Here is a 54,879-nt window from a genome sequence, read left to right on the forward strand (position 1 = left end):
GGGCGGCGTCCGCCCGGACACGCGCGCGCTCCAGGTCGGCGTCGGCCGTCTCAGCGTCCTCGCGTGCCCGGTCGAGCGCGGCGCGGGCCGTCTCGTGGTCGCGCTCCAGCCCCGCGGCCGTGGCCGCCAGTTCGAGCGCCTCGCCGTAGCGCCGTTCCTCGGCTGCGAACGCGTCGCGGTCACCGGCCGCCCGCAGGGCGCTCCGGGCCAGCTCGTCGGCCGCCTCGGCCTCGGCGTGCGCCCGCGTGGCGCCCTCGACCTCCGCGGCGGCGGCGTCCAGGCGCGCGGCCAGGTCGTCGAGCCCGTCGGGCGGGGTCAGCGCGGCGACGGTGGTGCGGCGGCCGAGCAGGCCCGTCAGGGCCGCCTCGGCGTCGGCGTCGGTGCGCTCCGCGGTGAACCGGGCCGCGACGGCCTCGGTGTGGGCGATCTCTGCGGAGGCCAGCGACTCCCGGGCCGACGCCTCCTCGTCGCGGACCCGGACGGTTGCCTCGGCCAGGGCGGGCAGCGCCGCGTCCAGTTCGGCGTGCTCGGTCCATTGCTCCCGGCGGCGCTCCAGCACCGACCGGGTGCCGGCGGCCTCGAGGGCCTCACGGGCAGCGGTGAAGGCGTCCTCGGCGTCGGCCGCGGCGGCGGCGAGCCGCTCGGCCTCCGCCCGTGCGGCGGCGGAGCGCTCCGCCAGGTCGGCCACGCCGTCGGGGATCGTGACGGCATCGAGCCGGGCGACGGTGTGCTGGGCGGCGGTCAGGGCGTCGGCGGCAGTCCGGGAGCGGTCGCGCGCCGCGTCCAGGTCGCGCCGCAGCCCCTCGGTGAGCGTGCCGAGCGCCTGCAGGTCGGCCAGGCGTGCGGCCGCCCGCTCGGCAGCCTCGGGGGTGGCGTCGGAGAGATCGTCGATCCGGGCGTCGGCGGTGGCCAGCTCGGCGTCGGCCTGGCTGCGGCGCGCGCCGGCGGCGCGCCCGATGGCGTCGTACTGGAAGGCGCCCAGCAGCTTGAGCAGGATGTCCTGCCGCTCGCGGCTGGTGGCGTTCAGGAACTCGGCGAACCGGCCCTGCGGCAGGACGACGGCCTTGGTGAAGTCCTCGAAGCTCAGCCCCAGCAGCTCCTGCACGGCAGGGGTCACCTCGCGCACCTCGGTGGCCAGCGGCTGCACGTGGTCGCTGTCGGCCGTGGCGCTCGTGGGGTCGTCGAACCGCTCCAGGGTGGCCGACTTCTGCAGCGGCTTCCCCCCGACGCGCCGCACCTCGCGGGCGACCTGATAGCGCTCGCCGCCGACGTCGAACACGAAGCGGACGGTGCCGCTGTTGACGGTGGGCGCAAGGGCGTACTGGACCGACGCGGCCCGATCCCAGCGAGGTGCCGTGCCGTACAGCGCGAACACCATGGCGTCGATCACGGTCGACTTGCCGGCGCCGGTGGGGCCGACGAGCGCGAAGTAGTCCGCACCCTCGAAGTCGACGGTGGTGGCGGTGCGGAACGACGCGAAGCCGTTCATCTCCAGGCGGACCGGGCGCATCAGTGGACCTCCGTCGTCTCGTCGAGCAGGTCGGAGAACAGGGCGTCCAGACGGGGATCGTCGATGCCCACCTCCTGGCAGTAGGCGGCGAACAGCTCCCGCGGGGAGCGGCTGGTGTTCTGGGCGGAGTGGCGGGGGCGCTCCTGGGTGAAGTCGGGGTGGATGCGGACCTCGAGCGCGTTGGGCAGCAGGTCGAGGACCTCGTCGCGCAGCCCGGCGCGGGTGGGCTCCTCGACGACGACGCGCAGGTAGTCGTCGCCGTACTCGGCGGCCGTGGCGCGCAGGTGCGCGACCGTGCCCGAGACGGTGCGCAGCCGCTTGCCCGCCGTGATGGGGACGTCGGTGACCCGGGCGGGGGCGTGCGGGCTCGCCTCGACGAGGCAGACCACCGGGGTGTTCTCCTGCTCGCCGAAGTCGACGGCCAGGGGAGCGCCGGAGTAGTGCACGGGCGCGGGCGCGGGGATCTGCTGGCGCCGGTGCAGGTGCCCGAGCGCGACGTAGTGCGCGGTGTGCGGGAAGGACTGCGCCGACACGTGGTACTCGAAGATCGACTGGGCCTCGCGCTCGCCGCCACCCATCACGCCGCCGGTGCAGGTGAGGTGCGCCATGACGATGTTGACGGTGTCGGTGCCGAACGACCCGGCCAGCGTCGCGATGATGTCGCGGACCGACTGCTCGTAGCGTCCGGCGTTCTCCGACGGGGTGCCGGTGACGATCTCCTCGGTGCCCACGATGTGCCGGCGGGAGACGAACGGCACGAGCGCCACGACGGCCTCCTCGCCGGTGGAGCGGGCCGTGAAGCGGTGCACGCCGCCGTCGACCGCGGCCCGGATCTGGCCGGTGTAGCTGATCCCGGCGGCGGCCATGAGCTGCCGCAGCGCCTCGAAGGTGCGCGCGTGGTCGTGGTTGCCCGCGATGACGACGACCTCGATGCCGGACGTGGCGAGCTTGAGCAGCGCCCCGTTCACCAGGCGCTGCGCCTCGGCGCTCGGTGCCGCGGTGTCGTACAGGTCCCCGGCGAGGAGGACGGCGTCCACCTGCTCGCGCAGGGCGACGTCGATGATCTCGGCCAGGACGGCGCGCTGCTCGTCGAGGCGGCTGCGGCCCTTCAGGGTCTTGCCGACGTGCCAGTCGGCGGTGTGCAGGAGCTTCACTGCTCTCCTTGTCGAACGATGGGACTTACTCAGTAGGGGGCGGGTCGGCTCAGAAGGGGGCGGGGTCGGCGTCGCGCGCCATGCGCGACATGATGTTCGAGGCCCCGGACGCCTCGGGCGCGGTTTCGGACTGTCGGGTCGCCCACGCCGGGAACGGGAACTCCACGGCCAGCGGTACGGGGAGTTCGGGCTGCGACACGAACATGGCGCCGGGCTTGGCCAGGGTGGCGCGCTGGCGCTGCGAGGTCGGCAGGAAGCCGTACTCGGGGCGTCCCGCCTCGGCCGGGTCGAGGCGTCCGACGATCCGGATCGAGGAGTTGGACACGATCCGCCGCTCCACCTCGGACGCCGTCTGCTGCGCGCCGATGAGGATGATCCCCAGGGACCGGCCGCGCTCGGCGATGTCGAGCAGCACCTCCTTGATGGGGGAGTTGCCCTCGCGGGGGCGTGCTTGTTGAGCTCGTCCAGCATGGTGAACAGCAGCCCGCCCGCGCCGGCGCGCTCCTTGGCCTCGGTCTCGGCGCGCAGGACGACGCCCACGACGAACCGCTGGGCGCGCTCGGGGAGGTTGTGCAGGTCGACGACGGTGACGCGGCTGTTGCCGGTGGAGACGCGGCGCTTCGCCTCGTGGCCGGCCAGGTCGCCGCGGAGGAGGCGTCCGAGGGGCTTGAGCGAGGAGCGCAGCCGGCGGATGAACGCGTTGACCGACCCCATCGTCGTGGCCGCCCCCGCCCAGTCGGGGCGGGTGGCGTCGTCGGAGAGCCGGTCGACGATGAAGTCGACGAGCTGGTCGTAGGTGCGGAGCTGCCGGCCCTCGATGGTCACCGCGCCGTCGGTCCCCGCGGGCTGGGCCTCGCGGCGCAGCCGGGCGGCGACCTGGTGGATGACGAGGGTGTACTGGTTGCGGTCGTCCTCGGCGTCGGCGAACACGTAGGGGAGCAGTTCCTGTTGGCAGAACTCCGCCAGCGTCCACCAGAAGGCGTCCACGCCGCTGGTGCGCCCGGCGACGTGCGGGCGCCCCGTCAGGTCGCCCGGGGTCGGGGGAGCGAAGAAGCGCACCGAGTCGAATGGGGCGGCCGGCAGCCCCAGTCGCGCGTAGGCGGCCCGCAACGGGTCGTCGAGTCGCGCGTTGGCCTTGTCGAGGAACATCAGGTCCTCGCCCTTGACCGCGAAGATCAGCGCCTTGGCGACCAGCGCCCGGTCGCCGAGCACGCCCGAGGAGAACAGTGAGTGGAGCAGGAACAGCGCGAAGCTGGTCTTGGTCGCGACACCCGAGATGCCGGAGATGGACACGTGCGCGCCCCGGGTGCCGTCGAGGAAGTCCAGGTTGATGTAGACGGGCTCCCCGTCGCGTCCGAGCCCGACGACGACCTTCTTGTCCATCGTGTCGAAGTAGAGTGCGCGGTCCCGGACGGCCCCGGTCGCCCGGCGCGCGATCGTGCTGGGCAGCGGCGGCACGTACACCTCGGGGTCGACCCGCGTCGTGGTGACCTCGGCGACCTCCTGGGTGTGGGCGGGCAGGACCCCGTCGGCGATCAGGAAGGCGTCGGACCCGTAGCTGGCCCCCTCGTGGCGGGCGACCACCTGCGTGACCACACCGGACGTGCGCACCGGCCCGACACCGGGGACGTCGCGCTCGGTGGTGACCACGTCGTCGAGTTGCAGGTAGGCGTCCGGGCCGACGGCCACGCTGAACTTCAGGGGCGTCGAGTCGCTGGTGCCGGCGACGAGGCCGACGGGATCGTCGAGGGTCATGGAGCCTTCCACGCGAGGGATCAGGGTTCGTCGTCACGATAGCGCCGCCCACCGACAGAATCCGGCGAATCCCGGCGGGGTCGCCCGGGCGCGGGGCGGCATGCGACCGGGGCGCTGCAGCAGGGGCCGCTCGGAGGGGGTTCCGGCGGGCCAGGAGCGCGCCGGTTGGAGGGACGCGCCGGGGCGGGCGCCGCACCGGTGGGAGGGGGCGCCAGGGTCGGACGCCGCCCGATGGGAAGGGCGCGCCCGAGGGAGGACGCCGCACGGCGTCCACGGCTGACGGCCGTAGTCGCAGCCTTGACGGCCCGCACAACGGCGTCCACGATGCTGAGATGCAGACTCAGGGAGCGCCCCCGCCCGAGCCGACCGACTCCGCCGCGCGCCGCGCCACCGCGTTGGCCGCCAGCGCGTTCCTGCTCCCAGTGGCGCTCGGCTACGTGTTCACCGCGATCATCAAGCTCATCAACCCGGCCGACGTCGACGTGACCCAGGGGCTCGCGTACCTCACCGAGATCCTGACCGTCACCTGGGGGGCCGCCCTGATCTGGGTCGTGCTCGTGGTCGTGCTGCTCTGGCGCGTGGGCTCGCGGCTCGGACGCCCGGCGGTGCGCAGCGCCTGGACGGTCCTCGCGGTCCAGGGCGTCCTGATCGTGGTGATCATCATCGCGTCCCTCGTCGCGCCCGGGTGACCGTGGGGGCGAGTCTCGGGCGTGCAGGGATGATCGGCATCGTGCGTCGGCGCGGTCGCGTCAGCGGGGGAGCGCGCCCCCGATGAGCCCACCGGCCTCGTCCCTAGGTGGGCAACTGCACTGAACGGGGGCAACTGCACGTGGTCCAGGCTCGCGGGAAGGCGTTCACGACCAACCGGGCTACCTGGATGGAAACTGGCAGGACTGGCGCCGGCGTCGTGCGCACGGAGTTTGGTCAGGGGCGATCACTCGACGACGTCGATGCGGAGTTGGCCGCAACGCCGAAGGCCAGCCAGGGCGACCGAGGCCTCCGGCAGCACCATCGCGGTCCTCGTCGCCAGGGATCGTTCGCAGAGTCGGGGAGTGATGCTCGTCGCTTCAGTGGCCGACGTCTGCCAGGGGGAGACTCTTTGGCGTGCGTAATGTCATAATGCATATTATCGGACAAGGATGTGCGGTGGACGGAGGCGCGCTCGAAGCCACTTCTCAGCCCTCCACTCCGCTTCGGGTGCAGCGTCGTCAGCCCTCTGTTGGCGCGTTCCTTCAAGTCGTTCCACATCCGGCGGTGCCAGCATGGTGTCATGACCACCACTCACGCCCAGGGCACCTTCGACATCGACATGCGACCCACCGAGCCGGTGGCCGACGGCCGCATCGGCCGGTTCGACCTCTCCAAGAACTTCCACGGCGATCTCAGCGGCACGGCGGAAGGCGTCATGCTGGCCGTCGGCGATCCGACCAGCGGGAACGCGGGCTACGTGGCGCTCGAAGTCCTGCAGGTCGAGCACGACGGCCGCTCCGGGACTTTCGCCCTCCAACAGTTCGGCAAGATGCGTGGCGGCGAGTCGACCCTCGACTACATCGTCGCGCCGGGGTCCGGCACCGGCGACTTCGCGGGTATCGGCGGCGTCTTCACCCTGACCGTCGACGCGGACGGCGTCCACCACTACGACCTCGCCTACGAACTCCCTGAGTGATCCACGCCGAGGCTTGGAAACAATGTTTTATTGTTTCGACAACCACTGAAGAAGGAATGTCGCCCTTTCGACGAAATAGCCATGTCCGAGGCGCAATAGGCTTTCTGGCAAGGCCTGTCCCCCGCGCCGGCGACCGGGAAAGTGAGCGTCCGGGACGCGGTGCGCTCAGGCGCCGTTCGCCAGCACCAGTTCATTGCCCTCCGGATCGGCCAGGTGGGCACTCCCCTCCCCCTCCGACAGGAGCGATCCCCCGGCCGCCAGCGCTGCGGCGACGCGGTCGGCCAGCGTGTCGGCGGGGACCGTCAGCACCACATGGACGCGGTTGCGCTGGCCGCGCCGCTCGGTGTCGTCGGTGTCGAGTCGCTGGAACGCGAACACGGGGTTGAGCCGCCGCGGGTCGACGATGTCGGTGAGACCCTCCCGGCGATCGTGCTCGTACCCGAGCGCCGCGACCCAGAACGCCCGCACCGCCGCCACGTCCGCGGCGTCGAGGAACACCTGGACGAAGCGGGCAGCCTCCGGATCGGCCACGGCTCCCCCGGCCCGCGCCGCGGACTGCAGGCGCCCGGCCAGTTCGCCGAACTCCAGGTCGAGGCCGTGCGCGTCGGCGTCCCAGCGGTCCTTGCCGCTGTCGAGGATCACCCAGCCCGGACGCAGGTCGATCAGCAACGGGAAGCCGACCTCCTGCGCCAACGCGGCGGACGCGGCAGCGACCTCGGTCTGCCGCGCCACGGTCTCGACGCGGTAGCACGCGACGGCGCTGAAGACCGCCTGCCAGTCCTCGGTGCCCGGCGCGTCCAGCGGATCCCCCGGCACCAGGTCGACCTCGTTGCCGTCGGGGTCGGCGTGCCGGACGCCGTAGGGCCCGGAGCCCTCGCCGAGGCCCGCCCGGGCGACGACCTCCGCCGGACGCACGACGTCGAGATGGATCCGGGAGCGGAGCGGGCGCGCCTCCTCAGCGGCCGCCACCAGCAGCGCGGGGTCACGGCGCCACGGATCCCGCAGTTCGTCCTCGCCGGCAGGCCGGCCGAGGGCGGCGGCCCAGAAGCCGGCCACGCCGGGGCGGTCGGTGGCCTCGATCACGACGTCGAGTTCCTGGAGCGCTGCGGGATCGGCTGTCAGGCCGAGATCCCGTGCCGCGCCGGAGACGGCGTCGACAAGGCTCGGGTCGGCCACCCGTACCCGCACCCCGGTGGGGCGGACGTCGATCAGGCTGTCGGGCGCCAGGGCGAGGATCCGCTCGGCCAGGAGCGCGCTCTGCGTGAGTGAGCCGGTGTCGAACCACGCCGTCGCGAGCCGGTTCAGGGTGCGCCAATCCGAGGGTGTCGTCATCTGGGCACTCTAGGCCCGCCCTCCGACACTTCGCACTCGCGCACGCGGCGCCAGGGTTCACCCCTTCCGGACGCGTGACAGACTGCGTCCGTCGTCCGCACCCCGGTCGACGCCCCTGAGACCCCTCCCCCAAGGAGTTGTGACCATGGCCCGCCGCATCGATCTGGGAGCCCGCCGATTCTGGTGGGGACTGCTCGCCGGGGCCGCCATCGGCACCACGACTTAGCTGTTCACCGCCCGTTGGGAACTGGGGCTGCTCGTGCTGGTGCTGGCCACCGCGCTGGTGCAGGTCGTCTGGACGCTCGCACTGCTGTGGCCGATGGACGCCGCCCAGACCAAGGAACGCGCCGAGGTCGAGGACCTGCGCGGTGAACTCGGCGACTTCGCGCTCCTGCTCATCATGGTGGGCAGCCTGACGGTGATCGGGATCCTGCTGTTCAACGGCGGGCCGAGCAAGGTGCTCAACGCGGGGCTCGCGCTGGCCGCGATCGCCTCGGTCTGGATGATGCTGCACTCGATCTACACGGCGCGCTACGCCCGCGCCTACTACCGAGGCACCGACGGCGGCATCGACTTCAACACCAGCGAACCTCCGTGCTACAAGGACTTCTACTACTTCTCCTTCAACCTCGGCATGACGTACCAGGTCTCCGACACCAACGTCACCTCGACGGCCCTGCGCACGGAGATCCTCCGGCACTGCCTCTACAGCTACGTGTACGGCACCGGCATCATCGCCGTGACGATCAACCTCGTGATGAACGTGGTCAGCTGAGCGTCCGCGACGATCATCCGAACACGCGCTTGACGTAGGGAAGGACGTAGCTGGAGCCGTACTGGGGCGTGTAGCGCCGCACGCCGGCGGTCGGCCCGTAAGCCTCCATCATCGTGCCGTCGCCCAGGTCGATCGCGACGTGATGGACGACGCCCGCCTTGCTCCCGAAGAAGATCAGGTCGCCGCGCCGCCGCTGCTCGAGCGGGATGCTCGCGAAGTTCCTGTGCGCGTACAGCTGCTGGGAGGTGCGATAGGTCGGCTCGGCGTGCTTCACCACCGAGATGGGCTGAGGGTCGTAGCCCGCCGCGTAAATCGCCTGCAGGACCAGGCCCGAGCAGTCGAACCCGAGTTCGTAGGGACCTGCGCCGCCCCACGTGTAGCGAGACCCCTTCTGGGAGAGGGCGTACTCGATCATGGTCGCGGTGCGCTGGGCCGGCGTCGCTGAGAGCGGAAGCCGCGGCGCGACCTGGTACGCGTCGGCCGTCCACGGGTGCCCGGTGTCGAGCGCGTTCCACGTCGTCTTGTCGACGATGCCCGTCGCCGGCAGGCCGTGCTGCTGCTGGAATGCGAGCACCTTCGCGCGGGTCGCGGCGTCGTAGGTTCCGCCCTTGGACGTGGGCGCATCGATGCCGAACTCCTTGCGGATCAGGTAGACGCGGGTGCCGTTCCACCCGTCCCTGATGGTGACGCCGCCGGTGACCGGCGTGATCGAGGTCACGAACCGCGGCGCCCGTGCAGACGTGCGCGCCGGGGCGGCCGGGGACGGTCGCGCGCTGGTCGTCCGGGCCGCCGTCGCGCGCGGCGTGCGCGAGGCCGTGGTCGCCCGCGGCGAAGCCGGCCGCGTCGAAGGGGCTGCCGTGGCGTCTGCGGTGGTCGGCGAGTTCTTCGGGGTCGGCGTCGGCGTCCCCGTGGCGGAGGCGGTCGTAACCGGTGCGGGAGTGGGCGCGGCGGTGGGCGGCGGGGTCGTCGAGACCGACGGGGCGGGCACGGCGAGCGACGGCCGGGCCGCCTCGATGACGGACGGCAGCCCCGCCAGCACGACGAGTCCGAGGGCGACCGAAAGCGTCAATCCGACAATGCCGACCTTGGTCGTCACGAGACCTCCCTGTCACTCGCCCGGGCTCATCATGGACGTAATTCCCACACGACTCAACAATCGGGTCCCCCGGATCGATGAATGGGTCGTCGCGGCGACCGGAATAACCCGAAAAGGGGGATATCGTGGGATGTTTTCCCGCCGAGATTCCCCGGGGGGCCCGGAGAACGGCCCTCCCTTCCAGCGGTAGACGCTTCGCAGCGGGCCGTTCGACCTCGGCCCTGGACGCAGGCGCCGCCCGCGGGGCCGCTCCCCTGTGGTTGGAACTCGCGCCATGAGGCTCACCGCCGGGACTCCTGCGAGTCTCCGGCTGGAGTACCCGCCCGATCCGCCGACGCTCGATCGGGGCCGCCGAAGGCCCCTGGTCGGCCTGGGTAGGCTTCGGCCCAGACGCCACCCCGAGGAGGACTCCCCATGCCCACCGCGCCAGCCCTCGGCGTCCTCGTCGGGATCGTCGCCGGCGCCGTCCTGACGGCGTGCACCCCTGGCCCGGCGGCCGAGGACGGGTCGCACCGCACCGACGCAGCCGGCCCCGAGTCGCCCCGCCCCGAGTCGACCGACGCCGAGGCGGATGGACGCCTGCGGGACGCCGCGTGGGCCGGCGACGTCGACGCGGCGACGCGCCTGATCGCGGCCGGCGCGGACGTCGACGCGAAGGACGCGACCGAGCAGTCCGCCTACCTGATCGCGACGAGCGAGGGACACCTGGACCTGCTCGAGCTCACCCTCTCCCACGGCGCCGACGTGGCGGCCCTCGACTCCTGGAACGGCACCGGCCTGATCCGCGCGGCCGAACGCGGGCACTGGCTGGTGACCGGGCGGCTGCTGCGGGCGGGGATCGCGCGCGACCACGTCAACCGGATCGGCTACCAGGCGATCCACGAGGCGATCTGGTTGGGCCGCGACGACGACGCCTACGTGGCCACGGTGCGGATCCTCGCGGCGGGCGGGGCCGACCTGACGCGCGCCTCGGGCAGGAGGGCCTCACCCCCGCCGCGATGGCCGCGCAGCGCGGACACGACCGCCAGGCCGCCGCGCTGGCGGCGATCCTCGCGGCGCCGACGCCCACCGATCCCGACGCCGCCCTGCTCGATGCCGCCGGTCGCGGTGACGCCGATGCCGTGACGGTCGCGCTGCGCGCCGGCGCCCACCTCGATACCCGGGACGCTGCCGGCCGCACTCCCCTGCTGCTCGCCTCGGCCGGCGACCACGTCGCGGCCGCACGCGTCCTGGTGGCGCTCGGCGCCGACCCCGACGTCTACGACGGCCGGCGCGACACGCCCTGGCTGGTGACCGGAGTGACCGGCAGCGTCGCCATGGCCGACGTACTGCTGCCGGTCCACCCCGACCTGAGCCTGACCAACCGCTTCGGTGGCGTCTCGATCATCCCGGCGTCCGAGCGGGGGCACGCCGCCTACGTCCGGCGCGTGGCCGCGGCAGGGATCGACGTGAACCACGTCAACGACCTGGGGTGGACGGCGCTGCTGGAGGCCGTGATCCTGGGCGACGGCGGGCCCGCGCACCAGGACGTGGTCGCCGCGCTGCTCGGCGCCGGCGCCGACCCCCGCATCGCGGACCGGGACGGCGTCACCGCGCTGGAGCACGCACGTCGTCGGGGCCAGGCGGCCGTCGTGGCCCAGTTGGGCGGCTGACGTGGCGCGACTCGTCGATCCCGACACGCCGCTCGGCGACCTCACCGGCTCGTCCCTGCTCGCGGAGGGCACCACCTGGAAGGGCGTCCCCGTCCGGTTCGCGATCTTCGTCGAGCCGGCGCCGGGCGGCCGCTGCCGGCTGCGGGCCGACCTGCTCGACGTGCTCGCCCGGCGTGCCGAGGCCAGCGGGCAGGGAGCCCTGTTCGATCCGGACGGGGCCGACGGCGTCCTGCCTGCCGCGACGCCGCTGCGCTACGCGGTGCAGGGGTGGCCGAGGTCGACCTGATCCGGGCCACACCCGCCGAGGTCACTCGACCGCTGCCTCGCGGCGTCAAGGCGGCCGGCTTCGCGCTGCTGATGGCGGCGGGACTGTTCGCGGTCGTGGTGGCCTTCCCCCTGGAGCGCACGATCGGGCAGTTCCTGCTGATGGCCGGCGGCCTGCTCACCGCCGCCACGGGCGCCATCCTCGGCGCCCGGCAACTCGGCGAGGGCGATCCGCGGCCCCGCGTCCTCACCGACGGCGAGCCCGTGAGCCGGGTCGACGAGGGTGCGCTGCTGGCCCGGGCCGGCGCCGGTCCCACCCCCGCAGAACGGGTCGACGTCGTGCAGGCCGCCTACGGCGAGTTGCTCAGCGACATCGTGTACCGGATCGAGAACTCGGCGCTCTTCGACGCTGCGGTGCCTCAGACGCAGCGATTCCAGATCGCTCTCGTCACCTGGGACGCCGACGCTCCCGACGCGCCCGCGTTGGCGACCGAGGTGGAGGAATCCTTCGCCGCAGCCCGCGCCCACGCCGAAGAACGCGGCCTGGATCACCTGCCGCAGACCGCCCGCGAGCCTGCCCGGCGCGCGGTGAAGGCGGCCATCACCGCCCTGGCCAGCGCCGACGCCGAGCGGGAGGCGGCGGCACAAGCGGCCGCCGGCCTCGTCGCCGGCCTGAGCCTGTACTACCTGCCGGTGATCGACCCCCGCACGCCGTCGCTGGTCGCCGCCCGCCGCGAACTCGACCGCTGACTCGGGGTGCGCGAGGAGGCCCTCCGGTGTGATTGTCTGGTGGTCATGAGCCATCGATCCTGGGACACCCTGCCGCTCGACACGTCGATCGGCGCCCTGGAGGGCACGTCGTTCCTGGCCGCGGCGGACCGCGACAACCACGTCGTCGGCTCGGTGCTGCGGCCCCGGACCGCGACCTCGTCCGCCCGCTTCGTCGAGACGCTCACCACCCGGGGCGGCTCGAGTGGACGCCGCAGCCGCGAGGTCAATCCCGGGCTCTCCCTGGCGGCGCTGTGCGCGCTGCTCGGCGTCGCACCCATGTCGGCGATCGCGCTGCCGGCCGTCGACTGGCTGAACGTCAGCACCGACAGTGTCCGGGCCGGGGAGAAGTTCTGGCGGTTGCCCACGCTCCTGGACCGGGTGCCCACGCCGCAGAACCGGCTCGAGCAGTGTCGCGCCCGTGTCGAGGCGGTCAAGCAGTCCTACGGCCGGCTGCGCGGCGACCTGGTCTACCGGATCGAGAACGCCGCGCTGTTCGACCCCGACGCGCCGCTGACCCGGCAGTTCGAGACCGCGCTGGTGCTGTGGGAGGACGTGGACGCCACCACCCCGGACTCCGAGATGCTCCGACGCGCGGGCATGGTCGAGGTGACGTTCGACACCGCCCGGGCGGCGGCCGAGACGGTCGGCCTGGCGCACCTGCCCGAGACGACGCGCGGCGACGCGGACCGCGCCGCCAAGGCCGCGCGGCTCGCCCGCGCCACGGACGTGGACGCCGAGCGCGCCATCGCCACCGACCGGGTGGCCGGCATCCTCCGCCGGCTCGACCTGCCGTACCTCCCCGATCCGACCGTGCTGGACCGCGCGCTGACCCGGGGCTGAACCGCGGCCGTCGCGCCGCCGGACGCCGTCAGTAGAGTGCGCGACATGGCACGCCCCCTCCGAGCCGCCGCCGCGCTGGCCGCCCTCGCGCTCACCCCGGCGCTGACAGCCTGCCTGGGCCCGCGGCCCTCCGGCGCGTGGGACGCGCCGGCCGTGACGGCGCGGGCCGCCATGACCGACCACACCGACGCGCTGATGCAGCGGCTCCAGGCGGGGCCGTCGCTCACCCGGGGCGTGTACGACGCGTGCCGGCAGGGCCAGCACAACTGGAAGATCGACGATCCGTTCGACTGGCTGTGCCGCCGCCAGATCACGGACGTGACCCGCGCGGACGGCGCCGACACCGCCGCGGTGATCGCCGCCACGGTGGAACGGGTGCGCGCCGCGGGCTGTGCCCCCGAGGCCCGCGAGGTCGACATGGTCACCCGGTACTGGGCGAACTACGGGCTGCGGGGCAGCACCGACTCGGGAAGGCCCTACGGCATCGACGACCTGCCGTCGTTCCGGGCGGCGTGCGCCGACGGGATCACGCTCGAGTCGTCCTTCAACTCCGCCGCCGGCGTGCCGCGCGCGCTGTTCCCCTACACCGCCGACGAGCAGATCGAGGCGGTGCCCGCTGAGGCGTCCGGGTTGCCGGAGGGGACCTACGTGATCTTCGAGGCGGCCGCGGTGTACCACCGGGTCCCGGCGCGCTGAGGCCTCACTCGAACAGCACGTACTCCGGCGTGGGCGTGAGCGCCATCACCTCGGCCGGCGACATTAACCGTCGGCCGTTGCGGGTGTCCTCCTCGAAGAACAGCTTGAAGCCGAGGTGGACCCCCGGCGGCGTCCTGGCCACGATCCGGCGCCACGTGTCCGTCTTGGCCTCGGGCGACCCGATCCCGTCGATCGACTTGACCAGGACCACGCCCGGACGAGCGGCGATGCCCGCCTCGTCGGTGATGATGTTCTCGTGCAGCTGGTGGTACAGCAGCACCTTCTCGGGCAGGTCGTGCTCGGCCACCAGGCCGCCGACGTAGGCGGAGATCGCGTCCAGTTCGGCGCCCGAGGTGCGCCCGAACACCTTGCCCGGCACCTGGTCGGGGCCGACCGCCCACTCGGGGTCGAGCGCGAGCCCGACGTCGGGGTGGACCAGCCACTTCTCCAGGTGCTTGACCTCGTCGAGGAAGGCTGCGCGGCCGGGCTGGATGTTCAGCAGCAGGATCGCCCGGTGCCGGCGGGCGGCGTCGAGCCAGCGCTGGATGATGTCGTCGGACGCGCGGGTCCGGTAGGTGCCGTCGGCGCCGGGGTCGCATGCACGGTGACGGCGATCAGCTCCATGACGGGCAGGAGCTCGCGGTCCCCCACGTAGTCGGCGCCGGCCCGCTCGATCTCCGCCATCCGTTCATCCAGGTCGCCGGTGCCGAGGCGCCCCAGCGCCGTCGACCCGGGTAGCCCGAGTACCCGAACAACCGGTACTCCGGGAAGATCGTCCGGCCGCCGCGCGGCAGTTCGGGCGGCTTGGGTCGGCTCAACTCGCCCACGAGCGCGGCCCCGCCCCAGATCACCGCGATCAGCCCCGCGAGCACGGCCAGCACGACGAAGAACCGGGGTTGGATCTTCCAGCGGTAGGAGGCCTCCACGTCTCGAGGCTAGCGCCCCATGACGGCGTTTTCCGGGACGACACACAAAGTGGCCGCGACGGATTCGAGAACGGGCACATGCGGTGCTACGGTTCGAATCATGACGCAAATACGGATCAGGGACGCCGCGGAGCTCCTCGGAGTCAGCGACGACACCGTTCGCCGCTGGATCGACGAGGGCCGCCTCGACGCGGCCAGCGATGCCGCGGGCCGCCGCGTGGTGGACGGGGTGTCGCTGGCGGCCCTGGCCCAGGAGCGGGCCACCGCTCCGGGGACACCGGACCGGCGGATGTCGGCACGCAATCGCCTCGCCGGGCTGGTGACGAAGGTGACCTCGGATCCCGTGATGTCGCAGGTCGAGCTGCAGTGCGGCCCGTTCCGCGTGGTGTCCCTGCTGTCCACCGAGGCGGTCCAGGAACTCGGACTCGCGCCCGGCGTCGTGGCCGCCGCGTCGGTCAAGGCCACGAACGTGGTCGTCGAACGGCTGGATCAGTGAGGCTCCGCATCCGCCGCGTCGGCGCCGTCCTCGCCTCGCTCGCCGTGCTGGGCGGCTGCGCCGCGTCCCCCGCCGTCCCCTCGGCCACGCCCACGGGAACGGGCCCCGCCGCGGTCTCCGGCGAGATCACCGTGTTCGCGGCCGCCTCCCTCAAGGGCGCCTTCAGCGACATCTCGGCCGAGTTCGTCAAGAAGCACCCCGAGGCGAAGGTGACGTTCTCGTTCGACGGCTCCAACTCGCTGGTCGACCAGTTGGACGGCGGCGCCCGCGCCGACGTGTTGGCCACGGCCGACCAGCCCAACATGGACCGGGCCGTCGCAGCTGAGCTGGTGGGTCCCCCGCAGCCCTTCGCCACCAACGTCCTCACCGTCGTCACTCCGCCGGACAACCCCGGCCGGATCACCGGCTTCGACGCCTCCCTGGACGGCAAGCGGCTCGTGATCTGCGCGCCGGCCGTGCCGTGCGGCAACGCCACCGCGAAGCTCGCGCAGGCGTCCGGGCTGACGCTCAAGCCCGTCTCGGAGGAGAGCAAGGTCACCGACGTGCTGGGCAAGGTCACCTCGGGCGAGGCCGACGCCGGACTGGTGTACACCACCGACGCCGCGGGTGCGGGCGCGAAGGTGAAGGCCTTCCCGATCGCCAACGCCGACGTGGCCAGGAACGACTACCCGATCGCCGTCGTCACCGGGGCCGGGAACGCGGCGGGCGGCGAGGCGTTCTCCGCCTACGTGCGCAGCGCCGACGGGCGGGCCGTCCTGGCCACGTACGGCTTCGGCGAGCCGTGATCCGTCCCCCGCTCCCCCGCTGGGTGCGGGCGGGGGCGCTGCTGGCCGTGATCTTCCTCGGCGTGCCGATCATAGGCGTCCTGGTACGCATCCCGTGGGCCGAGGTACCGCGGCTCCTCTCGGCCCCCGCCTCCCTGGACGCCCTCGGACTGAGCCTGGCCACCTGCCTGGCGGCCACGGTCGCCTCGGTGCTGCTGGGGCTGCCGCTGGCCCTGGTGCTGTCGCGCGGCACCGGCAGAGTGACGGTGGCGCTGCGGACGCTGACCGCCCTGCCCATGGTGCTGCCGCCGGTCGTCGCTGGCCTGGCGCTGCTCGTGACGCTCGGACGCCGCGGCGTCGTCGGCCAGCACCTCTCCGTGCTCGGCATCGAGATCGGCTTCACGACGCTGGCGGTCGTGATCGCGCAGACCTTCGTGTCGATGCCCTACTTCGTGGTGAGCGTCGAGGCGGCGCTGCGCGGCACCGACCCCGGCCTGGAGCGGGTCGCCTCCCAGCTCGGCGCCGGCCCCACGACGGTGCTGCGCCGCGTCACCCTGCCGCTGCTGGCCCCGGCGCTCATCGGCGGCGCGACCATGGCGTTCGCCCGGGCGTTGGGTGAGTTCGGCGCCACGCTGACGTTCGCGGGCTCGCTGCAAGGCCGGACGCGGACGCTTCCGCTGGAGATCTACCTGCTGCGCGAGTCCGACACCGACGCCGCGCTGGCGCTCGCGCTGGTCCTGATCGTCGTGGCCGCGACGCTGATGGCGCTCACCACGTGGCTCACCCGGACCAGCGCGGCGGCGCGAGCATGACCGGGGACCTGCGGGTCCGCGCCGTCATCGGGCAGCGCGGCTTCGACGTCGACGTGACGATGCCCGGCGGGCGCACCACGGCGGTGATCGGGGCCAACGGCGCCGGCAAGTCCACCCTGATCGACCTCGTCGCGGGCGGTCTGCGGCCGCCCGGCACCGTGGTGCGGCTCGGCGAGGTCGACCTCAGCGACGTGCCCGCCCACCGCCGCCGCGTCTCGATCCTGAGCCAGCAACCGCTGCTGTTCCCGCACCTCAGCGTCCTCGACAACGTCGCGTTCGGCCCGCGATCCTCCGGGACGCCGACCGCCGCTGCCGCCGTCCGGGCCCGCGCCGAGCTGGCCGACGTCGGCTGCGCCGACTTCGAGCCGCGCCGCCCCGCGCAGCTCTCGGGGGCCAGGCGCAGCGCGTGGCGCTGGCCCGCGCGCTCGCGATCGACCCGCGCGTCCTGCTGCTGGACGAGCCGCTGTCGGCGCTGGACGTCGCCGCCGCCGGCCAGGTACGGGCGGTGCTCGCCGAGCGGCTGGCCGGCCGGACGTGCCTACTGGTCACCCACCACCCCCTCGACGTGTGGACGCTGGCCCACCACGTGGTGGTGCTGGACGCCGGCCGCGTCGTGGATCAGGGCACGCCACAGGAGGTGCTGGCTCGCCCCGCCACCGGGTTCGTCGCGCAGTTGGCCGGCCTGTCGGTGCTGCGCGGCCGGGCGTCCACCGGCGGCCTCACGCTGCCCGACGGCACCGAGGTGGCCGGCATGCCGCAGGAGGGCTGGACCGGGAACGGAGCCGGACTGGCGACCATCCCCCCGGACGCCGTCGCGCTGTACGCCACCCCGCCCGAGGGCAGCCCCCGCAACCGATGGCCGGTCACCGTGGCGGCCGTCGAACCCCGGGGCGCGGTCGTCCGGGTCGGCGTCACGCTGCCCGGCGGCGACACGCTCGCCGTCGACGTCACGGCCGCGGCCAGCGCCGCCCTCGGCCTGGCGCCCGGCGTGACCTGCTGGGCCGTCGTCAAGGCCACCCAGGTGTCCCTGCACCCCGGCCACGACTGACCCGGACGCCACGCGGCCCCGCACCCGACGAAGGGTGCGGGGCCGCGGCCGCTGTGGCGTGCGATCAGAGGTTGATCATGTGGCCGGCGACGCCCTCGACAGCCTCCTTGATGGCCTCCGACAGCGTCGGGTGCGCGTGGACCGAGCGGCCGACCTCGTCGGCGGTCAGATCCCACATCTGCGCCAGCACCAGCTCGGGCAGGAGCTCGGTGACGTCGGGGCCGATCATGTGGGCGCCCAGGATCTCGTTGTGCTCGGCGTCGGCGACGACCTTGACGAAGCCCACGGCGTCCCCCAGGCCCCAGGCCTTGCCGTTCGCGGAGAACGGGAACTTGCCGACCTTGACGTCGAAGCCCTTGTCCTTGGCCTGCTGCTCGGTGTACCCGAACGAGGCGATCTGCGGCTGACAGTAGGTGGCCCGCGGGATCATGTCGTAGTTGATCGCCATGGTCTCGGCGCCCGCCAACGTCTCCGCGGCCACGACCCCCTGCGCCTCGGCGGTGTGGGCCAGCATCAGCTTGCCCGTGCAGTCGCCGATGGCGTAGATGCCGGGCACGTTGGTGCGCATGAAGTCGTCGATCTCGATGACGCCGCGGTCGGAGACGGCGACGCCGGTGTTCTCCAGGCCGTAGCCCTCCACGCGCGGGGCGAAGCCCATCGCCTGCAGGAACTTGTCGGCCTCCAGCACCTGCGGCTCGCCGCCCTTCGCCGGGGCGACGGTCACCTTGACGCCGGAGCCGGTGTCCTCGACGGTCTGCACGGCCGTCCCGGTGAGCACCTTGATGCCGAGCTTCTTGTACGCCTTGGCCAGCTCCGCCGACACCTCCGGGTCCTCGTTGGGAACCATCCGGTCGAGGAACTCCACGATCGTGACGTCGACGCCGTAGCTGTTCAGGACGTAGGCGAACTCGGTGCCGATGGCGCCCGACCCGCCGATCACGACCGAGCCCGGGAGGGCATCGGCCAGGATCTGCTCCTTGTAGGTGATGACGTTCGGGCTCAGCGACGTGCCGCGCAGCAGCTTGGTCGTGGCGCCCGCGGCGATGATGCAGTTGTCGAACGTGAGGGTCTCGGTGGAGCCGTCCTCCAGGGCGACCGAGATCGAGTGCGCGTCGACGAACGTGCCCCAGCCGTTGAACTCCTTGATCTTGTTCTTCTTCATCAGGTAGTGGATGCCGCCCACCATGCGCTCGGACACCTTGCGCGAGCGCGAGAACGCGACGCCGTAGTCCACGGTGATGTCGCCGGAGATGCCGAACTGCTTGGCCTCCTTGGTCACGATGTGCGCCAACTCGGCGTTCCGCAGGAGCGACTTGGTGGGGATGCAGCCCACGTTGAGGCAGACACCGCCCCAGTACTCCTTCTCGATGATGGCAACCTTCTTGCCCAGCTGCGCGGCACGGATGGCGGCCACATAGCCGCCCGGGCCGGCGCCGAGAACAACGACGTCGAAGTGAGAGCTCATGGCCTTCACTTTAGGGCCTGACCCCGGGGCCGGACGACCGGCGTTGGCCCGTGCACTAGAATCGCCCCTCGTGACATCGAAAACTTCCACCGGCATCGGCAGGCTCATCCGGGACGCCCGCATGCAGCGGGGTCTGACGCACGCCCAGGTCGCCGACGCGCTCGACCTCGAGCCGACCGACGTCCGCGAGATCGAGACCGGGGGCACGTCGCTCGACCTCGACCAGATCGCCCGCATCGCCTCGGTCCTGCAGGATCCCTCGCTCGCCCCGGTCGGCCGCACCATGCATCTGCGGATCAAGGGGCCGACGACGCTGCGCGGCAGCATCGACGTCCGGTCGTCCAAGAACGCCGCCGTCGCGCTGCTGTGCGCGTCCCTGCTCAACAAGGGACGCACCGTCCTGGAGGGCGTGGCGCGCATCGAGGAGGTCAACCGCATCCTGGAGGTGCTCTCCTCGATCGGCGTCAAGGTCACGTGGTCGCCGGACAAGTCCGAGCTGGAGCTCGTCCGCCCCGAGATGCTCGACCTGGCGGCCATGGACGTCGCCGCCGCGCGCCGCACCCGCAGCATCATCATGTTCCTGGGCCCGCTGCTGCACCTGCTCCCCGAGTTCCAGCTGCCCTACGCGGGCGGCTGCAATCTCGGCACCCGCACCGTCACCCCCCACCTGCAGGCCCTGCAGCTGTTCGGCCTGGACGTCAAGGCGACCGAGGGCTGGTACCAGGCGGCGGTCCGCGAGACCGACGACGGCGTGCGTCACATCACGCTCACCGAGCGCGGCGACACCGTCACCGAGAACGTGCTGATGGCCGCGGCGCTGTTCCCCGGCACCACCGTCATCCGCAACGCGTCGCCCAACTACATGGTGCAGGACCTGTGCTTCTTCCTGGAGGCCGTCGGCGTCACGGTGGAGGGCATCGGCTCCACCACCCTCACGGTGACCGGCGTCGAGGAGATCGCCACCGACGTCCGGTTCGCGCCCTCGGAGGACCCGATCGAGGCCATGAGCCTCATCACCGCGGCCGTCGTCACCAAGTCGGAGATGACCGTGCGCCGGGCGCCCATCGAGTTCCTCGAGATCGAGCTCGCGATCCTCGGCGACATGGGGCTGCGCTACGACCTCAGCGAGGAGTACCCGGCCCACAACGGCCGGACGCGCCTGGTGGACATCACCGTGCACCCCAGCGCCCTGCACGCGGCCCAGGACAAGATCCATCCGATGCCGTTCCCGGGCCTCAACATCGACAACCTCCCCTTCTTCGCGGTGATCGCGGCGGAGGCGGAGGGGCGCACCCTGATCCACGACTGGGTGTACGAGAACCGGGCCATCCACCTGCTCGAGCTGGGCAAGCTCGGCGCGACGACCCAGTTGCTCGACCCGCACCGCCTCGTCGTCGAGGGCCCGACCAGCTGGCGCAGCCAGGAGCTCGTGTGCCCGCCGGCCCTGCGCCCGGCGGTCTGCCTGCTGCTGGCCTCGATGGCGGCGCGGGGCGTGACCGTGCTCCGGGACGTCTACGTCATCAACCGCGGCTACGAGGATCTGGCCAACCGACTCAACAAGCTGGGCGCCGACATCCAGGTCTTCTACGACTGATCGCCCGCGTACGCAGCGATGCCCCGGCCTTCGCCGGGGCATCGTCGCGTTCGGGACCGCTCAGCGCACTCGTCGGGAACCCGACGCGGCCGCGATCGGATCGCTCAGCGCAGCCGTTCGACCTCGAAGCTGTGCGTCGGGGAGACCAGGTCGTCCTGCGCCGGTACGAGCGCGAGCTCGCGACGGTCGAGCCGGGTGGTCTTCTCCAGCACCGAGTAGACGACGTCGGCGGTGCGGCCCACGGCGTCGGCGAGCGAGGCGCCCCCCAGCAGCGATGCGAGGAAGATGCTCGCGGTGAGGTCGCCGGAACCGGTGAACGAGCGCTCGAGCATCGGGGTGGTGACGCCCCAGGCACCGTCCTGGTCCACGGCCACCATCATCACGGTGTCCGGTGCGGCGCCCTTGGCGACCACCGAGGTCACCAGCACGACCCGGGGCCCCTGGGCGCGCAGCGCGTCCGCCGCGGCGAGCACGTCCTCGACCGTCTCGGTCTCCCGCCCCGTGAGGAAGTCGAGTTCGTAGTGGTTCGGCGTGAGGATGTCGGCGGCCGGCACCACATGGTCGCGCATGAACTCGGGGATGCCCGGCAGCACGTACATGCCCCGCCCCACGTCGCCCATCACGGGATCGCAGCACCACACCGCGCGCGGGTTGCGCTCCTTGACCAGCCCGACGATCTTGAGGATCTCCGCCCCCATCGCCGGCGCGCCCTGGTACCCGGTCAGGACGGCGTCCACCTCGGGCAGCACCCCCAACTCGTCGATGCCCTGCACGACGTCGGCGACGTCGGAGGGCGCCAGCAGCGGGCCGCGCTTGCCCGGGTAGGACGTGTTGTTCGAGAAGTGCACCGTCAGCACCGGCCACACCTCGAAACCGAGCCGCATCAGCGGGAACGTCGCCGCGCTGTTTCCGACGTGGCCGTAGGCCACCGAGGACTGGATCGAAAGAATCGTCGTCACGGACGCCCATTGTGCTCCCTCTCGGCCGGGTCTTCATCACCCGTTCACGCCCGATCCCTAAGGTGAGCCCCATGCGCGCCGACGCCTACGAGTACTTCGCCCCGCCGTTCGCGGCCCTGGCGCACCGCGGCGGGTTCTCCCCCGACGCCCCACCCGAGGTCGAGAACAGCCTGCGCGGGTTCGCCGCTGCCGTCGCGCTGGGCTTCGGGTACCTCGAGACCGACGTGCACACCACCGCCGACGGCGTCCTGGTGGCCTTCCACGACGACCGCCTCGACCGGGTGACGGACGCCGCGGGCGCGATCGCCGACCTGCCCTGGTCGGAGGTCGCCCGCGCCCGGATCGGCGGCAGCGAGCCGATCCCCCGCTTCGTCGACCTGCTCGACGCCCTGCCCGGCGCCCGGTTCAACGTCGACCTCAAGCATCCGAGCGCCGTCGAACCCCTCGCCGACCTGCTGGGCCGCCGCGACGGCGAGCGCGTCTGCGTGTCGAGCTTCACCACCGCCAGCGTCCGCCGGTTCCGGGCGCTCACCGGCGGGCGGATCGCGACGGGCGCGTCCCCGAAGGAGGTGGCCGGCTTCGCCGTGCCGGGGCTGCGGCGGGTGTGGCCGCTGGCCGGGCAGGCGTTCCAGATGCCCACCCACGAGCCGCGCACCGGCGTCCCGCTGCTGACCCGCGGGTTCCTGGCGGCGGCGCACGCCCGCGGCGCCCGCGTCCACGTGTGGACCATCAACGACCGCCCCGAGATGGAGCGGCTGCTCGACCTCGGCGTGGACGGTATCGTCTCCGACGACCTCCTGACCCTGAAGGACGTCCTGATCGACCGTGGCCTGTGGGAAGGGGACCGATGAGCGAGCACGCGACGACGGCGCTGGAGGCGTCCCTGCCGGTCCCCCGGCGCAAGGTGTGGGCCTGGGCGATGTGGGACTGGGGCACCCAGCCGCTGAACACCGTCATCATCACCTTCGTCTTCTCGGTCTACATCACGAGCAAGGCGTTCGGCCCGGAGAACACGACCTCGATCGCGCTGTCGGTGTCCAACGCCGTGGGCGGCCTGATCGTCGCGCTGATCGCCCCGGTGCTGGGGCAGGCCTCGGACCGCTCGGGCAACACCGTGCGGAACCTGCGGTGGCAGACCTGGGCGATCGCCGCCCTGGCCGCCTGCCTGTTCTTCGTGGCGCCCGCCCCCGCGTACCTGTGGCTGGGACTCGGCATCCTGGCCGCCGCCTCGATCGTCGGTGAGATCGCCAACGTCAACTACTACTCGCTGCTCGACGACGTGGCCACCAAGCGCGACGTCGGCCGGGTTTCCGGCTTCGGCTGGGGCATGGGCTACCTCGGCGGCATCGTGGCGCTGATGGCGCTGTATTTCGGCTTCATCCAGCCCGAGGTGGGGCTGTTCGGGGTCACCGACGCCGGCGGGATGGACATCCGGGTCTCGATGCTTTTCTGCGCGGTGTGGATCGCGCTGTTCACCATCCCGACGTTCGTCGCGCTGCGCGACAAGCCCAAGCAGGCCGCGCCCCGCGTCGGCGTCGTGGCGTCCTACCGGCTGCTGTTCGCGTCGCTGCGTCGGCTCTGGGGCACCAGCCGCAACACCGTCCGGTTCCTGATCGCGTCGGCGCTGTTCCGCGACGGCCTCGCGGGGGTGTTCGCGTTCGGTGCGGTGCTCGCGGCCACCACCTTCGGGTTCTCGGCCGGCCAGGTGATCATCTTCGGCGCCGTCGCCAACGTCGTGGCGGGCGTCTCGACCATCGCCTTCGGCTATCTGGACGACCGGATCGGGCCCAAGCGCGTCATCATGATCTCGCTGGTCGCGCTGTGCGTGTTCGGCGTGGGCGTGTTCGCGCTCCACGACCGCGGCCAGATCGTGTTCTGGACGCTCGGACTGGCCATGTGCGCCTTCGTCGGTCCCGCCCAGTCGGCGTCCCGGTCCTTCCTGGCGCGCCTCATCCCCGAGGGCAGGTCGGGCGAGATCTTCGGGCTCTACGCCACGACCGGGCGCGCGATCTCGTTCCTGTCCCCGGCGCTGTTCGGGCTGGCGATCTTCCTGGGCTCGCTGGCGACCGGGAGCGACAACACCCAGTACTTCGGCATCCTCGGCATCGTCGTAGTGCTGATCGCCGGCCTGGTCATGATGCTGCGCGTCAGCGACCCGGCCGCCGACGAGACCCTCTGAGGGCCCCGGCGGGTACGACCGTGGTCCACAACCCCTCGCGGGCAGGGGCGGGAACAACGCGCCGACCGGTAGCGTTGAGGCCACGAAGGGAGGACACATGGCAGACAAGGCACTGAGGGGGCACGGTCTGGGCTCCAAGAGCCTCGCCGATCCGTCCGGAGTCGAGATGGCCGCCCGGCAGGAGATCGCGTTCGATTGTCCCAAGGAGCACCACTTCTCCATCACGTTCGCGGCGGAGGCCGAACTCCCCACCGAGTGGGAATGCCCGCGTTGTGGGCAGATGGCGCGCCGCTCCGACGGCGTCGAGCCCGAGCCCAAGGAGGTCAAGCCGGTGCGCACGCATTGGGACATGCTCCGCGAGCGCCGTTCCATCGAGGAACTCGAGGACATCCTCGCCGAGCGGCTGGGCGAGATCCGGCAGGAGCCCTGACCCGGCACCCGAACAGACGACGAGGGCCACGCACCGCAGGTGCGTGGCCCTTTTCCGTGTCCGGGGCTCGTCGGTCAGGGTTCGATCTCGCCCTTGATGACCGTCGGGTCGTCGGGCTTCGGCGTGTTCCGGTCGGGACGCTCGGGATCGCGCACCGTCTCCCCCTCCACGACCGAGCCGGGATCCATCTGGGCCAGCAGCAGGTCCATCTGGTCGCGGTAGGGCCGCGTGATCCCCGCGAACAGGGCCTTGACGCCGCGGCGCGCCAGCGGCCGGGTCGCCGGGATGATGAACATCAGCCCCACGACGTCGCTGAGGATGCCGGGCAGCAGGAACAGCAGGCCGCCGGTGAGGACCAGCGCGGCGTCGGACATCCGGGCCGAGGCCTCGTCCGGGTGCGCCTGCGCGTCCCGCAGCGACGCCCACGCCTTGCTGCCCTCGTGCCGCCAGATCAGGCCCCCGACGACCCCGCCGGCGAGCAGGAGCAGCAGGGTCCAGCCGACCCCGATGCCCTGGGCGATCCAGGCGAGCAGCGCGATCTCCGCGACCGCGAGGACCGCGAGCACCACCAGGGTCACCCGGGACAGCGACATCAGGAGTCGCTCCCCTTGCCCGCGCGGCGGGCGCGGACGGCGTCCTGGGTGGCACGGGAGAACGCGCCGACGAAGCGGCCCGCCTTCTCGCCGGCCTTCGCGGCCTTCTCCCCCAGCGTCCCACCGAGTTCGGCGAGCTGGGCGCCGCGGTGCTTGACGCCCCAGCGCGCGGTCTGCACGGCGGCCTCGAGGATGATGTCGGAGTTCATCTTGGAGACGCCGTGCTCGCGCTCCATGAACTCGATCGGCACCTCGACGACCTTGTAGCCGCGCTGCAGGGCGTTCCAGGTCAGGTCGACCTGGAAGCCGTAGCCGTAGGTGGAGATGTCGTCGATGATCGCGCGCAGCACGGGCGCCTTGAACAGGTTCAGGCCGCCGGTCGGGTCCTTGACGCCGATCCCGAGCCACAGCCGGGTCCACAGCGAGCCGCCGCGCGAGAGCAGTTCGCGGCTCTTGGGCCAGTTCACGACGCTGCCGCCGCGCACCCAGCGGCTGCCCTTGACCATGTCGGCGTCCACGAGCGCGTTGAGCAGCTTGGGCAGTTCCTCGGGCTGGTGCGAGCCGTCGGCGTCGTGCTCGACCAGCACGTCGTAATCGCGGTCCAGGCCCCAGCGGAAGGCGTCCAGGTAGGCCTTGCCGAGGCCCTCCTTGCCCTGGCGGTGCACGACGTGGATGTGGTCGTCGGCCGCGGCGAGTTCGTCGGCGCGCTTGCCCGTGCCGTCCGGGGAGTTGTCGTCGGCGATGAGCAGGTGTGCCTGCGGCACCGCAGCCCGCAGCCGCGAGGTGATCATGTCGACGTTCTCGATCTCGTTGAAGGTCGGGATGATCACCAGGATCCGACCGAGCCCTTCGTAGGGCTGTGCCATGTTCGCTCCTTAAGCGCGTCTCGGGGAAGACTTACCCTCCATTGTTCCACCCCGACGCGCCGCGACCCGCCTCGACAGGCCCCACACCATCCCGGACGCCGCGATCAGGGACAGCCCGTACTCCAGCCACGACTGCAGTCGCATGGCGGGCGTCGCGGGGGTGGTCTCCAGGGGCAGAACGTCCACCCCGGACGCCGCGACCGAGTCCGGCGCCTGCCGCAGCACCTGGCCCTGCGGCCCGATCAGCCCCGACACGCCCGAGGTGGTGACCACCTGGATCGTGCGCCGCATCTCCGCCGCCCGGACGCGGGTCGCGGTGAACTGCTGCGCGATCTGGTTGGTGCCCTGGTACATGGCGTTGCTGCTCTGCACGATCATGACCTGCGCGCCGGCGTCCACGGCCTGGTAGAGCGTGCCCGGGAAGATCACCTCGTAACAGATGGCGACGCCCACCTCGACGGTGCGGCCGTCCGGCAGCCGGGCCGGGAACGAACCGGGCTCGGTGCCGGGCACCGACTGGGCGCCGACGTAGCGCAGTTCGGGGATGAGGGGCAGCAGCAGGTCGCGGCCCGGGATCCACTCGCCGAACGGGACCAGGTTGCGCTTGGCGTAGGTGAGGTCGGCGCCGGCGTCGGTCCACCACAGCGCGACCGTCTGCCGGGTCTCGGCGGCGACGTCCTCGTAGATCGACCCGACCAGGATCGGCACGCCCGCGACGGCGACCGCCTCCTCGACCGCGGCCCGGGTCGGCACGTCCGCGCGCGGGTCCATGTCGGTGGAGTTCTCCGGCCACGCGATGAACTGGGGCCGGGGCAGTTCGCCCGCGTCCACCCGGCGCATCAGCGCCGCCGTCTCGTCGCGGGAGTTGTAGGTGATCGTCCGGGCCGGACCCAGGCCGTAGACGCCCCCGCCGGGGGCGCCGCCCTGCACCCAGCCGACCGCGACCTCGCCGTCGCTGGTGGGCCGGATCAGGCTCCCACCCGCCCCGGCGGCGAGCACCGCGACCAGCACCCACGCGACGGTGCTCCCGGTGGACCAGCCGGGCGCCTCGAGCAGCGCCAGCAGCACCTGCCCCAGGGCGGCGACCACGAACGTGACGCCGGCGGCGCCGACCAGCGGGTACAGACCCGCCAGCGGGGTGTCGAGCTGGGTGTAGCCCAGCCGCATCCAGCCGAACCCGTCGAACGGCCACACGGAGATCACGAACTCGCACAACGACCAGGCCGCCGCCCCGAAGATCGGCCAGGCGCGCAGGTCGCGGGTGAGGAAGCCGGCCAGGGCGACCCCCACGTACACCAGCGACGTGGCCAGCGTCATCCCGGCGTACGACAGGATCAGGATCTCGGTCTGCCAGATCAGCGAGGTGCCCATGAATGCCACCCCGAACGCCCACCCGGACGCCAGCGCGGCGCCCAGCCCGCGGGCGCGCCGGACGCACCAGCCGAGAACCACGACCGCCAGGACCGCGCAGGGGGCCCAGCCGATGGGGGCGAAGGCCAGCGAGGCGAGCAGGCCGCCGACCGCGGCGAGGACCACCAGGGTGACGGCGGGCCAGCGGGTCGATGCGAGCCGCCACGGCTGGGTCGCGGTTCGGGCCATCACGCCGGGAAGCCTAGCCGCTGCCCGGCGGAGCGGAGGGGACGACGATCGGGCGGCCGTAGTCTGACCACGACATCGGTCGAGAGGAGCCACCATGCGCGAACTCGTCTACTACGTCGCCGTCAGCATCGACGGCTACATCGCCGACGCCCACGGAGGGTTCGACGCCTTCCTCGTCGAGGGCGACCACGCCGAGGTCGTGTTCGGCGAGTACGCCGACGCGCTGCCGGTCCAGGCGCACACCGCGTTGGGCATCGAGCCGCCCGGAACCCGGTTCGACACGGTCCTCATGGGCTGGAACACGCTGACCCCCGCCCTGGACATCGGGATCACCAGCCCCTACCCGCACCTGCGCCAGTACGTGGCGACCACCCATCCGCGCGAGCACGACCCGGCGATCACCCTGACCACGGACCCGCTGGCCACCGTGCGCGACCTGAAGCGCGAGGACGGACTCGGGATCTGGCTCTGCGGAGGCGGCCGGCTCGCCGGGACGCTGCTGCCGGAGATCGACCGGCTCGTCCTCAAGCGCAACCCGGTCGTGCTGGGCTCCGGCGTCCCGCTCTTCGGGGGCCTCCCCCAGCCCGCCCGGCCGTTCGCCCTCACCGACGTCCGCCGGTTCGCCTCGGGCGTGGTGATCGAGGAGTACGCCGCGCCGCGCCGGTGACCGGTGCCCCGCCCTGCTCCGCCCCCGTTGGTGGAGCCCCGCACCGTGCCCTCGCGGCGGCCCGCGGCGTCCTAGAGTGAGGGCCATGACCGCTGATCTCTCCGCCCGCATCTCCGACCTCCTGCCCGGCGTCGTCGAGGACCTGACCGCCCTGGTGGCGATCCCCTCGGTGAGCTCGCTGCCCGACCGCCACGCCGACGTCGACGCGACGGTGGACGCAGTCAGCGCGCTGCTGACCGACCTGGGCTGCGACGACCTGGAGGTGGTCCGCGAGGGCGGCCAGCCGGCGATCATCGCCCGCTTCCCCGCGCCGGAGGGGCAGCCCACGGTCTGCCTGTACGCGCACCTGGACGTCCAGCCCACCGGCGACCTGGCGCTGTGGACCACCGAACCCTTCGTCGCCACCCGCCGCGGCGACCGGCTGTACGGGCGCGGCGTCGTCGACGACAAGGCGGGGATCGCGGTGCACCTGGCCGCGCTGCGCGCGTTCGACGGGAAGCCGCCGGTCGGCGTCACGCTCTTCATCGAGGGCGAGGAGGAGATCGGCTCCCCCACCCTCGCGACGATCCTCGAGCGGCACAGCGACAAGCTGGCGTCCGACGTGTTCGTCATCTGCGACTCGGGCAACTGGCAGGTCGGGACGCCGGCGTTCACCACCGCGCTCCGCGGCCTGGTCGACCTCGTGGTCCGGGTGGACACCCTCGACCACGCCCTGCACTCGGGCCAGTTCGGCGGCGTGGTCCCGGACGCGCTCACCACGCTGGTCCGGCTGCTCGCCACCCTGCACGACGAGAACGGCGACGTGGCGGTGGCGGGCCTGGCCGTCGCCGAGCCGTTCGACCTCGACTACCCCGAGGACCGGATGCGCGCGGAGGCGGGTCTGCTCGACGGGGTCGAGCTCGTGGGCACCGGCCCGCTGGCCGACCGGGTCTGGAGCCGGCCCTCCCTCACCGTCCTGGCCATCGACGCGACGCCGGTGGCGGACGCGTCGAACACGCTGGCTCCCAACGCCCGCGCCAAGGTCAGCATGCGGATCGCGCCCAACCAGGACCCGGCGGCCGCCATGGCCGCGCTGTCGCGGCACCTCACCGAGCACGCGCCCTTCGGCGCGAAGGTGACCATCAGCGAGGGCTCGGCCGGCTCGGGCACCGTCGTCGAGATGGCCGGCCCCGTCGCCGACCTGGCGCGCGCGGTGTACTCGGACGCCTTCCGGAACCCCGCGGTCGACATGGGCCAGGGCGGCTCGATCCCGATGGTGGCGGACTTCCAGCGCGCCTACCCCGACGCGCAGATCCTGGTCACGGGCGTGGCCGACCCCGACTCCCGGATGCACGGCATCGACGAGTCGCTGGACCTGATCGACCTGGAGGCCGCGGCGCTCGCCGAGGCGTCCCTGCTGCAGGGCCTCGCGGATCAGACCAGCGGTCGGTCCGCGTAGGGGACGCTCAGCACCAGCTGGGTCTCGGTGGCGACGCTGACCCGGTGGCGGATCTCCTTCAGCACGCGCTCGAGGTCGGCCGGTGACTCGACCTGCACCTTCAGCAGGTAGCTCGCCAGGCCGGCCATCGAGTAGCAGGAGACCACCTCGGGCAGGTCGGCGATCAGCTCGGGGAGCTCGTCCTCGCTCATGTCGTCGCGCAGCCGCACCGACACGAAGCCGGTGAGCAGCTTGCCGAGCGCCTGGGGGTCGACGATGGCCTTGTAGCCGGTGATCACGCCGCGCTGCTCCAGGCGCCGCACCCGCTGCTGCGCCGCCGAGGTGGACAGACCCGTCGCCTTGCCCAGGTCGGTGTAGGACATCCGCCCGTCGCGGGACAGGAGTCCGATGATCTGCTCGTCGATGCGTTCCACCGCACCATCGTGTCACACTGATGCATCATGAACGGGCCGCGCACACTACTTTTTGATTCAGCCTCCCTGTATTTCAGGGCATTCTTCGGCCTCCCGGCGTCTTTGACGACGCAATCGGGAGAACCTGTGAACGCTGTTCGGGGCCTGCTGGACTTTCTGGCACGTTTCATCACCGGGTACCGCCCCACCCAGGTCGCGTGCTGCTGGGACGACGCCTGGCGGCCCACCTGGCGCGTCGAACTGCTGCCCAGCTACAAGGCCCACCGCGTCGCGTTCGGCGACGTGGAGGAGGTGCCGGCCGAACTGAACGCGCAGGTGCCCTGGATCCGCGAGGTGCTGGACGCCCTCGGGCTGCCGATCGTCGGCGCCGCCGACCACGAGGCCGACGACGTGATCGCGACCCTGGCCCGCGGCGCGAGCACGCCGGTGGACGTCGTGACCGGCGACCGGGACCTGTTCCAGCTCGTGGAGCCGACCCGACCCACCCGGGTGCTGTACGTGGCGCGCGGCGTGGCCAAGCACGAGCGCGTCGACGACGCGTGGCTGCGGGCCAAGTACGGCATCGACGGCTCCGGCTACGTCGACTTCGCGGTGCTGCGCGGCGACCCCTCCGACGGGCTGCCCGGCGTGAAGGGCATCGGAGAGAAGACCGCCGCCGGGCTCATCGATCGCTTCGGGGACCTGGCCGGGATGGTCGCCCACGTCGACCAGCTCTCCCCCGCCGTGGCGCGGGCGCTGTCGTCCTCGGTCGACTACCTGGGCCCCGCCCAGCAGGTCGTCACCGCCGCCACGGACGCGCCCGTCCCGGCGGACCTGGACCTCACGCTGCCGAAGGCCCCCCGCGACCCGGACGCCTTCGCGCGCCTCGCCGAGGACCTCAACCTCGGCGGCGCCGCCGAGCGCATCCTGAAGGCGCTCGCCCTGCCCTGAGCCCGATCATCCTCGGGCGTCGAGCGGCCCGGATGCCAGTGCGCGCACGTCGGCCAGCGTGTCGGCCTGGTCGGCTGTCTTGTCGTCGCGGTAGCGCAGGACGCGGGCGAACCGGAGCGCCACGCCCCCGGGGTACCGGCTGGAGCGCTGCACGCCGTCGAAGGCGATCTCGACCACCTGTTCCGGACGCACCCTGACCACGTAGCCGTCGGTGGGCCTGTCGGCGAGCTCGGCGAAGCGCTCGGTCTGCCAGGCGAGCATCGCGTCGGTCATGCCCTTGAACGTCTTGCCCAGCATCACGAAGCCGTCGCCGTCGCGGGCGCCGAGGTGGATGTTCGACAGCGTCCCGGCGCGGCGGCCGTTGCCGCGTTCGACGGCCAGCACCACCAGGTCGAGGGTGTGGCGCGGCTTGACCTTGATCCAGCCGCTGCCGCGGCGTCCGGCCTGGTAGGGGGCAGCCAGGTCCTTGATGACGAGGCCCTCCTGCCCGGCGGCGACCACTTCGGCGAACCGGGTCGCCGCCCGCTCGGCCCCGCCCGGCTCGGCGGGGTCGACCCGGACGCCCGTGGTGCGGAACGCGGCCGGGACCACCTGCTCCAGCGCGGCGAGCCGCACCGAAAGCGGCTCGTCCAGCAGCACCCGGTCCTCGATCAGGAGGGCGTCGAAGAAGAACGGCGTCAGCCCGGCACCCGAGGCGTTCGCATCGTTCGGCGGCTGATCGCCGGCCGTCGGTGAGGGGTGGCGGCAGCAGCCGTTGCGGCGGCGATCTCCTGGAACGGGCGGGCTCGTCCGTCCGCGGCGAGGGCGAGCACCTCGCCATCCAGGACGACGCGTCCGACCGGAAGCGCCCGGACCAGCGCGGCCACCTCCGGCAGGCGCTCGGTGATGTCGTCCAGCGAGCGGGTGAACAGCCGCACCGCTTCGCCGTCCTTGTGCGCCTGGAGCCGGATGCCGTCCAGCTTGGTGTCCAGCAGGGCCTCCCCGGGCAGCTTGGCCAGCGCCTCGGGAACGCTCGGCGCCGAGGACGCCAGCATCGGCTGCACCGGCGTGCCGACGCTCAGCGTGAACTCCGCCAGGGCGGCCGCATCCCGGCGGGCCAGGGCGTCCGCGACGGGGGCGGGGCCGCCGGCGAACATCACCGCCCGGCGCAGCGCGGCCAGCGGGACGCCGTGGGCGGCGGCCAACCCCTCCACCACGGTCGACTCCTTGGCGCCCTGCAGCAGTTCGCCGGAGATCAGTGCGCTCAGGAACCGCTGCTCCGGGGCGGTTGCCGCGCCGAACAGCGCCTCGACCCGGGCCGACCGCAGGCCGGCCGACCCCGCGCCCGCGTAGCCGGTCAGGTCGTCCAGGGCGGCGTCCACCTGCGCCAGGGTGAGCGTCGGCTCGCCCACCGGGGTCGGGAGCGTGGCCAGCGTCGCCCACCCCACCCCGGTGCGCCGCTGCCGCGGCCTCCCGGAGAGGTAGGCGACGGCCAGCCCGGCGTCGGCCGGCCTGGCGCCGCGCAGCAGGGACGCGATCGCGTCCCGCTTGGCCAACCGGGACCGGGTCTCCCCGACCTGCGTCGAGGTCGCGACCACGTCGTGCAGCAGCATGGGAACCAGTGTTCACCGGAACGCCGTCCGGAGGCGAGCCCGCGGCCTACGCTGGTCGGAACGCGTCCGGCGCACCCCGGCCGCGCGCGCGGATCCGGGTCGCATCGAGGAGAGGCGGGCCATGCGAGGGCTTCGCATCGTGGGGCGGGTCGCGGGCGTGGCGCTCATGCTCGCGGGCGCGATCATGTGCCTGCGGATCGGGGGCGCGGCACCCCACCAACCCGAGTACTGGTACAGCGGTGGGGCGTGCAACCTCGCGATGTGCGGCGAACTCGTGGACACGCCCGCCTGGGTGGCGGCGTGGGAACCCTGGGCCTTCGGCCTGGGTGTGTTCCTCGCCGGGCAGTTCCTGCTCGTCGGGACGTCACCGGCGCCGCCACGACCCGACACCACCCCCGCCCAGGACGTCGCCCGCGCGGCGCTCGCCGGGGCCGTCGTCTTCGTGACCGCCGGCGTGTGGCACTGGAGCGTGGAGATGTTCGGGGCGCTGTCCGGGGGCTACCACACCGGGGTGTTCCTCACGTTGGCGGCGAGCGTGCCCCTCTGGTTGGTGCTGTTCCGTTGGGTGCCGGGCCAGGCGTCGACGGAGGTGCGCATCGTGACGCTCGCCGCCGCTCACCTCTACGGCCTCGTCATGGTGGTCCCGCTGTTGAGCAGGGCGTTCGCCCACCTCGGGACGGCCCCCAGGCTCGACCACGGCTCCCCCGCCTTCACGCTGGCGGCGCTCGCAGGGGCCGCGGCCAGCCTCATCGGGGCCGTGGTGTCGCGGTGGCGCGGCGGGCCTGAGCCGGCGGGCCGGGGCACGGAACCCCGCGCGGGTCAGCGGACGCGACCCGCCGGACGCAGCACGTAGACTGCGGCGCCGGCCAGCAGGTTGGGGGCGCGGCCCGACATCCGCAGGCGGCGTCCGGACTGGGTGTAAGTGAACCGGCGGTCGATCACCAGACCGAGGTGGTCGAACAAATCCTCCAGGTCGGTCAGCGTGGTGAACCGGAGGTTCGGGGAGTTGTACCAGGCGTACGGGATCTCCTTGGAGATCGGCATCCGGCCGCCCAGCAGCCGCAGCCGGTTGGGGTAGTAGCCGAAGTTCGGCACCGACACGATCATCCGCTCGGCGACCCGCGCCATGTGCTGCAGGACGCTCTCGGGCCGCAGCATGGTCTGCAGGACGCGCGACAGCACCACCGTGTCGTAGGAGTCGTCGGCCAGGTCGGCCAGCGCCACGTCGATGTCGCGGTCGATCACCGGGACGCCGCGGCGGATGGCGGCCAAGACGGCGTCCGGGTCGATCTCGACGCCGGTGCCGCGGCAGCCGCGGGTACGGATCAGGTGGTCGAGCAGGATGCCCTCGCCGCAGCCCAGGTCCAGGACGCGGGAGCCGTCGAAGATCTGGTCGGCGACCAGCGCGAGGTCGGGACGCAGCCCGTCGCGGCGGCTCATCGGGCCTCCTCCAGGGCGCGGTCGAGGAAGGCGCGCAGCGTGGCGTGGTAGACGGCGTCCTCCAGCAGGAACGAGTCGTGACCGTACGGCGAACTGAGCTCGCGGAACGTCACCGGCAGCCCGGCGCCCTCGAGGTGATGCAGCATCCGCAGGGTGTGGGCGGTCGAGAACCGCCAGTCGGTGTCGAAGCTCAGCAGCAGGTACCGGACCGGGTCGGCGGCGACGTGCACCAGCGCGTCCGGGCGGGCGAAGGGGTCGAAGTAGTCCATGACGCGCGACAGGTACAGATAGCTCAGCGCGTCGAACCGCTCCAGGAACGCCTGGCCCTGGTGGTCCAGGTAGCTCTCCACCGCGAAGTCGATCCCGAAGCCCCGCGTGGACTCCTCGTCCTGGGGGGCGCGGCCGAACTTCGCGGTGAGGGCGTCCTCGGACAGGTACGTGATGTGGGCCATCATCCGCGCGATCGACAGCCCGACGTCGGGGCTGGTGCCCGCCGCGGCGTAGCGGCCCTCGTGGAAGTGGGGGTCGTCGGTGATCGCCCGCCGCGCCACCGCCGAGAACGCGATGTTCTGCGCGGTGAGCCGGCTGGACGCCGCCACGATGATGGCGTGCGTCATGTCCTGGGGGTGGCTCAGCGACCACTGCAGCACCTGCATGCCGCCCAGGGAGCCGCCCAGCACGGCCAGCACGCGGCTCAGGCCCAGGTGGGCCAGCAGGGCCCGGTGCACCGTGACGAAGTCGGCGACGTCCAGCAGCGGGAAGTCCATGCCGTAGGCCTCGCCGGTGGCCGGGTCGATCGAGCCGGGCCCGGTCGTGCCGCGGCAGCCGCCCAGCAGGTTGGCCGACACCACGAAGAACCGGTCGGTGTCCAGCGGACGCCCCGGGCCGATGAGGTTGTCCCACCAGCCCGGACGTCGGTCGCCGGGGTGCCAGCCGGCGGCGTGCGCGTCGCCGGTCAGCGCATGGCACAGGTAGACGACGTTCGAGGCGTCCGGCGCGAGCGTGCCGTACGTCTCGTAGGCGACGTCGACCGGACCCAGCCGCGAGCCGTTCGCCAGCACGAGGGGATCCTCGGCGGTGAACAGCCGCGCGGTCTGCGTCTCGACGAGCCCGACCGAGCCGTCCTGCCAGATCTCGGTCACGCAGACAGTGCCTGATCCAGGTCGGCGATCAGGTCGTCGGCGTTCTCGATGCCGATCGAGAGCCGGACGCCCTCGGGCGCCACGCCGGCGTCCTTGAGCTCGGTCTCGGTCAGCTGGCTGTGCGTGGTGGTGGCGTTGTGGATGGCGAGGCTCTTGGCGTCGCCGATGTTGGCCAGGTGGCTGAACAGCTCCAGGCCCTCGATGAGCCGCGACCCGCCCTCGCGTCCGGTCTTGACGCCGAAGCTGACCAGGCCGCCGTAGCCGCGTCCGGCCAGCACCCGGTCGGCGACCTCGCGGTAGCGGTCGCCCTCCAGGCCGGGGTACTGGACCCAGGCGACCCGGTCGTCCTTCTCGAGGAACTGCGCGACCGCCAGCGCGTTGGTGCTGTGCCGCTCCATCCGCAGGTGCAGCGTCTCCATGCCGAGCAGGATCTGGAACGCGTTCATCGGGGCGATGGCCGCCCCGGTGTTGCGCAGCATGACGGTGCGGGCGCGCATGATATAGGCGGCCGGCCCGGCGGCGTCGGTCCACACCGTCTCGTGGTAGGCGTGGTCGGGGCCCGTCAGGTTGCCGAACCGCTCGGCGTTGGCCGTCCAGTCGAACTTCCCGCCGTCGACGATCAGGCCGCCCATCACGGTGCCGTTGCCCGAGAGGTACTTGGTGGCGGCGTGCACCGAGATGTCTGCGCCCAGATCGAAGACCCGCTCCAGGTACGGCGTCGGCACCGTGTTGTCGACGATCAGGGGCAGGCCCAGCGCGTGCGCCGCGTCGGCCCAGGCGGGGATGTCCAGCACGTTGAGGGCGGGGTTGCCCATGGACTCGGCGAAGACCAACTTGGTGCGGTCGTCCACCACGGACGCCAGCGCGCCGGGCTCGTCGGGGTCGACGAAGCGGGTCTCGACGCCGAACTGCGGCAGGGTGTGGGCGAACAGCGCGTAGGTGCCGCCGTAGAGCTTCGAGCTGGCGACGATGTTGTCGCCCGCGCCGGCCAGGTTGAGCACCGCGTAGGTGATCGCGGCCGCGCCGGAGGCGGTGGCCAGGGACGCCAACCCGCCCTCCAGGGCGGTGATCCGCTGCTCAAGGGTGTTCTGGGTGGGGTTCATGATGCGCGTGTAGATGTTGCCCGGCTTGCGCAGCGCGAACAGGTCGGCGGCGTGCGCGGTGTCGTCGAAGACGTAGCTGGTGGTCTGGTAGATCGGGACGGCGCGCGCGTTCGTCGCGGGGTCGGCCTGCTCCTGACCCGCGTGGACGGCCAGGGTCTCGATGCTGTAGTCGCTCATCTGTGGGTGCTCCTTCGGCGCGGGCGAGTGTCGTCAGCCTAGGCGCGGCCCGCCCGCGGCCTCTGCGGCGTCTCGCCCCCCGGCCAGCGCGAAGCGCTCCAGCACCTCGTAGCGCGCCCCCCTGTCGCGCAGGTGCGAGGCGATCAGCACGTGCTCGGCGGCCGTCCAGGCCGGCGAGGCGTAGGCGTCCAGGACGCGCAGCAGCCGGGTGGCGTCCAGGCCGCGCCCCGAGCGTCCCAGCGTCAGGTGCGGGCGGAAGCGCGTCCCGTCGACGGTCGCCCCGGCCCGCACGGCCGCGTTCCGGGCGCGGCGCGCCAGCGCGCCCAGCGCCTCGGTGTCGCCCTCGATCGCGGCGAACAGCACCTTGGCGCGCCGCGGCTCCGGGAAGCAGCCGCCGCCGGAGACCGACAGGCGCAGCGGGGGCGTCCGCTCCGCCACCTCGGCGAGCGCCTCGACGAGCCGATCCTGGTGGCCGGCGTCAACGTCGGGCAGGAAGGACGTGGTGAGGTGCCAGTGCTCCGGCGGGGTCCAGCGCAGGCGGGGCTCGGCTTCGCGGCGCGGAGCGCAGAAGGCGTCCAGGTCGGCGACAACCTCGGGCGGCGGGACGAGGGCCGTGAACAGGCGTGCTCCCATGTCGGCGAGCCTAGGCGATCCCGGCGCGACGGGAAGGCGGAGTCGACGGCAAGAAATTCGGTGTTTCGGACACGAGGCCGCAGGATCGCTGCCAATCTGTAACCCGCGAGGGGGTGTTATGCCCGATCCAACAGGCCTACAGTCTCGCGCAAGCCCGACCCAACGGGGGGTCGGGAGCATGCCCGTCCAACGGCGGATCGGGCAGATGGAGGAGGGATTTCCATGCGGTTGAAGTCACTCATCGCGGCGGGCCTCGCGGGCATGATCGCCCTCGCCGGCTGCGCTTCCCCCGGCGGCCAGACGGCCGCCCCCACAGGCGGCGGCGGGGCGACCACGCCCGCGGCGGCGGGCGGCGGCGACGTCGGGGTGTTCACCTGGTGGGCCGAGGGCTCGGAGAAGGTGGGGCTGGAGGCCCTGCAGAAGGTGTTCAAGGAGAAGTACCCCAAGAACACGTTCGTCAACCTCGCGGTCGCCGGCGGCGCCGGGTCGAACGCCAAGGCGAAGCTGGCCGCCGACCTGAAGAACAACAACCCGCCGGACTCCTTCCAGGGCCACGCGGGCGCCGAGCTCTTCGACTACATCCAGGCCGGCCAGATCGAGCCCGTCAACGACGTCATGGATGGCCTCGGCGGCGCCAAGGTGTTCCCCAAGAACCTGCTGGACCTGATCACGGTCGACGGCAAGATCTACTCCGTCCCCTCCAACGTGCACCGCTCCAACGTCGTGTGGTCGAACCCGACGGTGCTGGCCAAGGCCAACATCGGCGCCGAGGCTCCGGCCAGCCTGGACGCGTGGCTCGCCGACATGCAGAAGCTGAAGGACGCCGGCGTGCAGACTCCGCTCGCGGTCGGCACCGCGCCGTGGACGCAGCTCCACCTGTTCGAGAGCGTCCTGCTCAGCGAGTTGGGCACCGACGGCTACGTGCAGCTGTTCTCCGACGGCGACTGGACCTCTGAGAAGGTGAAGTCGGCGGTCGACAAGTTCGGCAAGCTGCTGTCCTTCGCCAACACCGGCGGCGCCGACGACTGGCCGCAGGCGACCGACATGGTCATCGACGGCAAGGCCGCCTACAACGTGATGGGCGACTGGGCGGTCGCGCAGTTCACCGAGAAGGGCAAGAAGGAGAAGACGGACTACCTGTACTGGCCGACCCCGGGCACCGACGGCACCTTCCTGTTCCTGGCCGACTCGTTCACGCTGCCCAAGGGTGCCAAGAACGCCAGCGGCGCCAAGGACTGGTTGAACACGGTCGGCTCGGCCGAGGGCCAGAAGGCGTTCAACCTGGCCAAGGGCTCGATCCCGGCGCGCACTGACGTGTCGGTCAGCGACTTCCCCGCCTACCAGCAGTCCGCGATGAAGTCCTTCCAGTCCGACAAGATCGCCCCCTCGATCGCGCACGGCGCGGCGGCCCAGCAGGCCTGGAGCTCCGACATCACCACGGCGCTGTCGAAGTACGTCACCGACAAGGACGCGGCGGCCTTCGTCACCGCGCTCGGCGCGGCGGCGTCCAAGAACCGCTAGGCACGCCACGACCGGACGCCGGGGCTCACGGGCTCCGGCGTCCGGCTGACGACGGGGGTGGGTATGAGGAACCGATGGCAGGGGCTGGCGATGGTCGCCCCGTCGATCGTCCTGGTGATCGTGTTCGTGTACGGGCTGATCGGCCAGAACGTGGCGACCTCCTTCGAGCGGGTCACGCAGAAGACGTTCGCCGGCAACGAGAAGGTCGTCGCCCAGGGCGGGGTCGCGAACTACGCCGACCTGCTGGCCGACCCCCGCTACCAGCACGCGTTGTGGAACCTGCTGGTCCTGACCGTGGTGTTCGTGGGCGGGACGATGCTGTTCGGCGTGCTGTGGGCGCTGCTGCTGGAGAAGGGCGTCTCGGGTGAGGGCTTCTTCCGGTCGGTGTACCTGTTCCCGATGGCGGTCTCCTTCATCGCGTCCGGCACGGTGTGGAAGTGGCTGCTGTCGCCGGGCATCGGCGACCACGAGGCCATCGGGCTGAACCGGCTGTTCCTGATGGTGGGCCTGCCGGGGCTGCAGAGCCGGTGGTGGACCGACCCCGGGCCGTTCAACATGGCGGCGATGGCGCTGCCGGCGATCTGGCAGCTGTCGGGGTACGTGATGGCGCTGTTCCTGGCCGGCTTCCGCGGCATCTCCGACGACCAGCGGGAGGCCGCCCGCGTGGACGGGGCGTCGGAGTGGCGGGTGTACCGGCACGTGCTGTTCCCGCAGCTCTCCCCCATCGCGCTGTCGGCGCTCATCATCATCGGCCACATGTCGATGAAGACCTTCGACCTGATCTACTCCATCGCCGGGCAGAACAACTACGTCGCCGACGTCCCCGCGACGCTGATGTGGGTGCAGCTGTTCCAGCAGCGCAACGCGCCGACGGCGGCCGCCAACGCGACGATCCTGCTGCTCATCGTGGCGGTGGTCGTCGTGCCCTACCTCGTCTACACCAACCGCACCGAGGGGGCGAAGGGCCGATGACGACCGTGATCGCGGCCGCGCCCCCGCGCCGGCGCGCCGCCACCCCCAGCCAGCTCACCTGGCGCTCGATCCGGATGGCCCTGCTGATCCTGTTCGCCGTCGGCGTCCTGATGCCGATCTACGTCGTGCTGGTCACCAGCTTCAAGTCCCCGGCCGACTTCTCGGTGGTGGACGCCTGGAACCTGCCGGCCCGGCTCAGTTTCTCCGGCTGGCAGGCCGCCTGGGAGGCGCTGGCGCCCGCGCTGGCCCGCTCGCTGGTGCTGGGCGTCAGCGCAGCGGTGATCTCCTCGATCCTCGGCTCGATGAACGGCTTCGTGTTCGCCAAGTGGCGGTTCCCGGGGGCCAACGTCGTCTTCACGCTGTTCCTGTTCGGGATGTTCATCCCCTACCAGGCCGTCATGATCCCGCTGCAGCAGCTCATGATCGGCCTCAACGACACCGTGCCGGCGCTCTACGGCATCCCGACGCTGATCATCGCCCACGTCATCTACGGCATCCCGATCTGCACGCTCATCTTCCGCAACTACTACGCCACCGCGGTGCCCGACGAGATCCTGGAGGCGGCGCGCGTCGACGGGGCCGGCATGTGGCGGATCTACTCCTCGATCGTGCTGCCGGTCTCCGCCCCCGCCTTCGTCGTGACGCTGATCTGGCAGTTCACCTCGGCCTGGAACGACTTCCTGTTCGCGCTGTTCCTGACCGACCGCAACTCCGGACCCGTCACCTACGCGCTGCAGGAGCTGGCCTCGGCGCAGAACCCGGACTACTCCCGGATGATGGCGGGCGTGCTGATCGCGTCCCTGCCCACGCTGCTGGTCTACATCCTGCTGGGCCGGTACTTCGTCAGCGGCCTGATGAGCGGCTCGGTCAAGTAGCCGCCCGCGCGGCCGTGGGAGGATGGGTCCCGACGAAAGGACACCGATGGGAACCCTGGAAGACCGGCTGCACGGCGACATGATCGCCGCGATGAAGGCGCGCGACGGCGAGCTGACCACGACGCTGCGGATGGCGATCGGCGCGCTCAAGAACGAGAAGGTGGCCGGCAAGCAGGCCCGGGAGCTGAGCGCAGAAGACGAGATCGCCGTGCTGCAGCGCGAGGTCCGGACCCGCCGCGACTCGGCGCAGGCCTACACCGACGGCGGGCGTCCCGAGCTGGCCGCCAAGGAGCTCGCCGAGGCCGAGGTGCTGTCGGTCTACCTGCCCTCCATGCTGTCCGAGGACGAAGTCGACGCCCTGGTGGCCGAGGAAGTCGCCGCGGCGGAGGCGGCTGCCGGAGAGAAGCCGACGATGCGCCAGATGGGCGCTGTTATCAAGGCGGTCAACGAGCGGGCGGCCGGACGCGCCGAGGGCCGGACCGTGGCGGCCAAGGTCAAGGCCGCCCTGTCCTGACGCGGGGGCGACGCCTCGTCCTGCCGCGGGCGCGCGCGGCGGGCGTAGCGTGGAGTCCACCGCACGAAGGAGTCGGGATGACCGAGCAACTGCGTCTCAAGCGCGTCTATGAGGAGGCGTCCTCCGACGACGGCTTCCGCGTCCTGGTGGACCGCCTGTGGCCCCGCGGCGAGAGCCGGGCGAAGGCGGACCTCGACCTGTGGGACAAGGACGTGGCCCCGAGCACCGAGCTCCGCGACTGGTTCGGCCACGACCCCGCCCGGTTCGCGGAGTTCACCGCGCGCTATCGCGCCGAACTGTCCGGCTCGGACGCCCTGGACCACCTCGTCGGGCTGCTGGAGCCGCACGCGCTCGTGACGCTGCTCTTCGGGGCCCGCGACACGGTTCACAATCAGGCGGTGGTGCTGGCCGACGTGCTGGCGGAGCGCCTCGGCGTCCCGGCACCGACCGCCGTCAGCTGAGCCGACCGGCGGCCGAGGTCGGCCGGGCCCGCCCCCCGAGTTCCGCGGCGCCGAGGGCCGCCAACGGGATGGCCGTGACCAGCAGTTCGAAACGGTCCGGCAGGTCGAGCGCGGCCAGCACCGGCGCGCGCCGCGCCCGCTCCCGCAGCCGGTCGCGGACGGCCTCGGCCAGCGGCTCCCCCAGCGAGGTCAGTCCCCCGCCCGCCACGACCAGGTCGACGCCCGCGGCGAAGACCAGCACCTGCACCGCCGTCGCGATCCCGTCGCTGAGAGTGTGCAGCGCGGCCGCAGCGCGCCGATCCCCCGCGGCCGCCGCCACGAACGGGTCGGGCCTCGGGGTCGGCACCGGCCACAGCCGGGCGAGCGCCGATCCCGACGCGATCGTCTCCAGGCAGCCGGTCTGCCCGCACGAGCAGGGAACCCCGGTGCCGACCGGCAGGTGGCCGATCTCGCCGGCGGCCCCGCGGGGTCCCCGGACCACCTCGCCGTCCACCACGACGGCGGCGGCGAGTCCGGTGCCGAGGTTGAGGTACCCCAGCCCCAGGTCGGCGTAGCGCGACGAGCGCGCGCACAGCGCCTCGCGCGCCCCGAGGCCCGCCGCCTTGACGTCGTTCTCGACGCTCACCGGCAGGCCCAGCTCCGCCCCCAGCAGCGGGCCCAGCTCGAGGCGGTCCACCCGCAGGTTGGCCGCGTGCAACACGGTTCCGGTCGCGCCGTCCACCAGGCCGGGCATGCACGCCCCGACGCTGAGGCTGCGCGCCTCCTCGTCGTCCAGGGACGCCTCCGCGATGGCGCGGCGGGCGATCCGCACCGCCGCCGCGAGCACGGCGTCGGGCCCGCTGCCCGAGCGGGTGGTCTCGTGGGCGATGACCTTGTCGTGCGGGTCCAGGACGACCGCGGCGGTCTTGGTCCCCCCGATGTCGATCCCGAGCTTCATCGCGAAGCACTCCCCTCGGGCACCTCGACGGGATCGGGAAGCCGGGTGAGCAGTTCGACGAGGGCGCGCCCGACCCCCGCGGAGGCCCCGTAGGTGACCAGATCGCCGAAGCCTCGGGGCCAGCCGCACTCCACGACGATCACGGGGTGACCGGCCGCGCGCAGCGCGTCGGCCACGGCCGGCGCGGGATGCCCGGCCGCCAGGCCGCGCGCGACCACCGCCACCTTCGCACCGGGCGGCACATCGCCCGCGGCGATGGTGGCCCCGACGGCCGCCGCCCCCCAGACGACCCGCCCGACGGCCAGGTTGGCCTCCGACTCGACCTGGACGATGGCGGCGGGGGCGTCGTCGGCCAGCCACGCCGCGGCGCCGGCGCCGATCTCGAAGGCGTCGGCGATCTCGGGACGCGGGTCGGTTCCGGGTGCCGGGGCGGGCGACGGGGTGGCCTGGTCGTCGATGAGCGCCTGCACGCGGGCGGCCGAGGCCGCCAGCTCCTCGGGCTCGATCCGGCCCTGCGCCACGGCGTCCTCGATCGCCGCGACGACCCGCTCGAGCAGGTCCGGCCCGGTGTTCGGGCCGAGGCAGAGCAGGTCGGCGCCGGCGGCCAGCGCCCGGACGGCCGCCTCGGGGATCCCGATGTCGCCCGACGCGCCGGCCATGTCGAGGGCGTCGGTGACGATGACGCCGCGGAACCCGAGCCGGCCGCGCAGTTCGCCGCGCAGCACCGCCGGGGAGAACGTGGCGGGCCGCTCGGGGTCCAGCGCCGGCACCACGATGTGCGACGTCATGACGGCAGGGATGCCCGCCTGCACGACGGCCCGGAACGGTTCGAGCTCGCGGGCGTCGAGCACCTCGCGGGTGGCGTCGACGCGCGGGAGGGCGAGGTGGGAGTCCGTGGTGGTGTCGCCGTGGCCCGGGAAGTGCTTGGCGCAGGCGGCCACCCCGGCGTCCCGCAGGCCCCGGACCCACGCGACGGCGTGCCGGGCGACCAGCGGGGCCGTCGCTCCGAACGACCGGACGCCGATCACCGGGTTGTCGGGCGCGGAGTTGATGTCGACGACGGGGCCCAGATCCAGCCCGATGCCCAGCACGGCCAGGTCGCGGCCGATCCGGCGGGCGGACGCGGCGGTGAGCGCGGGGTCGTCGAGCCGCCCCAGGACGGCGTTGCCCGGCTCCGGGGATCCGGCGAGGTAGTGCAGCCGGGTGACGTCGCCGCCCTCCTCATCGGTGGCGATGAGGAGGCCCGGGCACCGGCGGTGCAGATCGGCGCACAGCGCGGAGACGGCCGCCGGGTCGGCGATGTTGGCCCCGTAGAGGCACACCGAGGCGAGCCCATCCCGGTGCGCGGCGACGAGCCAGGCGGGCACGGTCATGCCGTCGAAACCGGGCAGGAGCGTGCGGAGGATGAGGCGCCGCAGCGCCCCTGTGGTGGTGTCCATGATCAGCCCTTCACCGCTCCGCCGACCAGGCCGCTGGACATCCGCCCCTGGACCAGCAGGAAGAACACGATGACCGGCAGGGCGACCAGCGTCGAGGCGGCCATCACCTGCCCCCAGTCCGTCTCGCGGGTGGCGCTGGCCTGCAGGAAGCCGCGCAGCCACAGCGGCAGGGTCCGGGACTGCTCCTCGGTCATGATGACCAGGGCGATCGTGAACTCGTTCCACGCCTGGAGGAAGGCGTACACCCCCGAGGCGACCAGTCCGGGCGCGAGCAGCGGGAACGTGATGCGCAGGAAGGCCTGGGTGCGGGACAGCCCGTCGACCATGGCGGCCTCCTCCAGGTCCACCGGGACACCGGCGACGAAGCCGCGCAGCATCCAGACGGTGAAGGGGACGACCGCGGCCGTGTAGAGCACGATCAGGCCGATCGCCTGGTTGAGCAGCCCCAGGGAGCTCATCATCTTGTACTGCGCGATGAACAGGCCCTCGGCGGGCAGCATCTGGATGAACAGCAGCGCCAGGATGAAGGAGCGCCGGCCGCGGAACTTGAACCGGCTAATCGCCAGGGCGCCGAGGAAGGCGATTACGATCGCCGCCGCGACGGTGCACAGCGTCACCACCAGCGACGTGCCCAGGGCGCGGACGAAGGCCGGATCGGAGATCACCGTGACGAAGTTGTCCAGGCTGCCGTCGGCGAACGGGGTCAGCGTGGGCGTGGTGCGCTGCAGGATGACGTTGGGCAGGAAGGCCGAGTTGATCATCCAGTAGACGGGGAAGACCCAGGCCAGCGCGATCACGATCGCGACCAGGCTCCACAGCACGGTCGTCGGGCGCGGGAGGCGGCGGCGAGGGGTCGGGGCGGCCGCACGGGACGGGCGCTGGTCGGCCCGGACGGGGGCCGCGGCGGTGTCGGCGCTCATCACGCCTCCTCCTCCTTCATCAGGGAACGGACGTAGTACCAGGAGATGGCCACGGTGAGGGCCAGCATGAACACCGACACGGCGCTCGCCATCCCGAAGTCACCGGCGCCGGTGCCGAGTTGGTAGATGTAGGTGCCGAGCAGGTGGGTCTCGTTGGGGAAGCCGCCGGCGTCCTGCAGCAGGCGGATCTGGGTGAACACGCGCAGGTCCCAGATGATCTGCAGCAGCAGCACGATCGAGACGACGGGCGCGATCAGGGGGAGCATGATGTGGCGGACGCGCTGCCAGCCGGTGGCGCCGTCCATCTGGCCGGCCTCCAGGATCTCCGGGGAGACCTGGGTGAGCCCGGCGAAGATCGACAGGGCCACGAACGGGACGCTCATCCAGATGACGATGATCGCCGCGATGGCGAAGAACGACAGGGGTTCCACGAGCCAGTTGTGGCCCGCGGCGTCCACGCCGAGCCGGACGAGGAACCAGTTGAGGAAGCCGCGGCGCCAGTCGACCAGCCAGACCCACACGGTCATGGTGGCGACCACGGGCATGGCCCAGGCGACGAGCATCGCGATCTGGAGCAGGATGCGGAGCGGTGCCGGGACGCGGCGCATCAGCAGGGCCACGAGGCCCCCGATGACGACGGTGGAGAAGGCGCAGACGAAGCAGAAGGCCAGCGAGCGCAGGATGACGGCCCACAGGTTGGGGTCGGTGACCAGGGCGGCGTAGTTGCCCAGCCCGATCCACTCGGGCGGCTGACCGAACTGCTGGAGCAGGCCGAACTTCTGGAAGCTGGTGACGAGTTGCCACCCCACCGGGTAGCCGAGAGCGGCGAGGAGCAGGGCGACGGTGGGAAGGATGAGAAGCAGGGGCACGCGACGGCGCGTGGGCATGGTGCAGCCTTTCGGATTGGCCGAGGGTGGCGCGGTCGGCGACGCGACGTTGCGTCGCCGACCGCGCCGGGTCGACCCGTGATGGGTCGGTGCCTCAGATCACTTCAGGTTGAGCATCGGGGTGATCTTGGCGTCGTACTCCTTGGCCAGGCCCGCGAGGTCGTCGGTGTCGCGGATCTTGCCGAAGAACTCCTCCAGCACGGTGGCCGACTCGACGGCCGCCCAGCCGGGAGCGGCCGGGGTGAGCTTGGAGTTGCTGGCCGACTCGATCAGGGCCTTGGCGAACTGGTCGTCGCCGAGGCTCTTGACGTAGTCGCTGTTGGCCGGCCCGAGGCCCGCTTCGCCCAGCTTCGTCTGGTACTCGGAGCTGAAGATGATCCGCATCAGGTCCTTGGCCAGGTCCTGGTTCTTGGACTTGGCGGAGATACCGATGTTGGAGCCACCGGCGAACACCGGGGCGGGCTTGCCGTCGTTGCCCGGCAGGACGAACGTCGAGAACGTCGCGTCGTTCCAGGTGCGGATCGGCTTGCCGTCCTTCTCGCCGAGGTCACCGATCGACCAGTGCGCCCAGCCGGGAGCCATGATCGTCGCGGCGGCCAGGCTCGTCTTGCCCGTCTCGTTGCCCTTGTCGTCCTTGATGACGTCGGAGTCGTTGACGTAGAGCCACGGCGTGGCGTCCTTGGCGTCGGCCGGCGCCTTCGAGGCGTTGCGGTAGAGGTCCTGCAGCTGCGTCAGGCCCTTCAGCGTGTTGGCGTCGGACAGCGTGGAGACCCACTTGCCGTTCTCCTTCTTGGCCAGATCGCCGCCGTTGGCGAAGATCCAGGAGATGCCGTTGCGCCAGTCCTGGCCGCCGAGGAAGAAGCCGCTGAAGTTCTGGATGCCGCGCGGGTTCTTCGCGGTGATGTCCTTCACCGACTGGTTGAACTCGTCCAGCGTCTTGGGCGGCAGGGTGGTGCCCGCCTCCTTCCACAGGTCGGACCGCACGAACATGTAGCGCGAGCCGAAGTAGTACGGCAGCGTGTAGTTCTTGCCGTCGACCGCGCCGACCTCCACGAAGCTCTGCAGCAGCTTGTCGCCGCCCAACTCCTTGTACAGATCGCTGATGTCGGCGAACGCCCCCACGTTGGTGAACGTCGGCGACTGCGTGTTGCCGACCTCGGTCACGTCGGGGGTGTTGTTGGCGTCGGGCAGCTGGGTCGTCAGCTTGGTGACGATGTCGCCCCAGGTCTGCTCCTCGACCTTGAGGGTCGCGCCGGTCTTGCTCTTGAACTCGTCGGCGAGCCATGCGCGGAGGTCGTCCGGCGTGTCACCGCCGATCACCCACATGGTGATGGAGCGGTCGGCGTTGGCCGCCCCCGTGGTCGTCGGTGCGGCGGTCGGCTGGCTGCCGGCTCCCCCGCAGGCGGAAAGGAGCAGCGCTGCCGACACTGCCAGCGCCGTTGTCACCTTCACTCCGAGTCGTGTGGCCATGTCCCCGTGATTCCTTTCTGGTGGCCGCTCGCGGCCGTTTGCGATGAGCACACCGGGTGCGGCGTGCTGCGTGTGGCGGTGGAAGTCCCCCGCAGGGGTGTCAGGCGACTCCCAGTTGGTCCCACAGGACGAGCACCGCTGCGCCACGCAGCACGATGTCGTCGGGATCCGAGGCACGCCGCACGACCCGCTCCGTCGCGGGTCGGGCGAGCAGCCTGGACCTTAGGGTTGCGTCGACCTGGCCGAGCAGGACGTCACCGACGAGCCCCTGGGGACCGGCGATGACCACCTCCTCCAGGTCGAGCGCGGCGACGACCGGCGCGATCGCGATCGCGAGTCGTTCGCCCCCGTCCCGCAGGGGCCGCTCCGGGTCGTCCGGATCGGCCTCGGCGAGGAGACGTTCGAGGTTCGGTGCCGACAGCCACGTCTCGAGGCAGCCGGACTTCCCACAGCGGCAGGCCGACCCGTTGTCGGTGCCGACTGTGACGTGGCCGATCTCACCGGCCGCGTAATGGGCGCCGCGGACGCGCTGTCCGCCGACGATGAGGCCGCAGCCGACGCCGCGACCGATCTTGACGAGCATCATGTCGTCGCTCCCGCCGCCGAACGTGCTGACCGCGTGCGCGGCCGCGTCGGCGTCGTTGGAGACGAAGACGGGCAGGCCCGTCGCCTCGTGCAGCACCTCGCGCAGCGGGACGTCGTCCCAGCCGAGGTTGGGCGCCGTGTCCACGGCGCCGCCGGGCCCGACGATGCCGGGCGTCCCGACACCGATGCCCAGCAGGGGCGCCGTCGCGGCGGCGATCGCCTCGTGGACCAGTTCCACCACGGCGCGCACGACGGGGTCCTCGCGCGGGTCGACGGCGGCGTCCGCGATCGGGGGCACCGGGCGCTCGACGCGGCTGAGGATCGTGCCGTCCAGGTCGAGGACCGCCGCGCGCAGCACCTGGTGTTCGGCCAGGTCCACGCCGACGATCTGCAGCCCGCTGCGGTTCACGTCCACCAGCGTCGCCGGCTTGCCGGGCCTCCCCTGCGCCGCCGGCCCCACCTCGACGGCGTGGTTGCTGCCCAGGAGTTCCGCCACCAGGTCGCTGACCGTGACCTTGGTGAGCCCCACCGTGCGGGCCAGGTCGGCCCGGCTCATGGGGCCGGCGCTGTAGAGCGACTGCAGGATCAGACTGAGGTTGTGGCGGCGCCCGTGCGTCGGCAGCATCGCGCGATGGGGATGCGCGCGTCGTGCACGGGGAGCCACGTTGGTCATAGGAGTTAGTAAACCTAACTAACTCTCACCACGCAAGCGATCGGGCCCAGGAGTGCATCACGAATCGGTAACCCCGCGGGGCGCCGGCCGGCGCGGGATCAGGCCCGCGGCGCGTCGGCCTCCCCCGCGTCGGGCTCCGCGCCCGGATCGACTGCGCCGCCCAGGGCGTCGAGGTCGGGCACGTCTCCCTCGGGCACGTCTCCCTCGGGCGTCCAGCCGTCGGCGTACGTCCCGGTGGCGTAGTCGTAGTCGACCGGACGGCCCTCCTCGTCGGTGCGCTGGTACCACTCGGTGACCGCGGAATCGTGGGAGTCGAAGTCCGCGCCCGCCCCCTCGCCCTCGGCCGACCGGCGCACGACGAGGTCGAAGTCGTCGCCGTAGCGGTCGACGCCGCGGCGCACCGCGTTGCGCAGCGCCGAGGTGGCATACGACTGCCGGATCACCAGGGGGTCGGAGCGCAGGTCCTTCGCGAAGGACAGCATCATGAGGATGAGGATGATCGCGAACGGGATCGCCGAGACGATGATCATGTTCTGCAGGCCGTTGAGGGCGTCGCCGCCACCCACGAGCAGCATCACGACCGCGATGCCCATCATCGCCAGCCCCCAGAAGATCGTGACGGGCTTGTCGGGGTCGGACTTGCCCCGCTGCGACAGCGTCCCCATCACCAGGGACGCCGAGTCGGCGGAGGTGATGAAGAAGATCGAGATGACGACCATGCCGATGATCGGGGTGATCTGCGCCAGCGGCAGCGTGCTCAGCACGTGGAAGAAGAGCTCCTCCGGCGGGCCGTCGGCGGAGATGGAGTCGCCGTTCTGCCGCAACCAGATGCTCGTCCCGCCGAGGATGCCGAAGGTGAACATGCACACCAGGGTGGGCATGGTGATGACGTAGAGGACGAACTCGCGGATCTTGCGGCCGCGCGAGATCTTGGCCAGGAACAGGCCCACGAACGGCGACCAGGAGATCCACCAGGCCCAGTAGAAGACCGTCCAGGCGCCGGTGAACTCGGCCGCCTCGGGCCCGTAGGCCGGGCCGAGGCCGAGCATGTGGAAGAAGCTCTGCGCGTACTCCATGATCGCGGCGGGCCACATGTTGAGGATGAACAGCGTCGGCCCGGCGATGAAGATGAACAGCGACAGCGACAGGGCCAGCGCCATGTTGATGTTGGACAGCCAGCGGATCCCCCGCCCGACGCCGGAGACCGCCGAGGCGATGAAGCAGGCGGTCAGGATCGCGACGATGCCGATCAGGGCGGCGTTGGGGAGCTTGCCGAGCCCGCCCACGATCTCGACGCCGCGTCCGATCTGCATGGCGCCGATGCCCAGGGACGCCGCCGTGCCGAACAGCGTCGCCACGATCGCGAACATGTCCACCAGCCGCCCGGCGACGCCCTCGACGCTGCGGCGTCCCAGCAGGGCGGTCAGGATCGCGCTCATCAGGGGGACGCGGCCGCGGCGGTAGGCGCCGTAGGCGATCGCCCCGCCCACCAGGCCGTACACCGCCCAGGGCCCCACGCCCCAGTGGAAGAACGTCTGCGCGAGCGCCTTGACGGCCGCCTCCGGGGTCTCCGCGGTCGCCGCGCCCGGCGCCGGCGACTGGTAGTAGGTGAGCGGCTCGAGCGGGCCGAAGAAGATGATGCCGATGCCGATGCCCGCCGAGAACATCATCGCGACCCAGGAGAACTTGCGGTACTCGGGCTCCTCGTCGTCCTTGCCCAGCGGGATGGTGCCGTAGCGGCTCATGCCGATGAAGAGCATGAACAACACGATGACCGCGACCAGACCGGTGAACAGCCACCCGACGTTTGCCAGCGTCCAGTTCAGGGCCGCCGTGGAGACGGTGGACAGCGACTCGGTCGACACCACGCCCCAGACGATGAAGGCCAGGATCAGCGCCGCGGTGACGCCGAACACCACCTTGTCGGTGCCGTAGCGGTTCCGCTGTTCCTCGACGCCGATCCCGGGGACGAGCGCCGGGTGGATGCCGTGCGGGTAGGTCTCGTCGACCTGCTTGAGCAGCCGCTTGGCCGCCGTTCCGAGCCCTGCGCGGGGCTTGGGATCCTGCGTGTCGTCGCCCATGGGGAGTCCCCCTCCGTTCGGCCGCTTGCCGGGGTTGATGTCTCGTGGCCGCTAGGCAGACTACCCCGGGCGGTTCGGACGCCCCCGCGCGGGCGCGTCCAGGAAGGGCCTCAGTGGGACGCCCGGCGCAGCTGGAACGCGCCGACCAGGCCCAGGAACAGGAACAGCGTCGCGACCACCAGGGACCAGCGGGTGGCGTCGGTGAAACCGGCCGAGAGCGCGTCGACGGCGGCAGCGGTGTGCTCCCCCAGCGGGCTGTGGACGCCCTGGGCGCGCAGCTGACCGATCATCGTGCCGGCCGAGCTGCGGGTCACCGACGCGAGCTGGTCGGCCTCGGCGCCGGTGATCCCGGCGGCGCCGAGCGACGCGGGCAGCGTGGCGGCCAGCGACACCGACAGCGCGGCGCCGGCGAAGGCGGTGCCGAGCGCGGACCCGATCTGCCGGACCGTGCTCTGGGTGGCCGAGCCCTGCCCCGACACCTCCACGGGAACGTCGCGCAGGACCGTCCCGGTGAGCTGCGCGGACGCCAGCCCCAGGCCGAGCCCGTAGACCACCAGCGGCACCCCGACGAGCCAGCCTGAGCTGTCGGGCCGGATCAGCAGCGCGAGCGCGAGCACCCCGACCACCTCGAGGGTGAGGCCGATCAGGACCGTGCCCGGTGCGCCGTAGCGGGCGGCCAGGTGCCGGGCGGACGCCCCGGAGAAGAACGCCCCGACGGCCATGGCGGCGAGCACGAGGCCCGCGCCCATGACGTCAAGGCCGAGCGCGTTGATGAGGTACAGGGGCAGCACGAAGATGATGGCGAACTCCCCCACGGCCACCATGGCGGCGGTGGTGTTGCCCCACGAGAACGTGGGCAGCTTGAACAGGTTGAGGTCCAGCAGCGCCGAGCGGCGGACCTTCTCGCGGTGCCGCTCCCACACCACGAAGAGCGTGAGCGCGACCGCGGCGACCGCGAAGGCGACCGGCACGATCGAGACGGGGGCGGTGGCGGGCCACGTCAGCCCGAGGAGGTTCAGGTCGGCCTTGGGCGTCCACCAGCCGAGGTCGGGACCCTCGATGATGGCGAACACCAGGGCGCCGAAGCCGATCCCGGACAGCAGCGCGCCGTCCACGTCGGCACCGGGCCGCCCCTGCGCCCCTTTGGTCTCGGGGACGGTGAACAGGGCGGCGACGAACACGATGGCGCCCAGCGGGATGTTGACCAGGAAGATCCAGTGCCAGGAGGCCCATTGCGTCAGGGCGCCGCCGGCCAGCGGCCCCACGGCGGCGGCGCCGGAGATGACCGCGCCCCACACGCCGAAGGCGGCGCCTCGGTACTTCCCGCGGAACACGGCGTTCACCGTCGACAGGGTCGAGGGCATGATCATGGCGGCGCCGACGGCCTGGACGGCGCGCGCGGCGATCAGCGGCGTCGCCGCGTCCGCGAACGCGGCCAGGACGCTGCCGCCCACGAAGACCACCAGGCCGACCAGGAACAGCAGCCTGCGGCCGAGCCGGTCGGCGAGCCGGCCGGTGGAGAGCAGCAGCGCGGCCAGCAGCACCGCGTACAGGCTGTTGACCCACTGGGCGTCGGTGAGGTCCAGGTGGATGTCGCTGATGATGGTCGGCAGCGCGACGCCGACGATGGTGCCGTCCAGCACGATCAGGCCGAGGCCCGTCGCGAGGACGGCGAGCGCGAACCAGTCGCGGCGCGTGGGCGCCGCGACTGGTTCCGAGGTGGTGGAGGTGCTCACAGGCTCAACGATGCCGCAACGTCCTCGGTGGCGGGGACCTCGCGCTGCTTGAGCGCCTTGCCCAGCATGAGGAAGAACAGGATGAACGCGGCCGTGAGGAGCATGTGGCCCATGCCGGCGACGCCGGCGATCATCTTGGTCGACTCCAGGCCCAGGACGGTCAGGGAGCCGTGCCAGATCAGCATGGCGCTGGTGAGCACGACGCCCGCGTTCCACGTCCAGAAGAACCAGTCGAACATCTTCGAGCCCGACAGCGAGAACGCCTTCTCGGTGAGCAGGAAGATCAGCCCGAAGATGGTGCCGAGCGTCAGCAGGTGCGTGTGCGCCAGGCCGAGCTGGGTGAACTGCCCCTCGGGGAAGCCGTTGAGCTTGGTGAACTCGCGGTAGAACAGGCCGGACGCGACGCCGACGGCCATGTACGCGAACGAGGCGTAGTAGAGCTTGCGCATGAAGACATTTCCTTTCCCAGGTACGTCTTCAAGACTAGAAATGCCTTGTCGCGTGGGCATCAACCGTTCGGTTGATCAGCCCTCCACCGTTCCATGCTCCGCCTCGTACTGCGCCTTGTTCCACAACGCGAAGTAGAGAACGGTGGTCCAGTGGAAGACGCCCATCGTGCGCAGTTGGTCGCGGTCGTCGCATTCGTCGTCGAACCGCAGCCCCTCGAATGGCTCCAGCACGGGCTGATCGGCCTTCTGGGCGGCCCGCGCGAGCACGGCGGCCGCCTGCTGCGGGTCCGCGGGGAGCGCGTCCACCGCGGCGCCGGCGCGGCGGCAGCGCTCCACCTCCTCGTCGACCATGGCGGCGAGCCGGTCGATGTCGTTCTCGGACATGATGTCGACCTCGATGGTCTCCAGCAGGACGTGGCTGTCGCGGTGCTCGGCCAGGAACTGCGCGGACTCCTCCAGCGCGCGCAGGAAAAGCTCGGTGTTCGCGGGCGGCTCCGCCTCGGCGGTGGCCTTCGGCGCAGCGGGCGTCCCCCGGACAGGGCTCGCGCGACGCGGGCGAACAGCCCGGGCTCGGGCTCCGGCTCGGCCGCGGCGGGCGCCGGCGGCGTGGTCGCGATGATCCGGGCCGCCTCGAGGAAGCGCTCGACCCGGGCGAAGCCCAGGGTGTAGTCGCCGCTGATGGCGTGCAGCGGGCCGCGGCTGGTCACGTTGCCGTCGGCGTCCTCGTCCTCCAGCCCCTCCGAGATCAGCGAGGCGCAGGCCTGGGTGTCCCCCGAGGCGAGAAGCCGGTACAGGAACGGCACGTCGTAGGGCCACTCGGACAGTCCCTCGATGCGCTCGGGGCGATCGCTGTAACTGCGGGGGCGGTTGCTCAGTGCGTACAGGTAGGACCGATTGGCCATGACGGGTCTCCTCAGGGTGGTGTGGCGGCAACCTAGCAGCCCTCGCCAACACCGCCGGCGTCCCGGTCAGCCGATCGGCATGTCCTCGCCGCGCTCGCGCACCCAGGCCGCGGACGACGTGGAGGTGAGCGCGATCAGGGCCAGGCACTGCAGCGTGGCGCCCAGCAGCGTCCCGTTGAAGCCCAGGCGGGCCGCGCCGGTGATGTAGTCGATGGCGGCGAACAGCACGCCCAGCCCCAGCAGGACCATCAGGGCGAACCGGGACCGTGGCCCGCGGCGCAGCACGCCGCGCACCAGGAGGATCTGGACCAGCAGGATCACGACCCCGACCGCGATGACGAAGCCGCGGGCCCACGCGTCCTCGTCGGGGGTGCCCAGGGTGCCCGGGTCCTGGATGGCCTCGATGATCATCGAAGCGACCGACATCGCGGTGACCACCAGGGCGAGCAGCGCCGCCAGCACGATCGACACCGGGGCGCGGCGCAGGGACACGGTCCGGCTCGGGGTCCCCCGTCCGGGCTCCAGGGCCCCGTCGCTGGTGGTCTCGTCCTCCGTGCCGGACGGCAGGGCCGGCCCCGCGACGGCGACGGCGTTGAGATCGAGGATGGGGAGGTTTCCGTCGGTGACGAACTGGTCTCCCCCGCCGTTGCGGGAGTGGTAGCCGGTCGTGAAGTGGGGCAGGTCGTGCACCACGACCGCGTCGTTGTGGCGGAGCACCGAGTCGATGATGTGGTCGCGCTCGATGTCGGTGTTCTCGTCGATCCGGTGCGTGATCTGGAAGGTGAAGAGTGACAGCCCCACGTTGGTGTCGTAGGTGCCCGCCCCCAGCCAGTCGACGTGGGTGCCGCCGGGCAGCAGCCAGCCGGGCGGGGTGTGCCAGAACCGGACGTGGTGGCGCTGCTTGGGGTTCCCCGCGACCTCCTGCTGGTAGGCGACGTCCTGGCGGCGCCCGAACAGGGTCAGCGGCGAGACGGGCGCCGTCGGGTAGCTGCGCCGGGTCAGCGTCGAGACCACGATCCCCCACGTGGACGCCGGGGTGATGTCGTCGGCGCGGTGCCAGCCGGCCCGCAGCATCACGGCGTCCAACTGTTCGACCTCGCCGTCGACCGCCAGGTTCACCGGGTCGCCGAGCAGCCCGTCGGTGGTCCGGGTGCGGCCGAAGAAGTAGTCGGGGACGTAGAAGTCGGTCAGCATCCGGTGCAGCCGTGGCAGGGCCAGGTAGGCCAGCACCGCGTAGACGGGCAGCAGCAGCAACGACGACCACCAGGTCCGGATCCCCAGCAGCGACCCGAGCACGGCCAGGAAGACCGCCGACGCCGTCCCGAGCAGGAAGAAGACCCGGTCGACCCTCGTCGAGGTGGGCATCGGCTGCTGCATGCGCAGCGCCCAGCGCCGGTGCGTCAGCGAGTGCTCCGCCGCCGGGCGGCGGGCCGGGAGGTCGTCGGGGTTCATCGGTGCCAGTCTGTCACGGAAGGCCTGCCGGGTACCGGCCGCTGCGGCGTCCGCGGTCGCCGCGCCGGGTCGGTCGTTCGGGCCACGCGCGAGCCCGCCGCGCCTTAGATTGTGCTCCCAAGGGGCGGACGTGGACGCACGGGGCAACGGTGCCGCGGCCGGGGTGATCGGACCGCTGGTGTTCGTGGGGGTGTTTCTCATCGAGGGGGCGCTGCGCCCCGGCTACGA

General features: G+C 72.0%; 56 protein-coding genes and 2 pseudogenes (2 of these 58 only partly in view). 29 read left to right on the top strand and 29 right to left on the bottom strand.

Annotated features, from left to right (window positions below; translation table 11 throughout):
- Both G7070_RS15850 and G7070_RS19055 read right to left on the bottom strand, forming a co-directional pair.
- On the bottom strand, nucleotides 1-1,510 hold the 5' end (the start) of the coding sequence (locus tag G7070_RS15850; RefSeq protein WP_166234541.1) for an AAA family ATPase. 1,784 nt of this gene lie to the left of the window's left edge; only the first 1,510 of its 3,294 coding nucleotides appear in the window; the start codon lies at nucleotides 1,508-1,510; its stop codon lies off the left edge, out of view.
- Entirely contained in the window at nucleotides 1,510-4,419 is a 2,910-nt protein-coding gene (locus G7070_RS19055) for an exonuclease SbcCD subunit D (RefSeq protein ID WP_246227164.1), read from the bottom strand. The genes G7070_RS15850 and G7070_RS19055 overlap by 1 nt, the downstream gene beginning before the upstream one ends.
- Nucleotides 4,420-4,751: 332 nt before the next feature.
- Here G7070_RS19055 and G7070_RS15865 point away from each other — a divergent pair, with 332 nt between their 5' ends.
- Nucleotides 4,752-5,108, top strand: coding sequence for a hypothetical protein (locus G7070_RS15865; RefSeq protein WP_166234543.1), 357 nt, complete (start codon nucleotides 4,752-4,754; stop codon nucleotides 5,106-5,108).
- Between the two features lie 581 nt (nucleotides 5,109-5,689).
- The gene (locus G7070_RS15870) at nucleotides 5,690-6,085 is read left to right on the top strand and encodes a DUF3224 domain-containing protein (RefSeq protein WP_166234544.1); all 396 of its coding nucleotides are present in this window, start codon (nucleotides 5,690-5,692) and stop codon (nucleotides 6,083-6,085) included.
- A 165-nt stretch (nucleotides 6,086-6,250) separates the two neighbouring features.
- Here the strand turns inward: G7070_RS15870 and G7070_RS15875 are convergent, their stop codons facing one another.
- Nucleotides 6,251-7,417 (bottom strand): VOC family protein, encoded by a 1,167-nt coding sequence (locus G7070_RS15875; protein ID WP_166234545.1) that lies wholly within the window; start codon nucleotides 7,415-7,417, stop codon nucleotides 6,251-6,253.
- A gap of 253 nt (nucleotides 7,418-7,670) precedes the next feature.
- On the opposite strand from G7070_RS15875, the gene G7070_RS15880 reads away from it, so the two are divergent.
- Nucleotides 7,671-8,192 carry a DUF1345 domain-containing protein gene (locus G7070_RS15880; RefSeq protein ID WP_431977959.1) on the top strand — a complete coding sequence of 174 codons (522 nt, stop codon included), beginning with the start codon at nucleotides 7,671-7,673 and terminating at the stop codon, nucleotides 8,190-8,192.
- 13 nt (nucleotides 8,193-8,205) lie between these two features.
- Here the strand turns inward: G7070_RS15880 and G7070_RS15885 are convergent, their stop codons facing one another.
- Nucleotides 8,206-8,910 (bottom strand): C40 family peptidase, encoded by a 705-nt coding sequence (locus tag G7070_RS15885; RefSeq protein WP_166234546.1) that lies wholly within the window; start codon nucleotides 8,908-8,910, stop codon nucleotides 8,206-8,208.
- Between G7070_RS15885 and G7070_RS15890 the strand changes: the two genes are divergently transcribed.
- From G7070_RS15890 to G7070_RS15920, 7 genes are all read left to right on the top strand, one after another.
- The gene (locus G7070_RS15890; RefSeq protein ID WP_166234547.1) at nucleotides 8,888-9,478 is read left to right on the top strand and encodes a hypothetical protein; all 591 of its coding nucleotides are present in this window, start codon (nucleotides 8,888-8,890) and stop codon (nucleotides 9,476-9,478) included. The genes G7070_RS15885 and G7070_RS15890 overlap by 23 nt on opposite strands.
- A gap of 224 nt (nucleotides 9,479-9,702) precedes the next feature.
- On the top strand, nucleotides 9,703-10,413 hold the full coding sequence (locus tag G7070_RS19060; RefSeq protein WP_166234548.1) for an ankyrin repeat domain-containing protein: 711 nt from the start codon (nucleotides 9,703-9,705) through the stop codon (nucleotides 10,411-10,413).
- A complete protein-coding gene (locus G7070_RS19065; RefSeq protein WP_246227165.1) occupies nucleotides 10,410-10,940 on the top strand; it encodes an ankyrin repeat domain-containing protein in 531 nt (176 codons plus the stop codon). The genes G7070_RS19060 and G7070_RS19065 overlap by 4 nt, the downstream gene beginning before the upstream one ends.
- A gap of 1 nt (nucleotide 10,941) precedes the next feature.
- Nucleotides 10,942-11,226: a hypothetical protein gene (locus G7070_RS15905; RefSeq protein ID WP_166234549.1), complete on the top strand. Its 285-nt coding sequence runs from the start codon at nucleotides 10,942-10,944 to the stop codon at nucleotides 11,224-11,226.
- The gene (locus G7070_RS15910) at nucleotides 11,208-11,954 is read left to right on the top strand and encodes a hypothetical protein (protein ID WP_166234550.1); all 747 of its coding nucleotides are present in this window, start codon (nucleotides 11,208-11,210) and stop codon (nucleotides 11,952-11,954) included. The genes G7070_RS15905 and G7070_RS15910 overlap by 19 nt, the downstream gene beginning before the upstream one ends.
- A 45-nt stretch (nucleotides 11,955-11,999) precedes the next feature.
- Nucleotides 12,000-12,815, top strand: a complete 816-nt coding sequence (locus G7070_RS15915; RefSeq protein WP_166234551.1) for a hypothetical protein — start codon at nucleotides 12,000-12,002, stop codon at nucleotides 12,813-12,815.
- A gap of 45 nt (nucleotides 12,816-12,860) precedes the next feature.
- Nucleotides 12,861-13,511 (top strand): hypothetical protein, encoded by a 651-nt coding sequence (locus G7070_RS15920; protein ID WP_166234552.1) that lies wholly within the window; start codon nucleotides 12,861-12,863, stop codon nucleotides 13,509-13,511.
- Nucleotides 13,512-13,515: 4 nt separating this feature from the next.
- Here the strand turns inward: G7070_RS15920 and G7070_RS18090 are convergent, their stop codons facing one another.
- Together G7070_RS18090 and G7070_RS18095 are read right to left on the bottom strand one after the other, a co-directional pair.
- Nucleotides 13,516-13,878 carry a hypothetical protein gene (locus G7070_RS18090; protein ID WP_206079834.1) on the bottom strand — a complete coding sequence of 121 codons (363 nt, stop codon included), beginning with the start codon at nucleotides 13,876-13,878 and terminating at the stop codon, nucleotides 13,516-13,518.
- Nucleotides 13,879-14,125: 247 nt separating this feature from the next.
- The gene (locus tag G7070_RS18095; protein WP_206079835.1) at nucleotides 14,126-14,437 is read right to left on the bottom strand and encodes a hypothetical protein; all 312 of its coding nucleotides are present in this window, start codon (nucleotides 14,435-14,437) and stop codon (nucleotides 14,126-14,128) included.
- 100 nt (nucleotides 14,438-14,537) lie between these two features.
- Here G7070_RS18095 and G7070_RS15930 point away from each other — a divergent pair, with 100 nt between their 5' ends.
- The 5 genes and pseudogenes from G7070_RS15930 to G7070_RS18105 all read left to right on the top strand — a co-directional run bounded on the left by G7070_RS15930 (nucleotide 14,538) and on the right by G7070_RS18105 (nucleotide 17,557).
- Complete coding sequence (locus tag G7070_RS15930) at nucleotides 14,538-14,933, top strand: TOBE domain-containing protein (protein WP_166234553.1); 396 nt, start codon at nucleotides 14,538-14,540, stop codon at nucleotides 14,931-14,933.
- The gene (gene modA / locus G7070_RS15935; protein WP_246227166.1) at nucleotides 14,930-15,718 is read left to right on the top strand and encodes a molybdate ABC transporter substrate-binding protein; all 789 of its coding nucleotides are present in this window, start codon (nucleotides 14,930-14,932) and stop codon (nucleotides 15,716-15,718) included. The genes G7070_RS15930 and modA overlap by 4 nt, the downstream gene beginning before the upstream one ends.
- Nucleotides 15,715-16,509, top strand: a complete 795-nt coding sequence (locus G7070_RS15940) for an ABC transporter permease (RefSeq protein ID WP_166234554.1) — start codon at nucleotides 15,715-15,717, stop codon at nucleotides 16,507-16,509. The genes modA and G7070_RS15940 overlap by 4 nt, the downstream gene beginning before the upstream one ends.
- Nucleotides 16,510-16,568: 59 nt before the next feature.
- Nucleotides 16,569-16,915: pseudogene (locus G7070_RS20060) on the top strand (ATP-binding cassette domain-containing protein); the annotation flags it as partial.
- Entirely contained in the window at nucleotides 16,916-17,557 is a 642-nt protein-coding gene (locus G7070_RS18105) for a TOBE domain-containing protein (protein WP_206079836.1), read from the top strand.
- Between the two features lie 64 nt (nucleotides 17,558-17,621).
- Here G7070_RS18105 and lpdA read toward each other — a convergent pair whose 3' ends face one another.
- On the bottom strand, nucleotides 17,622-19,022 hold the full coding sequence (gene lpdA, locus G7070_RS15950; protein WP_166234555.1) for a dihydrolipoyl dehydrogenase: 1,401 nt from the start codon (nucleotides 19,020-19,022) through the stop codon (nucleotides 17,622-17,624).
- 70 nt (nucleotides 19,023-19,092) lie between these two features.
- On the opposite strand from lpdA, the gene G7070_RS15955 reads away from it, so the two are divergent.
- Nucleotides 19,093-20,616 (top strand): UDP-N-acetylglucosamine 1-carboxyvinyltransferase, encoded by a 1,524-nt coding sequence (locus tag G7070_RS15955; RefSeq protein ID WP_431977905.1) that lies wholly within the window; start codon nucleotides 19,093-19,095, stop codon nucleotides 20,614-20,616.
- A 104-nt stretch (nucleotides 20,617-20,720) separates the two neighbouring features.
- Here the strand turns inward: G7070_RS15955 and pdxY are convergent, their stop codons facing one another.
- Complete coding sequence (gene pdxY / locus G7070_RS15960; protein ID WP_166234557.1) at nucleotides 20,721-21,575, bottom strand: pyridoxal kinase PdxY; 855 nt, start codon at nucleotides 21,573-21,575, stop codon at nucleotides 20,721-20,723.
- A 71-nt stretch (nucleotides 21,576-21,646) separates the two neighbouring features.
- On the opposite strand from pdxY, the gene G7070_RS15965 reads away from it, so the two are divergent.
- From G7070_RS15965 to G7070_RS15975, 3 genes are all read left to right on the top strand, one after another.
- Nucleotides 21,647-22,426 (top strand): glycerophosphodiester phosphodiesterase family protein, encoded by a 780-nt coding sequence (locus tag G7070_RS15965; protein WP_246227167.1) that lies wholly within the window; start codon nucleotides 21,647-21,649, stop codon nucleotides 22,424-22,426.
- Nucleotides 22,423-23,754: an MFS transporter gene (locus G7070_RS15970; RefSeq protein ID WP_246227168.1), complete on the top strand. Its 1,332-nt coding sequence runs from the start codon at nucleotides 22,423-22,425 to the stop codon at nucleotides 23,752-23,754. The genes G7070_RS15965 and G7070_RS15970 overlap by 4 nt, the downstream gene beginning before the upstream one ends.
- A gap of 97 nt (nucleotides 23,755-23,851) precedes the next feature.
- Nucleotides 23,852-24,184: an RNA polymerase-binding protein RbpA gene (locus tag G7070_RS15975; RefSeq protein ID WP_166234559.1), complete on the top strand. Its 333-nt coding sequence runs from the start codon at nucleotides 23,852-23,854 to the stop codon at nucleotides 24,182-24,184.
- A gap of 74 nt (nucleotides 24,185-24,258) precedes the next feature.
- On the opposite strand, the gene G7070_RS15980 is transcribed toward G7070_RS15975, so the two are convergent.
- The 3 genes from G7070_RS15980 to lnt are packed head-to-tail and all read right to left on the bottom strand — an operon-like array spanning nucleotide 24,259 to nucleotide 27,242.
- Entirely contained in the window at nucleotides 24,259-24,777 is a 519-nt protein-coding gene (locus tag G7070_RS15980) for an FxsA family protein (RefSeq protein ID WP_166234560.1), read from the bottom strand.
- Entirely contained in the window at nucleotides 24,777-25,643 is an 867-nt protein-coding gene (locus tag G7070_RS15985) for a polyprenol monophosphomannose synthase (protein WP_166234561.1), read from the bottom strand. Before G7070_RS15985 ends, G7070_RS15980 begins: the two co-directional genes overlap by 1 nt.
- A 9-nt stretch (nucleotides 25,644-25,652) precedes the next feature.
- Nucleotides 25,653-27,242 carry an apolipoprotein N-acyltransferase gene (gene lnt, locus G7070_RS15990; RefSeq protein WP_246228078.1) on the bottom strand — a complete coding sequence of 530 codons (1,590 nt, stop codon included), beginning with the start codon at nucleotides 27,240-27,242 and terminating at the stop codon, nucleotides 25,653-25,655.
- Nucleotides 27,243-27,336: 94 nt separating this feature from the next.
- Between lnt and G7070_RS15995 the strand changes: the two genes are divergently transcribed.
- Together G7070_RS15995 and G7070_RS16000 are read left to right on the top strand one after the other, a co-directional pair.
- A complete protein-coding gene (locus tag G7070_RS15995) occupies nucleotides 27,337-27,909 on the top strand; it encodes a dihydrofolate reductase family protein (RefSeq protein WP_166234563.1) in 573 nt (190 codons plus the stop codon).
- Nucleotides 27,910-27,994: 85 nt separating this feature from the next.
- A complete protein-coding gene (locus G7070_RS16000) occupies nucleotides 27,995-29,347 on the top strand; it encodes a dipeptidase (RefSeq protein ID WP_166234564.1) in 1,353 nt (450 codons plus the stop codon).
- On the opposite strand, the gene G7070_RS16005 is transcribed toward G7070_RS16000, so the two are convergent.
- Entirely contained in the window at nucleotides 29,323-29,760 is a 438-nt protein-coding gene (locus G7070_RS16005) for an Lrp/AsnC family transcriptional regulator (RefSeq protein ID WP_166234565.1), read from the bottom strand. The genes G7070_RS16000 and G7070_RS16005 overlap by 25 nt on opposite strands.
- Before the next feature lie 27 nt (nucleotides 29,761-29,787).
- On the opposite strand from G7070_RS16005, the gene G7070_RS16010 reads away from it, so the two are divergent.
- Nucleotides 29,788-30,690 (top strand): 5'-3' exonuclease, encoded by a 903-nt coding sequence (locus G7070_RS16010; RefSeq protein ID WP_166234566.1) that lies wholly within the window; start codon nucleotides 29,788-29,790, stop codon nucleotides 30,688-30,690.
- Nucleotides 30,691-30,696: 6 nt separating this feature from the next.
- Here G7070_RS16010 and G7070_RS19340 read toward each other — a convergent pair whose 3' ends face one another.
- Nucleotides 30,697-31,329, bottom strand: coding sequence for an ATP dependent DNA ligase (locus G7070_RS19340; protein WP_250645989.1), 633 nt, complete (start codon nucleotides 31,327-31,329; stop codon nucleotides 30,697-30,699).
- Between the two features lie 38 nt (nucleotides 31,330-31,367).
- Nucleotides 31,368-32,282: an ATP-dependent DNA ligase gene (locus G7070_RS16015; protein WP_250645990.1), complete on the bottom strand. Its 915-nt coding sequence runs from the start codon at nucleotides 32,280-32,282 to the stop codon at nucleotides 31,368-31,370.
- A gap of 121 nt (nucleotides 32,283-32,403) precedes the next feature.
- Between G7070_RS16015 and G7070_RS16020 the strand changes: the two genes are divergently transcribed.
- Nucleotides 32,404-33,135, top strand: coding sequence for a hypothetical protein (locus G7070_RS16020; protein ID WP_166234567.1), 732 nt, complete (start codon nucleotides 32,404-32,406; stop codon nucleotides 33,133-33,135).
- On the opposite strand, the gene metW is transcribed toward G7070_RS16020, so the two are convergent.
- Genes metW through thpR form a run of 4 tightly spaced genes read right to left on the bottom strand, consistent with a single transcriptional unit; the run spans nucleotide 33,102 to nucleotide 36,777 of the window.
- On the bottom strand, nucleotides 33,102-33,722 hold the full coding sequence (gene metW / locus G7070_RS16025) for a methionine biosynthesis protein MetW (protein WP_166234568.1): 621 nt from the start codon (nucleotides 33,720-33,722) through the stop codon (nucleotides 33,102-33,104). The genes G7070_RS16020 and metW overlap by 34 nt on opposite strands.
- Complete coding sequence (gene metX / locus G7070_RS16030; RefSeq protein ID WP_166234569.1) at nucleotides 33,719-34,864, bottom strand: homoserine O-acetyltransferase MetX; 1,146 nt, start codon at nucleotides 34,862-34,864, stop codon at nucleotides 33,719-33,721. The genes metW and metX overlap by 4 nt, the downstream gene beginning before the upstream one ends.
- Nucleotides 34,861-36,144: an O-acetylhomoserine aminocarboxypropyltransferase/cysteine synthase family protein gene (locus tag G7070_RS16035; protein ID WP_166234570.1), complete on the bottom strand. Its 1,284-nt coding sequence runs from the start codon at nucleotides 36,142-36,144 to the stop codon at nucleotides 34,861-34,863. The genes metX and G7070_RS16035 overlap by 4 nt, the downstream gene beginning before the upstream one ends.
- 33 nt (nucleotides 36,145-36,177) lie before the next feature.
- The gene (gene thpR, locus G7070_RS16040) at nucleotides 36,178-36,777 is read right to left on the bottom strand and encodes an RNA 2',3'-cyclic phosphodiesterase (protein WP_166234571.1); all 600 of its coding nucleotides are present in this window, start codon (nucleotides 36,775-36,777) and stop codon (nucleotides 36,178-36,180) included.
- Nucleotides 36,778-36,999: 222 nt separating this feature from the next.
- Between thpR and G7070_RS16045 the strand changes: the two genes are divergently transcribed.
- The 5 genes from G7070_RS16045 to G7070_RS16065 all read left to right on the top strand — a co-directional run bounded on the left by G7070_RS16045 (nucleotide 37,000) and on the right by G7070_RS16065 (nucleotide 41,120).
- Complete coding sequence (locus G7070_RS16045; protein WP_166234572.1) at nucleotides 37,000-38,298, top strand: ABC transporter substrate-binding protein; 1,299 nt, start codon at nucleotides 37,000-37,002, stop codon at nucleotides 38,296-38,298.
- Between the two features lie 63 nt (nucleotides 38,299-38,361).
- Complete coding sequence (locus tag G7070_RS16050) at nucleotides 38,362-39,270, top strand: carbohydrate ABC transporter permease (protein WP_166234573.1); 909 nt, start codon at nucleotides 38,362-38,364, stop codon at nucleotides 39,268-39,270.
- Entirely contained in the window at nucleotides 39,267-40,145 is an 879-nt protein-coding gene (locus G7070_RS16055; protein WP_166234574.1) for a carbohydrate ABC transporter permease, read from the top strand. Before G7070_RS16050 ends, G7070_RS16055 begins: the two co-directional genes overlap by 4 nt.
- Nucleotides 40,146-40,191: 46 nt before the next feature.
- Entirely contained in the window at nucleotides 40,192-40,659 is a 468-nt protein-coding gene (locus G7070_RS16060; protein ID WP_166234575.1) for a GatB/YqeY domain-containing protein, read from the top strand.
- 77 nt (nucleotides 40,660-40,736) lie between these two features.
- Complete coding sequence (locus G7070_RS16065) at nucleotides 40,737-41,120, top strand: DUF488 domain-containing protein (RefSeq protein ID WP_166234576.1); 384 nt, start codon at nucleotides 40,737-40,739, stop codon at nucleotides 41,118-41,120.
- On the opposite strand, the gene G7070_RS16070 is transcribed toward G7070_RS16065, so the two are convergent.
- From G7070_RS16070 to G7070_RS16120, 11 genes are all read right to left on the bottom strand, one after another.
- A complete protein-coding gene (locus G7070_RS16070) occupies nucleotides 41,113-42,057 on the bottom strand; it encodes an ROK family protein (RefSeq protein ID WP_166234577.1) in 945 nt (314 codons plus the stop codon). The genes G7070_RS16065 and G7070_RS16070 overlap by 8 nt on opposite strands.
- Nucleotides 42,054-43,496 (bottom strand): glycoside hydrolase family 3 protein, encoded by a 1,443-nt coding sequence (locus G7070_RS16075; protein WP_166234578.1) that lies wholly within the window; start codon nucleotides 43,494-43,496, stop codon nucleotides 42,054-42,056. The genes G7070_RS16070 and G7070_RS16075 overlap by 4 nt, the downstream gene beginning before the upstream one ends.
- A gap of 2 nt (nucleotides 43,497-43,498) precedes the next feature.
- On the bottom strand, nucleotides 43,499-44,416 hold the full coding sequence (locus G7070_RS16080) for a carbohydrate ABC transporter permease (protein WP_166234579.1): 918 nt from the start codon (nucleotides 44,414-44,416) through the stop codon (nucleotides 43,499-43,501).
- On the bottom strand, nucleotides 44,416-45,303 hold the full coding sequence (locus tag G7070_RS16085; RefSeq protein ID WP_166234580.1) for a carbohydrate ABC transporter permease: 888 nt from the start codon (nucleotides 45,301-45,303) through the stop codon (nucleotides 44,416-44,418). Before G7070_RS16085 ends, G7070_RS16080 begins: the two co-directional genes overlap by 1 nt.
- Nucleotides 45,304-45,402: 99 nt before the next feature.
- Nucleotides 45,403-46,773 (bottom strand): extracellular solute-binding protein, encoded by a 1,371-nt coding sequence (locus tag G7070_RS16090; protein ID WP_166234581.1) that lies wholly within the window; start codon nucleotides 46,771-46,773, stop codon nucleotides 45,403-45,405.
- Nucleotides 46,774-46,873: 100 nt separating this feature from the next.
- Complete coding sequence (locus tag G7070_RS16095) at nucleotides 46,874-47,983, bottom strand: ROK family transcriptional regulator (RefSeq protein ID WP_206079837.1); 1,110 nt, start codon at nucleotides 47,981-47,983, stop codon at nucleotides 46,874-46,876.
- Nucleotides 47,984-48,129: 146 nt separating this feature from the next.
- Nucleotides 48,130-50,112 (bottom strand): BCCT family transporter, encoded by a 1,983-nt coding sequence (locus G7070_RS16100; protein ID WP_166234583.1) that lies wholly within the window; start codon nucleotides 50,110-50,112, stop codon nucleotides 48,130-48,132.
- Nucleotides 50,113-50,222: 110 nt separating this feature from the next.
- The gene (locus G7070_RS16105; protein WP_206079838.1) at nucleotides 50,223-51,848 is read right to left on the bottom strand and encodes an MFS transporter; all 1,626 of its coding nucleotides are present in this window, start codon (nucleotides 51,846-51,848) and stop codon (nucleotides 50,223-50,225) included.
- Entirely contained in the window at nucleotides 51,845-52,297 is a 453-nt protein-coding gene (locus tag G7070_RS16110; RefSeq protein WP_166234584.1) for a DUF2871 domain-containing protein, read from the bottom strand. Before G7070_RS16110 ends, G7070_RS16105 begins: the two co-directional genes overlap by 4 nt.
- Nucleotides 52,298-52,372: 75 nt before the next feature.
- Nucleotides 52,373-52,681: a hypothetical protein gene (locus G7070_RS16115; protein ID WP_166234585.1), complete on the bottom strand. Its 309-nt coding sequence runs from the start codon at nucleotides 52,679-52,681 to the stop codon at nucleotides 52,373-52,375.
- Nucleotides 52,682-53,265: 584 nt separating this feature from the next.
- Nucleotides 53,266-54,651: an LssY C-terminal domain-containing protein gene (locus G7070_RS16120; RefSeq protein WP_166234586.1), complete on the bottom strand. Its 1,386-nt coding sequence runs from the start codon at nucleotides 54,649-54,651 to the stop codon at nucleotides 53,266-53,268.
- Here G7070_RS16120 and G7070_RS20065 point away from each other — a divergent pair.
- Nucleotides 54,575-54,879, top strand: a pseudogene (locus tag G7070_RS20065) (DUF998 domain-containing protein) (its annotated part continues 274 nt past the right edge of the window); the annotation flags it as partial. The gene G7070_RS16120 and the pseudogene G7070_RS20065 sit on opposite strands and share 77 nt — an antisense overlap.

Origin of the sequence: Propioniciclava coleopterorum (assembly GCF_011393335.1) — a bacterium.
Lineage (GTDB): Bacteria > Actinomycetota > Actinomycetes > Propionibacteriales > Propionibacteriaceae > Propioniciclava > Propioniciclava coleopterorum.

Excerpts from the sequence above, each read along its gene's own strand:
- G7070_RS16060 (WP_166234575.1), top strand. The coding sequence starts at position 40,192 with ATGGGAACCCTGGAAGACCGGCTGCACGGCGACATGATCGCCGCGATG.
- thpR (WP_166234571.1), bottom strand. The coding sequence starts at position 36,777 with ATGGGAGCACGCCTGTTCACGGCCCTCGTCCCGCCGCCCGAGGTTGTC.
- G7070_RS16020 (WP_166234567.1), top strand. The coding sequence starts at position 32,404 with ATGCGAGGGCTTCGCATCGTGGGGCGGGTCGCGGGCGTGGCGCTCATG.
- G7070_RS15975 (WP_166234559.1), top strand. The coding sequence starts at position 23,852 with ATGGCAGACAAGGCACTGAGGGGGCACGGTCTGGGCTCCAAGAGCCTC.
- G7070_RS15870 (WP_166234544.1), top strand. The coding sequence starts at position 5,690 with ATGACCACCACTCACGCCCAGGGCACCTTCGACATCGACATGCGACCC.
- metW (WP_166234568.1), bottom strand. The coding sequence starts at position 33,722 with ATGAGCCGCCGCGACGGGCTGCGTCCCGACCTCGCGCTGGTCGCCGAC.
- G7070_RS16095 (WP_206079837.1), bottom strand. The coding sequence starts at position 47,983 with ATGCTGCCGACGCACGGGCGCCGCCACAACCTCAGTCTGATCCTGCAG.
- G7070_RS16110 (WP_166234584.1), bottom strand. The coding sequence starts at position 52,297 with ATGCGCAAGCTCTACTACGCCTCGTTCGCGTACATGGCCGTCGGCGTC.
- G7070_RS16090 (WP_166234581.1), bottom strand. The coding sequence starts at position 46,773 with ATGGCCACACGACTCGGAGTGAAGGTGACAACGGCGCTGGCAGTGTCG.
- G7070_RS15920 (WP_166234552.1), top strand. The coding sequence starts at position 12,861 with ATGGCACGCCCCCTCCGAGCCGCCGCCGCGCTGGCCGCCCTCGCGCTC.
- G7070_RS16050 (WP_166234573.1), top strand. The coding sequence starts at position 38,362 with ATGAGGAACCGATGGCAGGGGCTGGCGATGGTCGCCCCGTCGATCGTC.
- lnt (WP_246228078.1), bottom strand. The coding sequence starts at position 27,242 with ATGGCCCGAACCGCGACCCAGCCGTGGCGGCTCGCATCGACCCGCTGG.
- G7070_RS16075 (WP_166234578.1), bottom strand. The coding sequence starts at position 43,496 with ATGGACACCACCACAGGGGCGCTGCGGCGCCTCATCCTCCGCACGCTC.
- G7070_RS15930 (WP_166234553.1), top strand. The coding sequence starts at position 14,538 with ATGACGCAAATACGGATCAGGGACGCCGCGGAGCTCCTCGGAGTCAGC.
- G7070_RS15985 (WP_166234561.1), bottom strand. The coding sequence starts at position 25,643 with ATGGCACAGCCCTACGAAGGGCTCGGTCGGATCCTGGTGATCATCCCG.
- G7070_RS19055 (WP_246227164.1), bottom strand. The coding sequence starts at position 4,419 with ATGACCCTCGACGATCCCGTCGGCCTCGTCGCCGGCACCAGCGACTCG.
- G7070_RS16000 (WP_166234564.1), top strand. The coding sequence starts at position 27,995 with ATGACCGCTGATCTCTCCGCCCGCATCTCCGACCTCCTGCCCGGCGTC.
- G7070_RS16070 (WP_166234577.1), bottom strand. The coding sequence starts at position 42,057 with ATGAAGCTCGGGATCGACATCGGGGGGACCAAGACCGCCGCGGTCGTC.
- G7070_RS16055 (WP_166234574.1), top strand. The coding sequence starts at position 39,267 with ATGACGACCGTGATCGCGGCCGCGCCCCCGCGCCGGCGCGCCGCCACC.
- lpdA (WP_166234555.1), bottom strand. The coding sequence starts at position 19,022 with ATGAGCTCTCACTTCGACGTCGTTGTTCTCGGCGCCGGCCCGGGCGGC.
- G7070_RS16045 (WP_166234572.1), top strand. The coding sequence starts at position 37,000 with ATGCGGTTGAAGTCACTCATCGCGGCGGGCCTCGCGGGCATGATCGCC.
- G7070_RS15915 (WP_166234551.1), top strand. The coding sequence starts at position 12,000 with ATGAGCCATCGATCCTGGGACACCCTGCCGCTCGACACGTCGATCGGC.
- G7070_RS16100 (WP_166234583.1), bottom strand. The coding sequence starts at position 50,112 with ATGGGCGACGACACGCAGGATCCCAAGCCCCGCGCAGGGCTCGGAACG.
- G7070_RS15965 (WP_246227167.1), top strand. The coding sequence starts at position 21,647 with ATGCGCGCCGACGCCTACGAGTACTTCGCCCCGCCGTTCGCGGCCCTG.
- G7070_RS16080 (WP_166234579.1), bottom strand. The coding sequence starts at position 44,416 with ATGAGCGCCGACACCGCCGCGGCCCCCGTCCGGGCCGACCAGCGCCCG.
- G7070_RS15970 (WP_246227168.1), top strand. The coding sequence starts at position 22,423 with ATGAGCGAGCACGCGACGACGGCGCTGGAGGCGTCCCTGCCGGTCCCC.
- G7070_RS16035 (WP_166234570.1), bottom strand. The coding sequence starts at position 36,144 with ATGAGCGACTACAGCATCGAGACCCTGGCCGTCCACGCGGGTCAGGAG.
- G7070_RS16085 (WP_166234580.1), bottom strand. The coding sequence starts at position 45,303 with ATGCCCACGCGCCGTCGCGTGCCCCTGCTTCTCATCCTTCCCACCGTC.
- G7070_RS16115 (WP_166234585.1), bottom strand. The coding sequence starts at position 52,681 with ATGTCCGAGAACGACATCGACCGGCTCGCCGCCATGGTCGACGAGGAG.
- G7070_RS16010 (WP_166234566.1), top strand. The coding sequence starts at position 29,788 with ATGAACGGGCCGCGCACACTACTTTTTGATTCAGCCTCCCTGTATTTC.
- G7070_RS16120 (WP_166234586.1), bottom strand. The coding sequence starts at position 54,651 with ATGAACCCCGACGACCTCCCGGCCCGCCGCCCGGCGGCGGAGCACTCG.
- G7070_RS15995 (WP_166234563.1), top strand. The coding sequence starts at position 27,337 with ATGCGCGAACTCGTCTACTACGTCGCCGTCAGCATCGACGGCTACATC.
- G7070_RS19060 (WP_166234548.1), top strand. The coding sequence starts at position 9,703 with ATGCCCACCGCGCCAGCCCTCGGCGTCCTCGTCGGGATCGTCGCCGGC.
- G7070_RS15865 (WP_166234543.1), top strand. The coding sequence starts at position 4,752 with ATGCAGACTCAGGGAGCGCCCCCGCCCGAGCCGACCGACTCCGCCGCG.
- G7070_RS16065 (WP_166234576.1), top strand. The coding sequence starts at position 40,737 with ATGACCGAGCAACTGCGTCTCAAGCGCGTCTATGAGGAGGCGTCCTCC.
- G7070_RS16015 (WP_250645990.1), bottom strand. The coding sequence starts at position 32,282 with ATGCTGCTGCACGACGTGGTCGCGACCTCGACGCAGGTCGGGGAGACC.
- G7070_RS15875 (WP_166234545.1), bottom strand. The coding sequence starts at position 7,417 with ATGACGACACCCTCGGATTGGCGCACCCTGAACCGGCTCGCGACGGCG.
- G7070_RS15980 (WP_166234560.1), bottom strand. The coding sequence starts at position 24,777 with ATGTCGCTGTCCCGGGTGACCCTGGTGGTGCTCGCGGTCCTCGCGGTC.